Source organism: Kribbella sp. NPDC006257 (genome assembly GCF_040613535.1).
Lineage (GTDB): Bacteria > Actinomycetota > Actinomycetes > Propionibacteriales > Kribbellaceae > Kribbella.
Genome location: NZ_JBEXSJ010000029.1, coordinates 57,672 through 111,142, shown reverse-complemented (window position 1 = coordinate 111,142; position 53,471 = coordinate 57,672). Strand labels below are relative to the sequence as shown.

Annotated in this window: 54 protein-coding genes and 1 riboswitch (1 of these 55 only partly in view); of the genes, 34 read left to right on the top strand and 20 right to left on the bottom strand. The window is 68.0% G+C overall.

Annotated elements, in window-relative coordinates; all coding sequences use genetic code 11:
- The first annotated feature begins 352 nt into the window (after nt 1-352).
- The 5 genes from ABZ004_RS29530 (at nt 353) to ABZ004_RS29510 (ending at nt 4,605) form a co-directional block, all read left to right on the top strand.
- A complete protein-coding gene (locus ABZ004_RS29530; protein WP_355684341.1) occupies nt 353-1,777 on the top strand; it encodes a PspC domain-containing protein in 1,425 nt (474 codons plus the stop codon).
- Entirely contained in the window at nt 1,774-1,953 is a 180-nt protein-coding gene (locus ABZ004_RS29525; protein ID WP_355684340.1) for a hypothetical protein, read from the top strand. The genes ABZ004_RS29530 and ABZ004_RS29525 overlap by 4 nt, the downstream gene beginning before the upstream one ends.
- A 108-nt stretch (nt 1,954-2,061) precedes the next feature.
- Nucleotides 2,062-2,262 (top strand): cold shock domain-containing protein, encoded by a 201-nt coding sequence (locus ABZ004_RS29520; RefSeq protein ID WP_355684339.1) that lies wholly within the window; start codon nt 2,062-2,064, stop codon nt 2,260-2,262.
- A gap of 79 nt (nt 2,263-2,341) precedes the next feature.
- Nucleotides 2,342-3,493 carry an L-histidine N(alpha)-methyltransferase gene (locus ABZ004_RS29515; protein ID WP_355684338.1) on the top strand — a complete coding sequence of 384 codons (1,152 nt, stop codon included), beginning with the start codon at nt 2,342-2,344 and terminating at the stop codon, nt 3,491-3,493.
- Nucleotides 3,494-3,954: 461 nt separating this feature from the next.
- Entirely contained in the window at nt 3,955-4,605 is a 651-nt protein-coding gene (locus ABZ004_RS29510) for a hypothetical protein (RefSeq protein ID WP_355684337.1), read from the top strand.
- On the opposite strand, the gene ABZ004_RS29505 is transcribed toward ABZ004_RS29510, so the two are convergent.
- Nucleotides 4,602-4,796 carry a hypothetical protein gene (locus ABZ004_RS29505; protein WP_355684336.1) on the bottom strand — a complete coding sequence of 65 codons (195 nt, stop codon included), beginning with the start codon at nt 4,794-4,796 and terminating at the stop codon, nt 4,602-4,604. The two genes, ABZ004_RS29510 and ABZ004_RS29505, sit on opposite strands and share 4 nt — an antisense overlap.
- A 152-nt stretch (nt 4,797-4,948) precedes the next feature.
- Between ABZ004_RS29505 and ABZ004_RS29500 the strand changes: the two genes are divergently transcribed.
- Nucleotides 4,949-6,289, top strand: coding sequence for an MFS transporter (locus tag ABZ004_RS29500; protein WP_355684335.1), 1,341 nt, complete (start codon nt 4,949-4,951; stop codon nt 6,287-6,289).
- Here the strand turns inward: ABZ004_RS29500 and ABZ004_RS29495 are convergent.
- Entirely contained in the window at nt 6,234-7,292 is a 1,059-nt protein-coding gene (locus tag ABZ004_RS29495) for a zinc-dependent alcohol dehydrogenase family protein (protein ID WP_355684334.1), read from the bottom strand. The two genes, ABZ004_RS29500 and ABZ004_RS29495, sit on opposite strands and share 56 nt — an antisense overlap.
- A gap of 66 nt (nt 7,293-7,358) precedes the next feature.
- On the bottom strand, nt 7,359-8,372 hold the full coding sequence (locus ABZ004_RS29490; protein ID WP_355684333.1) for a saccharopine dehydrogenase NADP-binding domain-containing protein: 1,014 nt from the start codon (nt 8,370-8,372) through the stop codon (nt 7,359-7,361).
- A 71-nt stretch (nt 8,373-8,443) separates the two neighbouring features.
- Here ABZ004_RS29490 and ABZ004_RS29485 point away from each other — a divergent pair, with 71 nt between their 5' ends.
- Nucleotides 8,444-9,379, top strand: coding sequence for a helix-turn-helix domain-containing protein (locus tag ABZ004_RS29485; RefSeq protein WP_355684332.1), 936 nt, complete (start codon nt 8,444-8,446; stop codon nt 9,377-9,379).
- On the opposite strand, the gene ABZ004_RS29480 is transcribed toward ABZ004_RS29485, so the two are convergent.
- The 3 genes from ABZ004_RS29480 to ABZ004_RS29470 form a co-directional block, all read right to left on the bottom strand.
- Nucleotides 9,380-9,658: a MoaD/ThiS family protein gene (locus tag ABZ004_RS29480; RefSeq protein ID WP_355684331.1), complete on the bottom strand. Its 279-nt coding sequence runs from the start codon at nt 9,656-9,658 to the stop codon at nt 9,380-9,382.
- Nucleotides 9,655-10,923: a threonine synthase gene (thrC, locus tag ABZ004_RS29475; RefSeq protein ID WP_355684330.1), complete on the bottom strand. Its 1,269-nt coding sequence runs from the start codon at nt 10,921-10,923 to the stop codon at nt 9,655-9,657. Before thrC ends, ABZ004_RS29480 begins: the two co-directional genes overlap by 4 nt.
- A gap of 10 nt (nt 10,924-10,933) precedes the next feature.
- Nucleotides 10,934-11,074, bottom strand: a riboswitch (SAM riboswitch).
- A gap of 88 nt (nt 11,075-11,162) precedes the next feature.
- Nucleotides 11,163-12,110, bottom strand: a complete 948-nt coding sequence (locus tag ABZ004_RS29470; RefSeq protein WP_355684329.1) for a DNA-3-methyladenine glycosylase 2 family protein — start codon at nt 12,108-12,110, stop codon at nt 11,163-11,165.
- Between the two features lie 45 nt (nt 12,111-12,155).
- Here ABZ004_RS29470 and ABZ004_RS29465 point away from each other — a divergent pair, with 45 nt between their 5' ends.
- Nucleotides 12,156-12,632, top strand: coding sequence for a hypothetical protein (locus tag ABZ004_RS29465; RefSeq protein ID WP_355684328.1), 477 nt, complete (start codon nt 12,156-12,158; stop codon nt 12,630-12,632).
- On the opposite strand, the gene otsB is transcribed toward ABZ004_RS29465, so the two are convergent.
- From otsB to ABZ004_RS29450, 3 genes are read right to left on the bottom strand one after another with little or no spacing between them, the layout of a single operon-like run.
- A complete protein-coding gene (gene otsB / locus ABZ004_RS29460; protein ID WP_355684327.1) occupies nt 12,598-13,431 on the bottom strand; it encodes a trehalose-phosphatase in 834 nt (277 codons plus the stop codon). The two genes, ABZ004_RS29465 and otsB, sit on opposite strands and share 35 nt — an antisense overlap.
- Entirely contained in the window at nt 13,428-14,048 is a 621-nt protein-coding gene (locus ABZ004_RS29455) for a LytR C-terminal domain-containing protein (RefSeq protein ID WP_355684326.1), read from the bottom strand. Before ABZ004_RS29455 ends, otsB begins: the two co-directional genes overlap by 4 nt.
- A 1-nt stretch (nt 14,049) precedes the next feature.
- Nucleotides 14,050-14,361 carry a DUF3263 domain-containing protein gene (locus ABZ004_RS29450; protein WP_355684325.1) on the bottom strand — a complete coding sequence of 104 codons (312 nt, stop codon included), beginning with the start codon at nt 14,359-14,361 and terminating at the stop codon, nt 14,050-14,052.
- 147 nt (nt 14,362-14,508) lie between these two features.
- On the opposite strand from ABZ004_RS29450, the gene ABZ004_RS29445 reads away from it, so the two are divergent.
- From ABZ004_RS29445 to ABZ004_RS29395, 11 genes are all read left to right on the top strand, one after another.
- Entirely contained in the window at nt 14,509-15,942 is a 1,434-nt protein-coding gene (locus tag ABZ004_RS29445; RefSeq protein WP_355684324.1) for an amidase, read from the top strand.
- Nucleotides 15,933-16,931 (top strand): Gfo/Idh/MocA family oxidoreductase, encoded by a 999-nt coding sequence (locus ABZ004_RS29440; RefSeq protein ID WP_355684323.1) that lies wholly within the window; start codon nt 15,933-15,935, stop codon nt 16,929-16,931. Before ABZ004_RS29445 ends, ABZ004_RS29440 begins: the two co-directional genes overlap by 10 nt.
- Before the next feature lie 6 nt (nt 16,932-16,937).
- The gene (locus ABZ004_RS29435; protein WP_355684322.1) at nt 16,938-18,335 is read left to right on the top strand and encodes a trehalose-6-phosphate synthase; all 1,398 of its coding nucleotides are present in this window, start codon (nt 16,938-16,940) and stop codon (nt 18,333-18,335) included.
- Nucleotides 18,322-19,740, top strand: coding sequence for an FGGY family carbohydrate kinase (locus ABZ004_RS29430; RefSeq protein WP_355684321.1), 1,419 nt, complete (start codon nt 18,322-18,324; stop codon nt 19,738-19,740). Before ABZ004_RS29435 ends, ABZ004_RS29430 begins: the two co-directional genes overlap by 14 nt.
- 113 nt (nt 19,741-19,853) lie before the next feature.
- On the top strand, nt 19,854-20,654 hold the full coding sequence (locus tag ABZ004_RS29425) for a neocarzinostatin apoprotein domain-containing protein (RefSeq protein WP_355684320.1): 801 nt from the start codon (nt 19,854-19,856) through the stop codon (nt 20,652-20,654).
- A 96-nt stretch (nt 20,655-20,750) separates the two neighbouring features.
- Nucleotides 20,751-22,013 (top strand): histidine kinase, encoded by a 1,263-nt coding sequence (locus ABZ004_RS29420; RefSeq protein ID WP_355684319.1) that lies wholly within the window; start codon nt 20,751-20,753, stop codon nt 22,011-22,013.
- Nucleotides 21,934-22,608 carry a response regulator transcription factor gene (locus tag ABZ004_RS29415; RefSeq protein WP_355684318.1) on the top strand — a complete coding sequence of 225 codons (675 nt, stop codon included), beginning with the start codon at nt 21,934-21,936 and terminating at the stop codon, nt 22,606-22,608. Before ABZ004_RS29420 ends, ABZ004_RS29415 begins: the two co-directional genes overlap by 80 nt.
- 107 nt (nt 22,609-22,715) lie before the next feature.
- Nucleotides 22,716-24,911, top strand: coding sequence for an MMPL family transporter (locus ABZ004_RS29410; RefSeq protein WP_355684317.1), 2,196 nt, complete (start codon nt 22,716-22,718; stop codon nt 24,909-24,911).
- Nucleotides 24,912-25,191: 280 nt separating this feature from the next.
- A complete protein-coding gene (locus tag ABZ004_RS29405) occupies nt 25,192-26,217 on the top strand; it encodes an IS110 family transposase (protein ID WP_355684345.1) in 1,026 nt (341 codons plus the stop codon).
- A gap of 699 nt (nt 26,218-26,916) precedes the next feature.
- Nucleotides 26,917-27,243: a metalloregulator ArsR/SmtB family transcription factor gene (locus ABZ004_RS29400; RefSeq protein WP_355684316.1), complete on the top strand. Its 327-nt coding sequence runs from the start codon at nt 26,917-26,919 to the stop codon at nt 27,241-27,243.
- Nucleotides 27,233-27,658, top strand: a complete 426-nt coding sequence (locus ABZ004_RS29395; RefSeq protein ID WP_355684315.1) for an SRPBCC domain-containing protein — start codon at nt 27,233-27,235, stop codon at nt 27,656-27,658. Before ABZ004_RS29400 ends, ABZ004_RS29395 begins: the two co-directional genes overlap by 11 nt.
- A 377-nt stretch (nt 27,659-28,035) precedes the next feature.
- On the opposite strand, the gene ABZ004_RS29390 is transcribed toward ABZ004_RS29395, so the two are convergent.
- Complete coding sequence (locus ABZ004_RS29390) at nt 28,036-28,215, bottom strand: DUF5302 domain-containing protein (RefSeq protein ID WP_355684314.1); 180 nt, start codon at nt 28,213-28,215, stop codon at nt 28,036-28,038.
- A gap of 254 nt (nt 28,216-28,469) precedes the next feature.
- On the opposite strand from ABZ004_RS29390, the gene ABZ004_RS29385 reads away from it, so the two are divergent.
- Nucleotides 28,470-29,120 carry a LysE family translocator gene (locus tag ABZ004_RS29385; RefSeq protein WP_355684313.1) on the top strand — a complete coding sequence of 217 codons (651 nt, stop codon included), beginning with the start codon at nt 28,470-28,472 and terminating at the stop codon, nt 29,118-29,120.
- Between the two features lie 534 nt (nt 29,121-29,654).
- Here ABZ004_RS29385 and ABZ004_RS29380 read toward each other — a convergent pair.
- Nucleotides 29,655-30,380, bottom strand: coding sequence for a class I SAM-dependent methyltransferase (locus ABZ004_RS29380; RefSeq protein WP_355684312.1), 726 nt, complete (start codon nt 30,378-30,380; stop codon nt 29,655-29,657).
- A 132-nt stretch (nt 30,381-30,512) separates the two neighbouring features.
- On the opposite strand from ABZ004_RS29380, the gene ABZ004_RS29375 reads away from it, so the two are divergent.
- Nucleotides 30,513-30,737, top strand: coding sequence for a hypothetical protein (locus ABZ004_RS29375; protein ID WP_355684311.1), 225 nt, complete (start codon nt 30,513-30,515; stop codon nt 30,735-30,737).
- 58 nt (nt 30,738-30,795) lie between these two features.
- Here ABZ004_RS29375 and ABZ004_RS29370 read toward each other — a convergent pair whose 3' ends face one another.
- The 3 genes from ABZ004_RS29370 to ABZ004_RS29360 form a co-directional block, all read right to left on the bottom strand.
- Nucleotides 30,796-31,488 carry a DUF5984 family protein gene (locus ABZ004_RS29370; protein ID WP_355684310.1) on the bottom strand — a complete coding sequence of 231 codons (693 nt, stop codon included), beginning with the start codon at nt 31,486-31,488 and terminating at the stop codon, nt 30,796-30,798.
- Between the two features lie 5 nt (nt 31,489-31,493).
- Nucleotides 31,494-32,570 (bottom strand): redox-regulated ATPase YchF, encoded by a 1,077-nt coding sequence (ychF, locus tag ABZ004_RS29365; protein WP_355684309.1) that lies wholly within the window; start codon nt 32,568-32,570, stop codon nt 31,494-31,496.
- A 99-nt stretch (nt 32,571-32,669) separates the two neighbouring features.
- Nucleotides 32,670-33,197, bottom strand: coding sequence for a GNAT family N-acetyltransferase (locus ABZ004_RS29360; protein ID WP_355684308.1), 528 nt, complete (start codon nt 33,195-33,197; stop codon nt 32,670-32,672).
- A gap of 485 nt (nt 33,198-33,682) precedes the next feature.
- Here ABZ004_RS29360 and ABZ004_RS29355 point away from each other — a divergent pair, with 485 nt between their 5' ends.
- The 7 genes from ABZ004_RS29355 (at nt 33,683) to ABZ004_RS29325 (ending at nt 40,620) form a co-directional block, all read left to right on the top strand.
- Nucleotides 33,683-34,474, top strand: a complete 792-nt coding sequence (locus tag ABZ004_RS29355; protein ID WP_355684307.1) for a polysaccharide deacetylase family protein — start codon at nt 33,683-33,685, stop codon at nt 34,472-34,474.
- Nucleotides 34,475-34,575: 101 nt separating this feature from the next.
- Nucleotides 34,576-35,901: a DNA recombination protein RmuC gene (locus ABZ004_RS29350; protein ID WP_355684306.1), complete on the top strand. Its 1,326-nt coding sequence runs from the start codon at nt 34,576-34,578 to the stop codon at nt 35,899-35,901.
- A 492-nt stretch (nt 35,902-36,393) separates the two neighbouring features.
- Nucleotides 36,394-37,584 carry a glycoside hydrolase family 64 protein gene (locus ABZ004_RS29345; RefSeq protein ID WP_355684305.1) on the top strand — a complete coding sequence of 397 codons (1,191 nt, stop codon included), beginning with the start codon at nt 36,394-36,396 and terminating at the stop codon, nt 37,582-37,584.
- Between the two features lie 104 nt (nt 37,585-37,688).
- A complete protein-coding gene (locus tag ABZ004_RS29340) occupies nt 37,689-38,138 on the top strand; it encodes an SRPBCC domain-containing protein (RefSeq protein ID WP_355684304.1) in 450 nt (149 codons plus the stop codon).
- Between the two features lie 7 nt (nt 38,139-38,145).
- Nucleotides 38,146-39,261, top strand: a complete 1,116-nt coding sequence (locus ABZ004_RS29335) for an aromatic ring-hydroxylating dioxygenase subunit alpha (protein WP_355684303.1) — start codon at nt 38,146-38,148, stop codon at nt 39,259-39,261.
- A gap of 48 nt (nt 39,262-39,309) precedes the next feature.
- A complete protein-coding gene (locus ABZ004_RS29330) occupies nt 39,310-39,858 on the top strand; it encodes a SigE family RNA polymerase sigma factor (RefSeq protein ID WP_355684302.1) in 549 nt (182 codons plus the stop codon).
- A gap of 3 nt (nt 39,859-39,861) precedes the next feature.
- The gene (locus ABZ004_RS29325) at nt 39,862-40,620 is read left to right on the top strand and encodes a hypothetical protein (protein WP_355684301.1); all 759 of its coding nucleotides are present in this window, start codon (nt 39,862-39,864) and stop codon (nt 40,618-40,620) included.
- Here ABZ004_RS29325 and ABZ004_RS29320 read toward each other — a convergent pair.
- The 5 genes from ABZ004_RS29320 to ABZ004_RS29300 all read right to left on the bottom strand — a co-directional run bounded on the left by ABZ004_RS29320 (nt 40,617) and on the right by ABZ004_RS29300 (nt 45,044).
- Entirely contained in the window at nt 40,617-41,603 is a 987-nt protein-coding gene (locus ABZ004_RS29320; RefSeq protein WP_355684344.1) for a 4-hydroxy-3-methylbut-2-enyl diphosphate reductase, read from the bottom strand. The genes ABZ004_RS29325 and ABZ004_RS29320 overlap by 4 nt on opposite strands.
- A 145-nt stretch (nt 41,604-41,748) precedes the next feature.
- Nucleotides 41,749-42,393, bottom strand: a complete 645-nt coding sequence (locus ABZ004_RS29315; protein ID WP_355684300.1) for a response regulator transcription factor — start codon at nt 42,391-42,393, stop codon at nt 41,749-41,751.
- Nucleotides 42,390-43,856, bottom strand: coding sequence for a sensor histidine kinase (locus tag ABZ004_RS29310; RefSeq protein ID WP_355684299.1), 1,467 nt, complete (start codon nt 43,854-43,856; stop codon nt 42,390-42,392). The genes ABZ004_RS29315 and ABZ004_RS29310 overlap by 4 nt, the downstream gene beginning before the upstream one ends.
- A 23-nt stretch (nt 43,857-43,879) precedes the next feature.
- Complete coding sequence (locus ABZ004_RS29305; RefSeq protein WP_355684298.1) at nt 43,880-44,296, bottom strand: hypothetical protein; 417 nt, start codon at nt 44,294-44,296, stop codon at nt 43,880-43,882.
- Between the two features lie 247 nt (nt 44,297-44,543).
- Nucleotides 44,544-45,044 (bottom strand): HAD domain-containing protein, encoded by a 501-nt coding sequence (locus tag ABZ004_RS29300; RefSeq protein WP_355684297.1) that lies wholly within the window; start codon nt 45,042-45,044, stop codon nt 44,544-44,546.
- 88 nt (nt 45,045-45,132) lie between these two features.
- Between ABZ004_RS29300 and xseA the strand changes: the two genes are divergently transcribed.
- The 4 genes from xseA to ABZ004_RS29280 all read left to right on the top strand — a co-directional run bounded on the left by xseA (nt 45,133) and on the right by ABZ004_RS29280 (nt 48,490).
- On the top strand, nt 45,133-46,359 hold the full coding sequence (xseA, locus tag ABZ004_RS29295) for an exodeoxyribonuclease VII large subunit (RefSeq protein WP_355684296.1): 1,227 nt from the start codon (nt 45,133-45,135) through the stop codon (nt 46,357-46,359).
- Nucleotides 46,356-46,574: an exodeoxyribonuclease VII small subunit gene (locus ABZ004_RS29290; RefSeq protein ID WP_355684295.1), complete on the top strand. Its 219-nt coding sequence runs from the start codon at nt 46,356-46,358 to the stop codon at nt 46,572-46,574. The genes xseA and ABZ004_RS29290 overlap by 4 nt, the downstream gene beginning before the upstream one ends.
- Before the next feature lie 91 nt (nt 46,575-46,665).
- On the top strand, nt 46,666-47,190 hold the full coding sequence (locus tag ABZ004_RS29285; RefSeq protein ID WP_355684294.1) for a GNAT family N-acetyltransferase: 525 nt from the start codon (nt 46,666-46,668) through the stop codon (nt 47,188-47,190).
- 139 nt (nt 47,191-47,329) lie between these two features.
- Nucleotides 47,330-48,490 carry an RICIN domain-containing protein gene (locus tag ABZ004_RS29280; RefSeq protein ID WP_355684293.1) on the top strand — a complete coding sequence of 387 codons (1,161 nt, stop codon included), beginning with the start codon at nt 47,330-47,332 and terminating at the stop codon, nt 48,488-48,490.
- Here the strand turns inward: ABZ004_RS29280 and ABZ004_RS29275 are convergent.
- Complete coding sequence (locus tag ABZ004_RS29275; protein WP_355684292.1) at nt 48,469-51,138, bottom strand: substrate-binding domain-containing protein; 2,670 nt, start codon at nt 51,136-51,138, stop codon at nt 48,469-48,471. The genes ABZ004_RS29280 and ABZ004_RS29275 overlap by 22 nt on opposite strands.
- 69 nt (nt 51,139-51,207) lie before the next feature.
- Here ABZ004_RS29275 and ABZ004_RS29270 point away from each other — a divergent pair, with 69 nt between their 5' ends.
- On the top strand, nt 51,208-52,254 hold the full coding sequence (locus tag ABZ004_RS29270) for a LacI family DNA-binding transcriptional regulator (RefSeq protein WP_355684291.1): 1,047 nt from the start codon (nt 51,208-51,210) through the stop codon (nt 52,252-52,254).
- 146 nt (nt 52,255-52,400) lie between these two features.
- A protein-coding gene (locus ABZ004_RS29265; protein WP_355684290.1) for a glycoside hydrolase family 6 protein crosses the window boundary here: on the top strand, nt 52,401-53,471 show its 5' portion. Its footprint extends 948 nt past the window's final position; the window shows 1,071 of its 2,019 coding nt (coding positions 1-1,071); its start codon is at nt 52,401-52,403; the stop codon falls past the right edge of the window.

The window sequence follows — 53,471 nt, the reverse complement described above, 5'->3', positions numbered from 1 at the left end:
GTCGGCGTACCGGCGTACGGGCTGCCGCTGGTTGGGGTGCCGCCTGGGGCGCTGCTGCCCGGCGTGCCGGGGGCATGCTGGCCAGCGGGCGGGATCCCGGGGTTGGGGGATCCGCCCGGAGGTGCGGCGGCGGCTGGTTGGCTCATCTCCACGATCGTCACACGTGGATGGGGCCGACACCAGCAGGCTTGTCCCGGGCCGGCACCTCAGCCGCCTCCCGGCACGCTCAGGGTCGGGCCGGGGAGAACCCCTACCGCCGCGTGGCCGGGGCACGACTCCATGGCACGACCAGGGGTCACCAAGGGGGGATCCCCGATGTCCCGAACGCCATCAGCGAGACACTATCGGTGTCATGGAGCAGAACTCGAGCGGCGAACCGCCGGCCGGCGGTCCGAACACCGCACCCCTGCGCGACGTGCAGAGCTGGCGCCGGAGCCGGTCCGACCGGATGGTCGCCGGCGTCTGCGGCGGGATGGGCCGCGCCCTCAACATCGACCCGGTACTGATCCGGGTGGTGATGGCGGTGCTGATCCTCAGCGGCCCCGGGCTGATCTTCTACGCCGCCGCCTGGGTGCTGATGCCCGACGAGGGTTCCGACCGCTCCGCCGCGCAGGGCCTGCTCGGCGACCGGGTCCGTCCCGACCACCCGTGGCTGTGGCCGATCGTCATCGGCGCCTGTGTGTTCGTCGCCATTGCGATGATGTCGTCGTTCAACTTCGGCAAGCTGGTCCCCGGCCCGCTGCTGGTACTCGGCCTGCTCTGGCTGTTCGTCTTCCGCAAGAAGCACGGCCGCTGGTCCGGCCGCAGCCGCCGCTCCCAATGGACCGGCGGCGGCAACCCCCGCGGCCAGTGGTCCGGCGGCGGCACGAACTGGACGCCGCGGAACCCGGGCTGGACCAGCGTCGGCCCCAATGCGACCGGCACACCTGCGAGCACCGGCACACCTGCGAACGCCGCCGGCACCACGTCCCGCCCGCAGGACACCGCCCCGCAGTACGGCGGCACGCCCGCCGCTCCGCAGTACAGCCCGCCACCTCCCCCGGCTGGCACGACCGCGCGACCGCAGGACCGGGTCACCACCCCCGTCCAGGCGGTGTGGACCGAGGACGACCCGCTCGGCCTGTACGTCGACGAGCCGCCCGCGCCGCAGAAGTCCGCGCCACCGGCCGCACCTCCCGTCAAGGGCCTGCGCGGCGTGAAGCCGGCCGTCGTCCTGCTGACCGGCCTCGCCATCGCGATCGCCTGGCTCGCCGGCGCCGCCGTACCGCTGATGCTGGTGATCGGACTCGGCACCCTCGGGCTCGGCATGCTGGTCGGCGGATTCCTCGGCCGCACGATGGGCCTGCTGCCGCTCGGCATCCTACTCGCGCTCGGCGTCGCCGCCAGCACGATCTTCCCGTCGATCCCGCGCAACTTCACCGACACCAACTTCGTCGCGACACCGGACAAGAAGATCGACGCCACCAATACGGCGTACCACTTCGACGGCGGTTCGGTGCATCTCGACCTGACCCAGGCGAGCTTCGCGCCCGGCGCCAAGGTGGTCGTCGACGGACGGGTCGGCGAGATCGTCGTCAAGGTGCCGGCGGACGTGGACGTCAGCGGTACGGCGACCGCTCAGGCCGGCGACGTCGAGGCCTTCGGCCAGCACAAGGGCGGCCGCAACGCCGACGTCACGCTGACCAACGACCTCGGGGCGGACAACAAGACCGGGCCGGCGTCGGTCACACTGGACCTCGACCTCAAGCTCGGCAGCATCAAGGTGGTGCGCGGATGAAGAAGACGAAGCCCGACGTCCCCGGCGTCATCGCCGGCACCGTCCTGACCGGCGCTGCAACGATCTGGATCCTGAACGACAACGGCATCGTCCAGACCGACGACCTCGGCCTGACCGCCGCCCTCCTCCTGGTAGCCGCCGGCATAGTAGGTCTAGCCGCCTCCAACCGCGGCTGATAGTCCTCCGGAGCACTTGGGTTAGGCTTGTTGACCGCTCTGGTGGTTGCCGGGGCACCCGAGGGGTCCGGGTGAAGCGGGTCCCGTTGAAGGTCTACAGGAGTTCCGATGGTGCGCGGCACCGTGAAATGGTTCAACGCCGACAAGGGCTACGGCTTCCTCGCCGTCGACGGTCAGGACGACGTCTTCGTGCACTGGAGCAAGATCGTCTCGGACGGGTACAAGACGCTCGAGGACGGCCAGCCGGTCGAGTTCGAGGTCGTCGACGGTCCCAAGGGCCGGGAGGCCGACACGGTCAAGGCGGTCTGACCGCTCGGCTGTGGGTTTCCGGACTGCGCGCAGCGTGGGCAACCGGTAACCTGACGTCTCACCTTGGGAGGGGTAGGACGTGACCGAGCCGGTACATGTGATCAGGAAGCTCGAGCATGCGCTGAAGGACGACGACTTCGCCTGGTCGCTGGTACTGGTCGGCGAGGACCAGACCGACAAGCTCGCCACCTTGACCAGTGATCTGCGCGGCCCGTTCTCCACCAACGGCGAGGGCAAGCAGATCACCTCCGGCTTCTCCTACTGGGGAATCGGCCCGACCATCGCCTGGGCGAACGCCACCAAGGATCCGTTCTACCTGGTGATGAAGACCGGCACCGAGTCGTTCCTGCGGCACTGGCGCAAGGTCCGCCCACACGTGGAGCGGCGCGGTTTCCACTTCGTCAGCCTCGGTGTCGGGACCGGCGTGAAGGACGCCACCATCCTCGACGACCTGTACCGGGCGAACCGGAACATGTTCTACATCCCGGTCGACATGAGCTCGGAGATGCTCCGGATGGGCACCCTCGAACCGGTGCGCGGGGCAAGGTTCCCGATGACCCAGGTGCTGCCGGTCCAACTCGACTTCTCGATCGCCGACAACATGGACGAGCTGGGCGAGATGCTGGCCCGGCTGGTCGGCGACGAACCGCTGCTGTACACGCTTACCGGCAACACGCTGGCGAACTTCGAGAGCGACGAGGACGCGCTGCGGATCATCACCCGGGTACTCCGTCCGCAGGATCGCCTGCTGCTCGAGGTGGCGACGACCACCCAGCTGGACCAGGAGGCGGCCGATGCGGCGGCCGACGAGTACCACCAGACCCGGGCGTTCGCCGAGTTCGTGACCAGCGCGCTGCGCTACAACACCGACCTGCGGATCGACAACGACCAGATCGACTTCCGCGGTGAGGTCGAGGCCGACGACGCGCTCCGGGTGAAGATCGTCTGGCGGAACAACACCAACGAGCCGATCAGGATGGGCCTGCCCGACCACACGGATGTCGTGCTGGACAAGGAAGACACCATCCTGCTGTACACCACCCGCAAGTTCTCCACCGAGCGCCTGAAGAAGCTCACCACCGCCTGCGACCTCACCCCGATCGAGCACGCCCACTCAGGTTTCCGCCAGATGCGCCGCCCCAGCCCCTTCGGCCTGGACCTCCTCCTCCTGGCCCCCGACAGCTCCGGCGTCATAGCCCACACCGTCGCCGACGACATCTGGGCCCAATGACCCCACCCCCACCCCCAACCACCCCAGAAGACACCCCCCGTACGCCGGGAGGCATCGGAGGTACCGGCAACCCACCCGCCGACGCCAGTACGCCGGAACGCAACCCAACCTCCGAGCGCACACCAGCAGACAACCCGAACTCCGAGCGCACACCACGAGGCGACGCGAACTCCGAACATCCACCGGACCACGACGCGAACTCCGGCAGAGCGAGACGCCACCCGGACTCCGGGCGCACACCACGAGGCGACGCGAGCTCCGGACATCCACCCGAACACGACGCGAACTCCGGCAGAGCGAGACGCCACGCGGACTCCGGGCGCACACCGGGAGGCGGCACGGACTCGGGGCGCACATCGGGACGCGACACAGACTCTGTACGCACACCGGGAGGCGACACCGACTTCGCGGGTTTGGGGAAGGGTGGAGCCGCGGCGGAGGGGAGTGTTGAGGTTCGGCGGGTGCGGCGGGCTCGGGTTCGGGTGTTGGCTCGGTTGCGGCTGGTGGCTGGGGCGTTGCGGGTTGCGCGGGGGCGATCGCAGTGGGCCGCGTACCGGCGTACGGTCGTCACTGCCGTCAGCTACGGACTGCTGGCGCTGGCGTTCGTGCTCGGCGTGCTGTGGTTCTTCTTCCCGGGCAACAGCCGCTGGGAGCCGGCCGTCAACTCGCTCACCCTGGTCGCCGGCCTCACCGGCATCTTCGTCGAACGCCTCAGCGCCGAAGCAGAACGCCGTACCGAGGTACTCCGAGCCGTCGCCGACGAGCTCCAGGAGAACACCCGCCTGCTCTCCGACGAACGCTTCTCACCCAGTACGCCGACCCAGCGCCAGGTCTACCCGCGTCTCGTCGTCTCAGCGGTCGACCTCGCCCTGGTCTCCGGCGCCCTCGCCCGGCACCGCGACGCCGAACTCGTCGGCCTCCTGCACCGCTGGCGCGACACCGTCCACCTCTTCAACCGCCGCCTCGACCTGACCGAGATCAGCACCTTCTCCAACACCATCTCCGCCGCCGAACTAGCCGCCTTCCACCGCGCCCTCCACCGCGAAAACAGCTACTTCGCCGCCACCCGAGAAATGCTGGAAACCCTCCTAACCCGCCTCCCACCCAGCTAGCCCACCCCGGCACCACCCGCCCCCACCACCGGCGCCCCGCCCCGCGCCCTCACCTCCTCATCCCGCGCCTCGGCCCGCATCTCCGTGTCCGCCACCTTCTCCGCCCAGGCCGCGCCGGCCACATCCGCCCTCCGCACCCGCCACCTCTCCCCACCCCCAGCCCGCGCCGCCACCTCGAACGCGCCTGCCATCCGCCCACCTCCTCGGCACCATTCCCGGCGCGCGGCTCACCTTTCTCGCCCACTTGGTGCACGGGATGAGTGGATCTGGCGCCGCGCGGCACTCAGGTGGTGCACAAAGATGCGGGTAGACAGTGTCTACTCACTCGTAGACACTGTCTACCGTGGATATACGAGAAGAGCAGGGCGAGGTCGGGCGAGGCGGGGCGTCGGGGTGGGTTGTGCTGGTGGTGAGTGTTGCGGGGGCGGTGGTGGTGGCGCTTGACGGGACTGTGTTGCTGATTGCGCAGCCGGTGCTCGGGAAGGAGTTGGGCGCCTCGGTCGGGCAGGTGCAGTGGACCAGTACGGCGTACCTGCTGATGGTCGCGAGCCTTCTCGTGATGGCCGGCCGGCTCGGGGATCGCTACGGGCACGGGCGGTTGCTCTGGATCGGCGGACTCGGATTCGGGGTGGCGTCGGCCGGAATCCTCGTCGCGCCGGCCATCGGCTGGGTGATCGCCCTCCGAGCACTCCAAGGGATCTTCGCCGCCCTACTCCAGCCGGCCACGCTGGCGTTGCTCCGGATCGCCTATCCACCGGATCGTCTGCGCCACGCGATCGGGATCCGCACCAGCGCGATCGGTGCCGCCTCGGCCGCCGGCCCACTCCTCGGCGGCGTACTGGTCGCGCATTTCGGCTGGCGATCCGTCTTCGCGATCAACCTCCCGATCGCTCTACTGATCGTCCTGACAGCCGCCTCCCTCAAACTCCCGGCACCACTGACGCCACGCGATCAACGAATCAGCCTGCTGGGCGCAACCCTCCTCGCCTGGCCGCTGGCAGCCCTCGTCTACACAGTCGCAGGACTCCACGACCACGGCCCGACGAAAACACGGGCCGGGCTACTCATCACAGCACTCGGCGCCGCCGCCTTCGCCGCCCATCAACGGCGTACGGAGCAGCCCTTCATCCCCAAGCCAGTGGCGCATTCCCGGCCGGTGATGGCCTCGATGAGCCTGCTCCTCATCGTCACCAGTGGAATGTTCGGCACCCTCTTCCTCGCCACCTTCCGCCTGCAACAGACCCTCACGCCATTGGCAACTGCCCTCCGCGTTCTCCCGATGACCATCGCGATGGTGATCTGCGCACCTTTGGCGGGCATCGCCGTACGCCGGTACGCCGCCCGCCGCACCGCCGTCGCAGGAACGCTCCTCGTTGCCCTAGGCATCTTCCTCGAATCCACCAGCACCCTCGGTTTCGCCTTGCTGGGCGCAGGATTCGCGACCGTGATGGTCACCGCGACCGGAACCGTGGTCGGTGACGCCCCGGCCGGCTATGCCGGAGCAGTCGGCGGCATCAAGCAAACCGCGATGAACATCGGCCCAACCCTCGGCATCACCCTCGCCAGCAGCCTCGCCGGCACAGCAACAGCAGCAGGAGCGTCGGCGGCGATCGTCGTACTGGCTGTGATCACGATCGCGGGGCTGATCCCAGCGGCTCTGTTGCCCACGGTCGGATCACAGTGACGCCGGCCGGCGTACCAACATTCAAACCCTCGAGCGCAGCAGGAACTTCACTCAACGAAATCGTCCGCGTGATCAACTCAGCCGGCTTCAGCTCCCCCGACGCGACCAACGACAACATCTCCGGATAGTGATGCGCCGCCATCCCATGGCTGCCAAGCAGTTCAAGCTCCTGCCAGATCAATCCACCCAGCTCCAACTGAAAACCCTCAGGCAACAACCCCACCTGCAGATGCCGCCCCCGCGGCCGCAAACACCGCAACGCGTCCTGCACGATCTGCGGCGACCCCAACGCATCCATCGTTACGTTCGCCCCACCACCCGTGACCTCACGAACCCGCGCCACTACCTCCGGCCCCGCAGTCACCACCTCAACAGCCCCGTACTTCGCGGCCAACGCCAACGCATCCGGATTGGTGTCAACGGCAACTACCCGAGCACCGAGCGCCGCCGCGATCATCACAGCCGACAACCCGATCCCCCCACACCCGAACACCACAACGCTCTCCCCCGCGACCACCCGCCCAACCTGCCGAACAGCCCGGAACGAAGTCGCGAACCGGCACCCCAACCCAGCCGCCGTATCAAAGTCCAGCTCATCAGGCAGCCGCACCAAATTCACAGCAGCGAACGGCAACGCTACATACTCCGCAAACGAACCCCAGTAGTTGAACCCGGGCTGCAACTGATTCGGGCAAACCTGCTGATCCCCGGCAGCACATTGCTCACACGAACCACACGCGCAGATGAACGGCGACGTCACCCGATCCCCAACAGCCCACCCGTCAACACCTTCGCCCACCGCCGCGATCGTCCCCGCCAACTCATGCCCCGGCACATGCGGCAGCACGATGTCGGAGTCGTGCCCCTGCCACCCATGCCAGTCGCTGCGGCACAACCCGGTGGCCTCGACCTTCACCACCACCCCACCGGGCTGCACCTCAGGCGACGGAACGTCCTGGACCGAAGGCAGTACGCCGTACCGCTCAACCACAATCGCGCGCATCAGCCCATCCTCAGCGACAACGGACGCCCTGGCCAGCCGACACCAGCTCTGGCCAGCCGACAGCGATCAGTGCCCGAGCTCGACCATGATGTGCGGAGCCAAGGACTGCAAGAAGTCTGCCGCATCGAACATCGCACCCGCGGAGGCGATACCGGCGCGACGGAAACGACCGTCCAGAATCCGTTGGACCGCCTCGACAACAAGCGGCGCCGTGACCGCGTAGATGTCCTGACCTGTTGCGGACGCGCGCCGCTCGACGCCTCCCGCCCGGACCAGGACGTCGACAACAAAGGTCTGATCCGAGCGACCCGACGAGTCGACCGAAGGAGCCGGGGTATCCACCGAAGCCAGATCTCGCGCAGCCTCGACGCTCATATACGTCTGAACCTCGGCCACCTCCAGATGGCTCGGAACAGTCACCACATCCGCCATCGTGAACCCGGCGACCACCGCCCGCTTGCCCAACGGCTCCGGAAACGCCCAGTCCTCTTCGGACGGCTTCTCGTCGTGATACTCCAACTCGCCACCCGTGAACCGGACCCGCCGCCCACCGCGCCGATCGTGCGACACCTCGCCGGCAACCCGCGTACCCGGCGTCGGATGCCAACTGCTCAACCCGTACGCGACATGCACCTCGTCCGCCGCCGTCCAGTCACCCATCGCCGCAGTCACCAGCAGATCCCCGAGCCCGCCGTAGAACGCCATCGCCGGTACGACGGGAACGCGGGCCTCCCGAGCAGCCTCGAACGTCCCCACATTCGCTTCGATCTCAGCCGCCACGTCAAGATACGGAATCCCAGCCCGCACAGCCGCTTCGAGCACCGGCCCTGCCGTCACCGCGAACGGCCCAGCCGCATTGATCACCGCGACCGCCCCGGCGAGGGCCCGATCCAGCGAGTCCGGATCGTCGACCGTCGCCGGCCGCACCCAAAGCCCACCCCACATCTCCTTCAACCGCGCACCGTCACGGCCGGACACCACCGGGGTGATACCGCGCCGGAGCAACTCCTCGACGACGAACCGGCCCGTGTGACCGGTCGCACCGTAGACAACAACTGCTGAACCCTCGACTTCGCTCATGGGTCTACTCTGCCGGTCGGACCCGGCCAACCGTGATAGTCCGGAACGACACCATGCGTACACTTTCGGACATGCACACCTTGGCGCTCGCCACCGCCGGCCGGATCCTGCACTTCGAGCTCGGCGTCGCCTACGAAATCTTCGGCAATCCGCCCATCGGCTCCGAGAACAGCTGGTACGACGTATCGCTCTGCGGCCCCGGTCCGATTCAGGTCGGACCCTTCCAACTCGAGCCCGACCACGGCCTCGATCACCTGGTCAACGCCGACACCGTGATCGTCCCGGCGTACGTCGATGTCGACGACCCGTTGCCGGTCGAGCTCGTCGAGGCCGTGCGTACGGCGTACGAGGCAGGTGCCCGGATCGCGTCCCTGTGCACCGGCGCTTTCGTCCTCGGCGCGGCCGGCCTCCTCGACGGGCGCCGGGCGACCACCCACTGGGCCCACACCGACGAGCTGAGCGCCCGCCACCCCGACGCTCTAGTAGACCCGGACGTCCTCTACACAGACAACGGTCGCGTCCTCACCGCAGCAGGCAAAGCAGCAGCGGTCGACCTCTGCCTGCACCTGGTCAACCTCGACCACGGTGCAGCCATCGCGAACACGGTCGCCCGGCGCCTCGTAGTACCGCCACACCGTGACGGCGGCCAGGCGCAGTTCGTCACGACACCCATCCAGGTATCGGGCGACCATCAGCTGTCCCGCCTGCTTGCCTGGACTCAAGAACGCCTTGACCAGCCGCTGACAGTCACCGACCTGGCAAAGCAGGCAAGCACTAGTCCCCGGCACCTCGGTCGCCAGTTCAAGGCAGTTACCGGACAGGCACCGTTGCAGTGGCTCCTGACCCAGCGCGTACGCCGGGCACAGGAACTCCTGGAATCCACCGACGAGAGCGTCGAGGCAGTCGCCACCGCTACCGGCATGGGCACCGCCACGACGCTCCGGCGTCAGTTCAAGCGCATCGTCGGCGTCCCACCGGACACCTACCGCCGCTCGTTCAAGAGCTGATCAGCAGCCACCGGCGACGGCCGGGATGATCGAGACCTGCCCGCCGTCCTTAATGCTTGTCTGCAGACCTTCGGAGAAGCGCACGTCGTCGTTGTCTACGTAGATGTTGACGAACCGGCGCAGCTCGCCGGACTCGTCGAGCACCCGGCCCTTGATCCCCGGGTACGACGTGTCGAGCGACTCCAGCACCTCGCTCAGCGTCGATCCTTCGACGGACACCTCGGAGGCGCCCTGGGTGTACGGCCGCAGGATGGTCGGGACGCGCACGCTCACACTCACTGCAGACCTGCCTTCACGAAGGCGTCGTAGGACGCGGGGATGGTCACCTTCGGGCCGACCCGGTCGGCCACGGCGTCGAGCGTCTTCAGCCCGTCGCCGGAGTTGATGATGACGGTCTCGGCGTCGGGGTCGAGCTGGCCGGTCTCGATCAGCTTCTTCAGCGTCGCGACCGTCACCCCGCCGGCCGTCTCGGTGAAGATGCCCTCGGTCCGGGCGAGCAACTGGATGCCCTCGATGACCTCTTCGTCGCTGACGTCCTCGATCACACCGCCGGTACGCCGGGCGACGTCGAGCACGTACGGTCCGTCGGCCGGGTTCCCGATCGCCAGCGACTTCGCGATGGTGTCCGGCTTGACCGGCTTCACCACGTCGTGGCCGTCGCGGAACGCCTGCGCGACCGGTGAGCACCCGGTCGCCTGCGCGCCGTAGATCTTGTAGTCGGTGGCGTCGACCAGGCCGAGCTTGCCGAGTTCGGTGAAGCCCTTGTCGATCTTGGTCAGCTGCGAACCGGACGCGACCGGGATCACCACCTGCTGCGGGATCCGCCAGCCGAGCTGCTCGGCGATCTCGAAGGCGAGTGTCTTGGAACCCTCGGAGTAGTACGGCCGGACGTTGACGTTCACGAACGCCCAGCCTTCCTCCTCACCGGCGATCTCGGAGGCGAGCTTGTTCACGTCGTCGTAGTTGCCCTCGACGGCGACCAGCGTTCCGCCGTACACGGCCGTGGTGATGATCTTGGGGCGCTCGAGGTCCTGCGGGATGAACACGACCGAGCGGATGCCGGCCCGGGCGGCCGCGGCGGCGACAGCGTTGGCCAGGTTGCCGGTGGACGGGCAGGCGAAGACCTTCATGCCGAGTTCGCGGGTGGCGCTCAGAGCGGACGCGACGACCCGGTCCTTGAAGGAGTGGGTCGGGTTGCCCGAGTCGTCCTTCACCCAGAGCTTGCGCAGGCCGAGCTCGCGGGCGAGGTTGCCGGCGTCGATCAGCCGGGTGTAGCCGGGTTCGGTGTTCGGGAAACTGGCCACGTCGACGGGGACGGGCAGCAGCGGCTGGTAGCGCCAGATGTTCTTGGGGCCGGCCTCGATCTGTTCGCGGGTGATGGTCGGGAACTCGTACCCGACCTCCAGCGGACCGAAGCACTCCATACAGGCGTAGAACGGGCCGAGTTCTGATTTCGCGCCACAAGCGCGACAGCTCAGATGCGTTCCGTTGCCGAAGGCACCTTCACGGATGGTGTGCGGAGCGGTGGCGGTGCTCTGGCTCATGGAGGTTCCCTCCTCATCTTCCCCGGACCGGATCTCGGCGCGGGACGGATTTGGCACCGGTCCGCCGCGAGCGCCCTCGGATCGAGGCCGTCAACGGGGAGGGTTGCCGGGACTTCAACGGGCCGTTTCCCTCAGTCCCTCTGGATGAGCACCACCGAGGTTACCCAATCGGGTCCACATTGTGTCCTCCAATACCACCATCCGAGACACCAGATCTCACCGCAATACGAGGCGCGGGTTCAGCGGAGGCGGTGGGTTGCGCCGGGGGTGTGGGTGGGGAGGGACTTGCGGGGGCCGTAGCGAGGGTGGCCGATGCCGGCGAGCTCCAACAGCGCCTGGACGCGGAAGCGGTGGCCGCGGTACGGCTCGATCAGTTCGGCCGTGCCTTCGTCGTCGAGCTCCTCGCCGGTCAGCGCGTAGGACACGTTCCGCGAGACGTGATAGTCCGCAAACGAGAACGCGTCCGCATCCCCATGCGCCCGCTGCCGCACCTCAGCCGCCGTCCACACCCCAACCCCAGGAAGCGAGCGAAGCCTGCGCTCGATCTCCACGCCATCACTCAACTCCAGCGTCCGCTCCAACGCAGCAGCCCGCGTCGCGGCCGTGATCACCACCCGCGACCGGCGCCCCTCGACCCCCGCCCGCAACCACTGCCAGGACGGAATCAACCGCCACTCCTCCGGCGACGGCGGCACCATCATCTTCCGCCCGTCCGGCGACCCCGGCCCCGGCGCCGGTTCGCCGTACTCGCGCAGCAGCATCCGCCACCCCGCGAACGCTTCCTTCCCCGTCACCACCTGCTCGATGCCCGCCGCAGCCATCGCCTCGAACACCGCCCGCGTCCGCGGCACCCGAAAGTGCTCGAACCGACGAGCCGCGTCCACCAGCGCCCGATGTTCCGGCAACGGCTCGAACCCGTCCCAGCTGTCCGCATCCCCCAGCAGTTCCGGTACGCCGTCCAGCGCCCACTTCGCCCCCGGCCCCCAGGCCTCGGCCTCTACCTCGCCCGCCCCCGAGTACGGCGTCAACCGCAACAGCACCGGCCCGTCCGGCGTCCTCGTCGCCCGCCAGACACTCCGCCCGTCATACACGTACGCCGGATCCCCCGGCCCCTTCCGCAACCCCCCGATCACCGCATGCGGATCCACCACCCGCCCAGGCCGCCACCACCGCACCACCGAACTCACCCCGCAAGTCTTACCTACCCCGCCGACAGAACCACATACTGAGTCATGGCGATGTCGGGGTGGCAGGGTCTGAAGTTGGTGGTGAACACGATCAACCTGTCCACGCCGGCCGGAGTGCTGGTCGGGGTGATCGGGCGGGCGCGCTTCAGCCGTGGTCCGCGTGGGTTGTTCTACGCGACCGGCTATCGGCTGAACTTCCCGGTGGCGAGCGCGTTCACGATCGGGAACCTGATCCTGACCAAGCACGATCGCGCGTACTTCGACGAGCGCCCGATCCTGGTCCAGCACGAGGAGCGGCACTCCTGGCAGTACTTCTGCCTGATCGGTCTGCCGATGCTCCCGCTCTACCTGCTCGCGGCCGGCTGGTCCTTCCTCCGCACCGGCTGCCCGGCGTCCCGCAACATCTTCGAGCGACTAGCGAACCTCAAAGACGGCAACTACACCGAGCGTCCACTGCAGCCGCTCGGCAAGACGCTCTCGCAGGCGTTCAGCGGGTTGCGATCGCGTCCGCGAGGGCAGTGAGGACGGTAACCACTCCCGCCGGGTCATCCACGACGATGTCAGCGGCCTCTACAAGCGCAGTAGCTCCTGAGGAACGCGCAGCAACCAGTACTGCGTGCAGTCCTTCGCCACGAAGAGCCTGCAGAGCTTGAAACGCTGCCAGGTCGCCCAGATCGTCTCCGGCATACAGAACCGAGTGAGCACCGGTGCTCTCGACCAGGCGGCGCAGTGCGACACCCTTGTCGATACCAGGCGGCCGTAGCTCCAGCACCAGGTTGCCCGGCTCCAACCGAAGCCCGACCTCCTCGGCAAGCTCCGACAACGGCGTACGCAATGTCTCTAGTGCACCCGAAGGATCAGCTAGCCGGCGGGTGTGGACAGCTAGTGAGCTGTCCTTGTCCTCCACATACGCATCCGGCAGCCCAGCATCACGCAGTACGCCGGGAAGCCGGTCGCGCGCGACAGCGACCCCTTCTGGCACGGGCTCGCTGGTGATCGCCCCGGTAGACGCCTCCCAGCGCTCCAGCCCGTAGTGCCCCAGTACTACGAGGCGCCCGAGTCCCGCGTGCCCACTGACGCCAGACAACTCTGTTGCCACGAGCGCAGGCCGGCCAGTGACGATCGCTACCTGACCCACTGAGCTAGCGAGCCGCGCCAATGCGTCCAGAGCTCCATCGGCCGCCCGGGACATCGACGGGTCCTCCACCAACGGCGAGAGGGTGCCGTCGAAATCCGAGGCGATCACTGCCCCGGCCGGATCCTTGACGATCGCCTCCCAGCCCTCCCGCCCGGCCGGTGTCGCCAGAACGGGAGTGCTCATCCGGCGTAGTCCGTCGTCAGGATGACGGTCAGCCTGTCCTTCTTCATGTTGTCGAGCGCGTCCTTGATCCGGCCCACGCCGATGTCCTTGGCGAGCTGGCCGGCCTCGGCCTGCATCCCGGCAGGGAAGTAGACGGTGGAGGTGACGATCTTGCCGTGCCAGTTGTCCCGGCCGGCCACGGTCCAGCCCGCCTGCCGGGCCCGGTTCGCCACGTCTTCGGCGAGGCCCTTGCGAGCGGTGTTGTTGTATACCTCGACCGCAGGCCGCTCGGACGGCGGGATGGTCGGCACGTCGGTCGGCCCGGAGCTGGGCACGTCGGTCGGCCCAGCGGTCGGCGCGGAAGTCGGAGCAGAGGTCGGCACGTCGGTCGGCGCAGAGGTCGGAGCAGAGGTCGGCGCGGAAGTTGGCGCGGACGTAGGCGCCGACGACGGCGGATCAGCCGGCTTCGGCGTGCTCGACGTTTTCGGCGTGGAGGCGGCCGGCGTGGAGTCGGCCGCGGAGCTGTTCCCCCTGGTCCCGAACAGCACCAGCAGGCCACCGACGATGGCCACGACGGCGAGCACGGCAACGAGAGACGAAAGGACCTGGCCCTTGTCGTCCTTGACGCGGCGGGTCAATTCAGACCTCGATACCCAGCCGTCGGGCGGATCGGGCGCGTTGGCGGGCGGCGCGCAACCGGCGCAGCCGCTTCACCAGCAGCGGGTCGTGCGCGAGTGCCTCGGGCCGGTCGATCAGCGCGTTCAGCACCTGGTAGTAACGGGTCGCCGACATCTGGAACTGGTCCCGGATCGCCTGCTCCTTGGCCCCGGCGTACTTCCACCAGTGCCGCTCGAAGCCCAGGATCGCCCCGTCCCGGTCGGACAACCCAGAGACGGCCGGCTGGGCTGCTTCGGCGGCGGAGCCGGAAGAGCTGGCGTTGGCGCTGTCCATCTGCTGGTGTCTCCGTTGCGGTCGGTGATCGTCCGTCCGCGCTCCACTGTACGGGGGAACAACAGTCATGTCATTCACCCTCCGCCTGGTGGCGGCGACATGTCGGGCGGACGGTCGGGCGTGCTCAACTCTGGCAGGATCGTCGGTGTGAGCTCAACTCGACAGGGCCCCGGCGACGTGTCGCCCGGCCCGCGACCCGCCCTCGCGACGGTCGAAGAGCTGCAGGCGCGGCAGGCCGAGCTGGACCCGCTGATCAACGCCGTCTGCACGCCCAACCGCGCAGCCCTGACCGAGGCCGCCCGACTGGACACGGAGCGTGAGGACGGCCGGGTCCGTGGACCGCTGCACGGGATGGCGGTGCTGGTGAAGGACAACATCGACACCGCCGACCTGCCGACCACCGCCGGTTCGCTCGCGCTCGCCGACCAGCCACCCCCGCCGTACGACGCCCCGCTGGTCCGCCGGTTGCGCGAGGCCGGCTGCATCATCCTCGGCAAGACCAACCTGAGCGAGTGGGCCAACTTCCGCGGCTCCTCCTCGTCGTCCGGCTGGAGCGGGTACGGCGGGCTGACCCGCAACCCGTATGCGCTCAACCGGTCCCCGGGCGGCTCGTCCAGCGGCTCCGGCGCGGCGGTCGCGGCCGGCCTCGCGGACCTGTCGATCGGCACCGAGACGAACGGGTCGATCGTCTGCCCGGCCGCGCTCAACGGCATCGTCGGACTGAAGCCCACGGTCGGCCTGATCCCGCAGCAGGGGATCATCCCGCTCTCGCACTCGCAGGACACGGCCGGTCCGATGACCCGGACGGTTCGCCAGGCCGCCGCGCTCCTCACGGTGCTCGCCGGCACCGGCGACTACGAGCAGCATTGCCTCGGCGACGACCTCACCGGCGTACGGATCGGCGTACCGCGAGGTCCGTTGTGGGGGTATTCGCTCGGCCTCGACCGGGTCACCGAGGAGGCGCTGACCCTGTTGTCGGCGTCCGGGGCGACCATCGTCGACGGGCTCTCGCTGCCGACCCCGGGCAGCGAGGAGGACCAGGTCGCGATCCTGTTCCACGAGATGAAGGTCGACCTCGCGGCGTACCTCGCCACCCGTCACCCGGGCGGCCCGCGGACCCTCGCGGACGTGATCGCGTTCAACAAAGCGCACGCCGACGTGGAACTCCGGTACTTCGGGCAGGAACTGTTCGAACGCTCCGAGCAGACCGACGGCCTGGACTCACCGGTCTACGTCGCCGCCCGGCTGTCCGCGCTGCGAGCCGGCCGCGACGGTATCGACGGCCTGCTCCGGGACAACCAGCTCGATGCGCTGGTCACCCCCTCGTACTCGCCCGCGTGGTCGATCGACCTGGTCAACGGCGACCACGTCCTCGGCAGCTCGTCCACCCATGCCGCGCTGGCCGGCTATCCGCTGCTCTCGGTGCCGTCCGGACTGGTCGAAGGACTGCCGGTCGGGATCACCTTCAGCGGGACCGGCCGGAGTGACGCCACCCTCATTCGCTTGGCTCATGCGTTCGAAACCGCGAGAATCAAGGCTCACGGCTCGTTCCCGACCCCGGAGTTCAGACAGTGGGTATAGATCGCGTCCGCTGGGGAATCGTTGCTACTGGCAACATCTCCACCTCGTTCACCAAGGACCTCGGTGTCCTCGACGACGCCGTGGTGACCGCGATCGCGTCCCGGTCGCAGGACAGCGCCGACCGGTTCGGCGAACAGTTCGGCATCGAGCACCGGTTCGACGACTACCGGCGGCTGATCGAGTCGGGCACCGTCGACGTGCTCTACATCGGTACGCCGCATCCGCAGCACTACGGGATCGCACGGGCCGCACTGCAGGCGGGGATCGCGGTGCTCTGCGAGAAGCCGGTCACGCTGACCGCCAGGCAGGCACGGGACCTGATCGCGGTGGCGAACGAGCACAAGACACTGTTCGCCGAAGCGATGTGGATGCGCACCAACCCCGTCGTACAGGCGATGTTCGCCGATCTCGCCAAGGGCACGATCGGCGCGCCGATGCAGGCACTGGCCGATTTCGGGTTCCACCGGCCGAAGTTCGCGCCCCGGCTGCTCGATCGCGAGCTGGGCGGCGGCATCTTGATGGACGGCGGCATCTACCCGATGACGTTCGCGTACATGGCCCTCGGGCGCCCCGAGGAGATCAAGGCGGTCGGTTCGCTGAACGAGGACGGCGTGGATCTCAGCGTCGCGATGGCGTGGCGGTATGCCTCCGGCGCGGTCGCCGGTCTCACCTGTGGGCTCCGGTCGCATCACCCGTTCAACGCTTCGGTCAGCGGGCCTGACGGCTCCTTGCTGCTCCCGGGCGGCTTCCACCATCCGGAGTACTACATCCGCCAGACGGTATCCGGCGAGGAGCGCGTCGACGTACCGATGCATGGCGCTGGGTACCACTACGAAGCAGCCGAGGTGATGCGGTCCCTGCGTGCCGGCGAGGTCGAGTGTCCAGCGCTCCCCCATGCGGCCACGATCGAGATTCTCGAGCTGCTCGACGAGACACGTAGACAGATCGGGGTCAGCTACCCCGGCGACGACGAATACCTGGGTGGATAACAGCAGATGCCGAACGGACGCAGTTCCTTCGTAGTGGTGGCCAACCGGCTGCCTGTCGACCGGATCGAGATGCCCGACGGCACCACAGCATGGCGGCGCAGTCCAGGCGGGCTGGTGACCGCTCTTGCGCCGGTGATGCAGCGCCACCACGGTGCCTGGATCGGGTGGACGGGTGGCGCGGACGAGAAGGTGGACCCGTTCGACGAGGGCGGGATGCACCTGGTCCCGGTGACGCTGTCGGCCGAGGACATCCAGCTGTACTACGAAGGTTTCTCGAACGCGACGCTCTGGCCGCTCTACCACGACGTGATCGTGCCGCCGGAGTTCCACCGGGAGTGGTGGGAGTCGTACGTCGCGGTGAACCGTCGCTTCGCAGAGGCGGCCGCGGAGGCTGCTGACGACAACGCGGTGGTCTGGGTGCACGACTACCAGCTCCAGCTCGTCCCGGCGATGCTGCGCCGCCTGCGCCCCGACGTACGGATCGGCTTTTTCCTGCACATCCCGTTCCCGCCCACCGAGCTGTTCGCGCAGATGCCCTGGCGGCGGCAGATCCTGGACGGCCTGATGGGCGCCGACCTGGTCGGCTTCCAGCGGCCCGGTGCCGCGTCGAACTTCGCCCGGCTGGCCCGCAACCGGATGGGCCTGCGGACCCGCGGCGACCGGATCCACCTGCCCGACGACCGGATCGTCCGGGCCAAGGCGTTCCCGATCTCGATCGACGTCGGCGAGCTCGAGCAGCTCGCCCGGCAGCCGGAGACCGAGGCGCGGGCGCTGGAGATGCGCAAGGAGGTCGGCAACCCGGCGCACATCCTGCTCGGCGTCGACCGGCTCGACTACACCAAGGGCATCCGGCAGCGGCTGCGGGCTTTCGGTGAGCTCCTGGACGAGGGACGCGTCTCGGTCGACGACGCCGTCTTCATCCAGGTCGCCACCCCTTCCCGCGAACGCGTCGAGCAGTACCGCGTACTCCGCGACGAGATCGAACTGCTGGTCGGCCGGATCAACGGCGAACACGGCCGGATCGGTACGCCGGCCATCAACTACCTGCACACCTCGTACTCGCGGACCGAGATGGCCGCGCTGTTCCGGGCCGCCGACGTGGCCGTGGTGACGCCGCTGCGCGACGGGATGAACCTGGTCGCCAAGGAGTACGTCGCCTGCCGGTACGACGACACCGGCGCGCTCGTGCTGAGCGAGTTCGCGGGTGCGGCCGACGAGTTCCGGCAGGCCTTCCTGGTGAACCCGCACGACATCAACGGGATGAAGGACACCATCGTCGACGCGATGAACACCGACGACCGGCAACTCGGCCGCCGGATGAAGGCGATGCGCAAGCACCTGGCCGCGCATGACGTGAACGTCTGGGCCGCCTCGTTCCTCAAGGCGTTGCATGCCGAGGACTGACTCCCGGGTCCTCGCGCTGGATCTGGGCACCTCATCGGCACGAGCTCTGGTGCTTTCGCCTGATCTATCGCCGGTGCCCGGCGCGCTGGCCCGGCACAAGATCACTCCGACGTACGGCGTCGGCGGTTCGGCGACCCTGGATCTGCATGACTACGTCGAGGGGCTCCTGGGCTGCCTCGACGAACTGCAGCAGAACGGGCATCTCACGGACATCAGCGACATCGTGCTGTCGTCCCAGTGGCACTCGATCGTCGCGCTGTCTGCTACTGGCGAGGCGTTGACGCCGGTGATCCCCTGGGTGGACACGCGTTCTGTGCCTGCTGCAGTGGACTCTGCCTTTGACGAGCGGGCTTTCCATGCCCGCACAGGCGCCTGGTTGCACCGACTCTACTGGCCACGCCGCATCCGCTGGCTGCAATCAGTCGTCTCTGCTGCTTCGTACGCCGGCCTACCTGACCTGGTGCTCGAGCGGCTGACCTCGTCGCGGGTCACGTCCGTCTCGGTCGCCTCTGGCACAGGCACTTTGGACCTGGCATCCGGTGCTTATGACGCCGAAGCGCTTGCTATTGCAGGGGTTTCTGCGTGGCAGCTGCCCGAGATCGTGCCGACCGGCTGGACCGGCGTACTGTCCTCGGCCTTCGCGCGACGCTGGCCCGCGCTGGCCGGCGTACCGATTCATCCACCGACCGGCGACGGTGCCGCATCGAACGTGGGAACCGGTGGCTTCGACGAAACGACCGCAGCCGTGACAGTCGGTACGTCGGCCGCGGTGCGGGTCGTTCATCCGATCGAAGGCGCACCAGAACTGCCGTGGGAGTTGTGGCGGTATCGCGTCGACGACAAGCGCGCGGTGACCGGGATGGCCTTCTCCGCCGCGGGAAACCTGCATGCGTGGCTGACCGGCGTACTGCAACTGGCTGATCAGGAGCCGCTCGGGATCGAGATCGGTTCTTCTCGCGTGATCGGGATCCCGTTCCAGGCCGGGACCAGGCCACCGGAGACCGTGCCGGGCGGTTCCGGCGCGTACTTCGGGCTGTCGTTCGACGACACCGCTGCCGACCTGCTCGCCGCTTCCCTGCAAGGCGCCTCGCTGGAGATCGACCGCGGACTGCGGATGCTGGACTCGTTGTTCGGCCGCGAGTTGCAGGTGGTGCTCGGTGGCGGCGGGATCGACGCCTCCGCCTGGTGGCGTAACTGCCTCACCGCCACCTTCGCCCGCCCGACCGACGTCTGCGCCGAAGCCGAAGTAGGCGCCCGCGGCGCCGCCGCCGTAGCCCTGGGCATCTCCCCGTCCCCCGGCGGCGAATCCCTGCAGCCCGTACCCACGGACGTGGCCCGCGTCGCCGCCCTCCGCCCGCGCTACGAATCCCTCCGCGCCCTCACAGTCCAGGCATCGATCGTTTGATCGGTGTCCGGCCTCCTGTTGTTCGGGGCCTCGCCCTGGCGTCGCGACTGAATCGCAGGTAGGAAGGACGCGGGGCCAGGGGCGTCTCGATCGACAATGTGGGGGGACCACAGATGAGAATTCTTGCTGCCGTCACCGGAGCGACCTTGCTCTTGGGTCTGGTGTCGGCGCCGGCGATCGCCACGGCGCCGGCACCGTCCATCCAGGTGAGCCGGACGACCGGCCTCGCGGGCGGCGACCAGGTGCGGGTGACTGCCCGCGGTTTCGCGTCCGGGTCGGAGGTTCAGGTGATCCAATGCGACTACTTCGCCGACTCCCCGGATCGCGTCTGCCTCGACACTCAGACTGTCACCGCCGGGACGACCGGCCGGATCTCCACCGTGGTCACCTTGGGCGACCCGGTCTGGTGGGAACGTGATGTCGGCCAGCCGAGGCCGACCTATTGCCGCGCGGACATCTGTCACCTCTTCGCGGTCGGGTACGACAGCGCCGGTCAGCGGTTGACCCTGGAGTCCGTGGCACTGAGGTTCACGGGATCGCCGGCCACCATCACCGCGACGCCGGACACAGACCTCGCGGCCTCGCAGTGGGTCAGGGTCCGCGGCACCGCGTACGGCGCCGAAGGCCGTCAGGTCCAGATCGTCGAACGCGCCTGCTTCGACATCATCCAGGAGACCAGCTGCTATGCGCCGGGCAAGGTCGTCACCACCCGCGTCCACAGCGACGGGACGTACTCCGCGTGGTACCTGGCGAAGGGGATCCTCGTCGACGGCTCGGACTGCGCCGAAGGCTTCTACCTCGGCGACTGCTTCCTGTCCGTCGCGGTGCTGGACTCGGCCGGGCAACCCGACGACAGCTTCGGCGTCTTCTGGTGGGGCGATATGAGCACGCGGCTCGCCTTCCGCAAGAGCTGAGTCCGTACTGCGGCACGGCGTACCGCGGTTGTAGTAGTTGTGGTTTACAACCGATAGACGACGTGCCGCACCCGGCGCACGTCGTACGGTGGTGCGATGGCAGTGCTGGCGTCTCCGCATGAGCCCTCGTGGATCGCCCGGCATCCACGAGTGACCGACGCGGTCCTGATCGGGTCGCTGCTGGCCGCGGTCCTCATCCATCCGGGGGACAAAGGCGGACCGCCGGTCGAGCGGACCCCTCTGGTGGTGGTGCTCGCCCTGATCGCCTGCCTGTCGCTGGCGTTGCGGCGGGACTGGCCGCTGACCACCCTCGCGCTGACCACGACGTCCTACTGCGTCTACATCCTGGCCGTCGCGCCGAAGGGTCCGATCGGCGTCACACTGGCCGTCGCGGTCTACACGATCGTGCTGAGCTTCCCCCATGGCCGGCAGCGGGCCGTGCCACTCGCCGCGGCGACGGCCGCCTGCATCGTCTGTACGACGATCGCGGCCGACGGCGCCGTCTGGGAGAACGTCGGCATCCTGGTGCTGATCGGCCTCTCGGTCGCGGCCGGCGAGGCGGTCCGCAACCGGCGCGCCTACCTGGCCGAGATCCAGGAGCGGGTCCGGCGGGCCGAGCAGACCCGCGAGGAAGAGGCCGAGCGGCGGGTGATGGAGGAGCGGATCCGGATCGCGCACGAACTGCACGACGTGATCGCCCACCACATCGCGCTGATGAACGTCCAGGCCGGCGTCGCGGCGCACATGCTGCGCGAACAACCCGAGGAGTCGGAGCGCGCACTGGCCCTGGTCCGCGAGGGCGGTCGCACGGTGCTGCAGGAGCTGACCGTGCTGCTCGGCGTGCTGAGGAAGACAGGCGACAGCAGTACGCCGACCATGCCGTCACCGTCGCTCGACCAGGTGGGGTCGCTGATCGACTCGTTCGCCGCGGCGGGGTTGCAGGTGGAGTGGCAACAGCCCGAGGAGCCTTCGGAGGAGCTGCCCGACCTGGTCGGCCTCACGGCGTACCGGGTGTTGCAGGAGTCTCTGACCAACGTGGTCAAACACACGACCGATGCCAAGGTGACGGTCCGGATCAGCAGGAGCCACGCCGTACTGGATCTCGACGTCACGAACACCGCCGGCTCACCGGGACCGACCGTTCCGGTGGGCAGCGGGCACGGGTTGATCGGGATGCGGGAACGAGTGGCTACTGTCGGTGGCAGGGTCACCGCCGGGCCGACGCCGGAAGGCGGGTTCCGCGTCCATGCGGTCCTGCCGCTCAGGGAAGGAGCTGTCGTTGACGATCCGGGTGCTGCTGGCGGACGACCAGACGCTGATCCGCAGAGGATTCCGGGTTCTTGTCGACTCGGCCCCTGACCTCGAGGTGGTCGGCGAGGCGGCGAACGGGCGGGAGGCCGTCGAGCTGGCCCGGAGCTGCCGGGCGGACGTGATCCTGATGGACATCCGGATGCCCGAGCTCGACGGGCTGGCCGCGACCCGCGAGATCATGGCCGACGACGGGCTGGCCGGCGTGCGGGTGCTGATCCTGACCACGTTCGAGATCGATGAGTACGTGTTCGAGGCCTTGCGGGCGGGGGCGAGCGGCTTCCTCGGCAAGAGCGTCGAGCCGGCCGAGCTGATCGACGCGATCCGGACCGTGGCGAGCGGCGACGCGCTGCTGTCGCCGAAGGCGGTGAAGGGGCTGATCGACCGGTTCCTGGCACAGCCCGAACTGGATCAGGCTGCTGCGCCCGCAGTACTGGCCGCGCTGACCGAGCGCGAGCGGGAGGTGGTCGGGCTGGTCGCGACCGGGCTGTCCAACGACGAGATCGCCGAACGGCTCGTGGTCGCGCCGATGACGGCGAAGACGCACGTCAACCGGGCGATGATGAAGCTCGGCGCCCGCGATCGCGCGCAGTTGGTCGTGATCGCCTACCAGAGCGGGCTGGTCCGGGTCGGCGACTCTTCGTAGCCGGGTCGCATACCGCGGTTGTCGTCGGCATACCGCGGCTGCGGTAGACCGAGGAGCCGACCAGCGGCAGACGCGAGTTACAAGGGCCCGCGGCAACCATCGTGGGTATGGCTACCATCCTCTACCGGCTCGGCCGGTTCGCATTCCGCCGCCGCGGACTCGTCATCGCGCTCTGGGTCGCGTTGCTCGGCATCGCCGGGGTCGGCGCGGCCACCTTGTCGGGCCCGACCGCGACCGGCTTCTCGATCCCCGGTACGGAGTCGCAGCGGGCGGTCGATCTGCTGCAGGAGCGGTTCCCGCAGGTGTCGGCCGACGGAGCCACCGCACGGGTCGTCCTGCAGGCACCGGCCGGGCAGAAGCTCAGCGATCCGGCAACCAAGGCGGTCGTGGAGCAAGTGGTCGGCAAGCTCGGCACCGGTCCGCAGGTGCAGCAGGTTGCGGACCCGTTCAAGGCCGGCACGATCGCGCCGGACGGCCGGACCGGCTTCGCCGAGGTCACCTACAAGGTGACCGCCGACGCGCTGACCGAGCAGGACAGAGCCGCCGTCGAGACCGCGACCGAACCGGCCCGCGCGGCGGGTCTCAGCGTCGAGTACGGCGGCGACGCGATGCAGGCCGAACAGGCACAGAGCCTGACCGAGGTGATCGGCCTCGGCGTCGCGGCGGTCGTCTTGATGATCACCTTCGGCTCGCTCGTCGCCGCCGGCCTTCCGTTGCTCGCGGCAATCATCGGGGTCGGCATCGGCGCGGCCGGGATCACCACCGCGAGCGGCTTCATCGACATCGGCTCGGGGACACCGATCCTGGCGTTCATGATCGGCCTCGCGGTCAGCATCGACTACGCCTTGTTCATCATGTCGCGATACCGGCACGAGATCGCGACCGGCAAGGAGCCCGAGGACGCCGTCGGGCACGCCGTCGGTACGGCGGGCTCCGCGGTCGTCTTCGCCGGCCTGACCGTCGTGATCGCGCTGGCCGGGCTGTCCGTCGTCGGGATCCCGTTCCTGACCCAGATGGGGCTGGCCGCGGCCTTCACCGTCGTCATCGCCGTAGCCATCGCGGTGACTTTGTTGCCTGCTCTGTTGGGAGTAGCCGGTCGACGCGTGCTCGGCGGCAAGATCCCGTTCCTGAAGACGCCCGACCCGGAGGCCGCGGACAAGCCGACCATCGGCCGGCGCTGGGGCAGCTTCGTCACCCGTCGCCCGATCCCGGTCCTGCTGATCGCGGTGCTCGGGCTCGGCATCATCGCCGTACCGGCTCTCGACCTGCAGCTCGGGCTGCCCGACGACAGCTCGGCAGCGCCGTCCTCGACCCAGCGCAAGGCCTACGACACGCTCGCCGAGGGTTTCGGTCCCGGTTTCAACGGGCCGCTGATGGTCGTCGTCGACGGCGCTCATGCTTCTGACCCGAAGGCAGCTGCAGCACGGATCGAGACCGCCACCAAGGGACTCCCCGACGTCACCGCGGTCACGCCGGCGGTGTTCAACCAGGCCGGCGACACCGCGATCCTGCGGGTCATCCCGGCCAGCGGACCGAGTACCACGGAGACGAAGCATCTGGTCGCAGCGATCCGCGACGTACCGCCCGGCGGCGGCGCGCAGGTCTCGGTGACCGGCGCGACCGCGTTCAACATCGACATGTCCGCCAAGCTCGGGTCGGCGCTGATTCCCTATCTGGCGTTGGTGATCGGGCTCGCGTTCCTGCTGCTGATGGTGGTCTTCCGGTCCGTCCTGGTGCCGCTGAAGGCGACCTTGGGCTTCCTGCTCACGGTGGCGTCCACCTTCGGTGCGGTGGTCGCGGTCTTCCAGTGGGGCTGGTTGGCCGACCTGTTCGGCATCACCGGCCAGACCGGCCCGGTGATCAGCATGCTGCCGGTCTTCCTGGTCGGCGTCGTCTTCGGGCTCGCGATGGACTACCAGGTCTTCCTGGTCACCAGGATGCGTGAGCAACACGTCCACGGTGCCACCCCGGTCCGCGCCGTTGTCGAGGGTTTCAGCCACGGCTCCCGGGTCGTCACCGCCGCCGCGATCATCATGATCGCCGTCTTCTCCGGCTTCATCCTCTCCAGCGAAACCCTGGTCCGCGAGATCGGCTTCGGCCTCGCCTTCGCCGTCTTCGTCGACGCCTTCATCGTCCGGATGACCATCGTCCCCGCCGTGATGGCCCTCCTCGGCAGATCCGCCTGGTGGCTCCCCCGCTGGCTCAACCGCCTCCTCCCCAACGTAGACATCGAAGGCGACTCCCTCCAGCCCTCCTCCACCCCCACCCAACACCCCCGAATCCCAGAACTAGCAAGCCACTAACAGTGAGGATGTGGGTGAGGGCCCCGCAGCGGTCGTCCTGACTCGGCCCCTAACTGACTTCGGGTCTTGAACGGGATCTGTCGGTCGACCTGCTGCGGGGCTCGCTTGCACTCACCGGCGAGTACTCGTGACTTCATAGGAGCCTGTGCCAGCAGGCACCCATCACTGTTTGTCCGTCGCTCGGCTGGTGCGTGCCGCCCTGACCGTGTCGAGTGGAAGGACGGCGATGTCTACCATCGCACAACGAAATAGCGTGTCCCAGGCCGTGCCCGAGGTCTAGATCACCGGCGGTGTCGACACCCATCGCGACACCCACACCGCCGCGGCGATCGACCAGGCCGGCCGGATGCTCGGTCACCAGACCTTCCCCACCACCAGCACCGGCTATACCGCCTTACTGGCCTGGCTGGGTTCGTTCGGGCCGGTCGTGCTGATCGGTGTCGAAGGCACCGGCGCCTACGGTTCAGGCCTGACCAGCTACCTCACCAGCCAAGGCATCACCGTGGTCGAGATCGACCGGCCCAGCCGCAAAACCCGTCGGTCCGCAGGCAAGTCCGACCCGATCGACGCCGAGGCCGCAGCCCGCGCAGCCTTGGGCAAAGTACGCACCGGAATTCCCAAAACCCGTGACGGACAGGTCGAGGCACTGCGCAACCTGCGCATCGCCCGCAACAGCGCCGTCAGCCAGCGCGCTGACTGCATGCGCAGAATCAAAGCCCTGATCGTCACCGCACCACACGGCCTGCGCCAGCAACTACGCGGCCTCACCAGCGCCCGCCTGATCCACACCTGCCACAACCTGCGGCCCGATCTCACCCAGATCGCGACCCCGCAACAAGCCGTCAAAACCGCACTACGATCCCTGGCCCGCCGCCACCTCGCAGCCCAGCAAGAGATCACCGAGCTCGATCAACTCATCACCGAACTGATCAACACCATCAACCCCGAACTGCTCACCCTCAACGGCGTCGGCCCCGACGTCGCCGGCCAACTCCTGGTCACCATCGGGCAAAACCCCGAACGCATCCACTCCGAAGGTGCCTTCGCGATGCTCTGCGGCGTCGCACCCATCCCCGCATCATCAGGCCAGACCCACCGCCACCGCCTCAACCGCGGCGGCGACCGCCAAGCCAACTCAGCCCTCTACACAATCGTCATCTGCCGACTCCGCTGGGACCCCCGCACCCGCACCTACCTCGAACGCCGCACAGCCACCGGACTCTCCAAAAAGGACATCATCCGCTGCCTCAAACGCCTCATCGCACGCGAGATCTACTACGTCCTCACCCGAACACGAACCACTTGACATCCATAGGAGCATCCCCACCCCAGCAACCCGCCCACCCCAACACCTCACCCCACCCCAACACCTCGCCCCACCCCAACACCTCGCCCCACCCCAACACCTCGCCCCACCCGTCCCGCCCCACCTCACCTCGCCCGTGAACCCGCTGCGACCTGACGCCGCTCCGGTCCCGATCGCGCTCCGGTTCCCCGATACAGGCCCCTCCTACGACTCCGGACGCCCCCGACCCTCCTCGAAGAGGTGGCCTCGCTCCCGGCATTGGGGTTAGCCCCCTGCTATGGAAGGGGGGCAACCACCACAAGAGGAGCTAACCCCACGGAGACGGAGCGAACCCCGCGGAGGTGGAGGGGCGTGCCGACCGACAGGAGGTATAGATGCTGCAAGGGCGGCTTCGCGCTCAGGTGGGCGGAGCTGGGGCGGCTCGGGTGGGGTATGTCCTGTCCGGCGGTCCGGCGGTCTCGTTGGGTGGGAAAGAAACAATCGCTATCTGTGCAAATTTCTTTCCAGGTAAGGGGAATCGGGGCGGGGCGGCGGTCAGGACACTCCCGGGTGGAGGCGGCCGAGCAGGTGCGGCTGTTGGTCCTCGTCGCCGAGGCGGCCGAGCTGGCAACGCGCTCTGGGGCGAGTTCGGCATCTAGGTGGAGGATCGCGTCATCGACGGAGAACGAGGGTTGACAGGATACTTCACCAGATGGTGAAGTGTTTCTCGTGTTGGAGACGACGTTTGCGGCGCTCGGGGATGGGACCCGGCTGGCGGTGGTGACGCGGTTGAGTCGGGGGGAGGCGACGATGGGGGAACTCGCGGCGCCGCATCGGGTGAGTCTGCCGGCGATGACGAAGCATGTCGGGGTGCTGGTGGATGCCGGCCTCGTCACCCGCAGGAAGGTCGGGCGCACGGTGGTCTGCACGTTGCGCCCCGAAGCATTCTCCGAAGTACAGAGTTGGCTCGGCGACCTCACGGCGTACTGGAACACGACGATCGACCGACTGGAAGACCTGTTGCGAGGGAGCGACGATGAGCACTGATGTCCGGATCGAGAGGGTGCTTCCGGCAACGATCGGGCGCGTGTACGACGCTTGGTCGCGACCGGAGCTGATGTCGCGGTGGTACTGCCCGAACCCGGCTCACGAGCTCCGGGTCGAGGCCGATGTGCGAATCGGCGGCGCGTACGTCGTGACGATGGGACCGTATGTTGTTCGAGGCAACTACCTTGAGGTCGATCCGCCGCACCTGCTCGCCTTCACCTGGAAATGGGACGGCAGCGACGACTCTTCAGAGGTCCGCGTCGAGCTGACCGAGGTCGACGACGGCACCCACCTGCTACTCAGCCACACCGCACTCAGCAACGCGGAAGACGCCACCGGACACCTACAAGGCTGGGAACTCCAACTAGCCCGCCTCACAGACCTCCTCACAACCGAAGCACCCCACCCTGCCTGACCGACGAGGTATCCGGGCAGCGCTCTGCCCCGCCGCGTCCCGACGGACAGGAGGTAGCAGCCGTCACCTAGTGCACCCAAGCGTCCCGTGTACACCGTCCCGGGTGCACTACCTGTCAGTCCGCACACCGTCATCCAAGCGACCGGAGCGTGCGCCGGCGCCACTCCTCCGCGGACGGTCACCGGCGCCCGCAGTACGGGAACTCACCCGAAACACGCAGCGCCGAGACCTCACCGGAAACACGCAGTACGAGGACCTCACCGGACGCACGTAGTACGGGACCTCACCGGACACACGTCGTACGGGATCCCCGCCAGGGCAAAAGTTGAGCCCCGGGCGGTGACCCGGGGCTCGGAGTGGATGGATGGGCGGCGGAATCAGCTGCCGGACTTGCGCCGGAACTGGCGCTTCTGCTTGTCGTTGTGCGCCTCGCCGACGCCCTCGTGCCGCGGCCCGGTGCCCGGGTGCGACTCGTGGTTCTTGTTCTTCTTGGCAAGCGCCTCGCGGAACTTCTTCTGCAGATCGTCCTGCGCCGGCTCGCTGGGCTTGTCGCTCATACCGTCTCCTTCACAAACCGTCAGGCGTACGGACTCTAGCTAACCAATTGTGAAGGGCACCCCGCCAGGCAATTACGGCGGGGCCCTGCTCAGCGCCCAGCCACCCGCCGCCTGACCTCCCGCCGCGCGTGCGGTTCCACCTCGGCAAGCCCGACCGCGGCGCCGCCCCGCGATCTCACTGGAGGAAATATCCCCGGACGGTGCGCTCGCCGACTGTTAGTTTCGAGGCTCGGTCTAGGGATAGGGGATGGATAGTGCTGGTCAGTACTGAGGCGCTGGCAGGAATCGCATTGGTCGAGCTCGGACTCGTCATCGTGCCGGGACCGAACATGATCTACCTGGTCTCGCGGTCGGTCACCCAAGGCCGTCGTGCGGGCCTGACCTCACTCGCCGGAGTAGGCGTCGGCTTCTTCACCTACTTGCTCGCGGCAACCGCCGGCCTGGCGACCCTCTTCGCCCTGGTCCCCGAGATCTACCTCACCCTGAAACTCGCCGGCGCCGCGTACCTGCTCTGGCTGGCCTGGGGCGCCCTCCGTCCCGGCGGCAGTTCCGCCTTCACCCCGTCCGAACTCACCCCAGACCGCCCCCGCAAGCTCTTCGGCATGGGTCTGCTGACCTGCATCCTCAACCCGAAGATCGCGATCCTCTACATCTCACTGCTCCCGCAGTTCGTCGACCCGTCCCGCGGCCACATCGGCACCCAGAGCCTGTTCCTCGGCCTCACCCAGCTGGCCGTCGGCGTCATCATGAACGCCGTCTTCGTCATCACCGCCGGCTCCGTCGCCACCTTCTTCTCCCGCAAACCCCTCTGGTCCCGCATCCACCGCTACGTGACCGGCACCGCCCTGGCAGCCTTCGCCGTGAAACTAGCCACCGACCGCACCCAACCCGTCGCGTCCCCATAGAGCGCCACCCCTCACCATCCGCCGTCACTCGCCCACCCTCCGGCGCAATTCCCCTTACCCTGCAGCGTTCCTGCCGCTGCTCATTTGGCCCCCGCCGTACAGTTACTTCCACGGCCCCGAGCCCACCGTCACCTACCCGCGACCCGCCCTCAACGCGCAGTCGCCCAGCTAGGCCCGGCCGTCCCCTCAACAGGTCAGGGTGCCGGGTGAGCACCATTCCCTGCCCCGGCACCCTGGCCGCACCACCCCTCCGCCCTCTTGGCTCCCATCTACAACGCGGAGCCGCCAACACCGCAGCACAGGCCTTCTCCCCCACCCAGTTGGCGATCCTGCACTGCCTGTACTCCCGCCACCACAACGGTGCATCCGGAACAACCCTGCCTACTTCAACCGGATACAACACGGTCACCTGCTACTCGCGGTACGGCAGCTATTCAGCCTTCGCAGACTACCCAGGCTGCGCACTGACCGAAGCACTTCGCGAGCCGGCCTCTCTTCCCGACGGCCCGCCCTGGCCACGCCACGCGGCAACCGCTAAGCCAACTCCGCGACAAACACGAATTCCTTGCCCGGCCGATCCGGCGCATCCCGTACGTCGGTGACCGCGAACCCCGTTGCCTGCAAGGACTCCTCGATCTCCGCCCGACTCCGGAACCGCAGCGTCGACTCCGAGGTCAGCACCGCCCCATCAGCCTCGAACACGTACTCCGACCGAAACGTCACGAACGGCTCCCGCACCTCAACCAGCTCGGTCCAGTTCTCGACAACCCCAACCCCGTCCACCTCAACCCGCCGGTACGTCGCCTCCCGATTCCACTCCAACCACGCCCGACGCGCCGGATCCCTCGTCTCGAACACGAACCGCCCACCCGGCGCCAACGCAGCCCGTAGGCCGTACAGCGTCGCGACCCACTCCTCATCGCTCAGAAACACCTGCGCCACATTCCCCGTCATCACCGCCAGATCCACCTGCAACTCCGGCAGCCCGGTCGCATCCCCATGCACCCACCGAACCTTCTCGGCCCCAGCCTTCCCCCGCGCCACCTCCAACGAAGCCTCCGCCGGATCCACCCCCACCACCTCAACCCCAAGCCCTGCCAACAGCGTCGCCAATGCCCCCGTCCCACACCCCACATCCAGCACGGACCGCGCCCCGAACTCCCTCACGATCTCCACATAAGCAGCAAGATCCCCCCGCCCACCCTCCAACCAGTCATAAACCCCCACCAACCGCGGCACCCCAAACAACGCATCAACCATCCCCCGAACCTAAAACCCCACGCCCTCCCCCACCAACCCACTTTCCACCAACAGCACAGCCAAATGATCGGACTCAGGTGAGTCCCCGAAGCCGAACTTGGTGCGGAGGACATAACCCCCTACATTCACCGCATGGCCGACAGAATTAGGGTCCGGAGCGATCCGGAGACGGAGCACGCCCTGACCGTCCTGACCCGAGACGGCACCCCACGCCCCACGGCCGTCCGCCAAGCCATACTCGAAGCAGCCCTGCGCAAGGAACGAGCCACGGCAATGCGCCGCGCCGTACTACGAATCCCACTCGGCGACCCAGACGACATCAACATCGCCACCAAGATCGCCCGCGACCGCGGATGATCTACCTCGACGCGGCCGCCATCATGAACTCGTCCGGCGGAGATCCGACCGTGGTAGGTCAGCGGCTCATCAGCTGGCCGTCGCCTGTTCTTACGGCCGGCCAGTCTGTACTGCGTTGGTAGGCGCGGGCCCGCTTCAGCCAGACCGAGCGATCCTGGTGCTCCTGGCGTAGGCGATCGAGGTCTAGTTCAACGCCGACGGGTGGAATGGCTTCGGCCTCTGCGATCCGGTCGGCCATCGCCGCCAGCAACTCCCGATCGAACTCCTCGATCGCGGCAACGAAGTCTGTGACCGACATCGTCGTTCGAAGAGCTCGGGGTTCGGCAAAGTTGGCCGGGGCGTTCCAGTCGACCGTGATCTGGTCGCCGGTTCGCCAGCAGCGCAGGCTCGGCGGCTCGCGGAGGTACCCGAAGTACACGTCCCGGGACGACCACCAGTCCATGGCGGCGTCGACAGCTTCGGACTCGGCGTCGTTCCAGCCGCGACCATCGGACTCGACGAAGCCGACCAGATCGGCCGGAACCTGTTCGAGCGCTGCAGGGAGCAACTGGAGCAGGTCTTCCCACAACCGGACGACGTAGTAGTCGACGTACGGGATCTCATAGTCAGCAGCAAACTTGAGCAAGCAGACGTCACCGAGCTCGATCCAGTACCAGCCCTCAGTCAGCCCGAACCAGTGCAGGTTCGCCCTTTCCCTACCCCAAGGCGCAACCTCCGCCAACGGCCGAAGCTCAAACCGAAAACGGATCAAAACCGTCAGACGTTGAAGCGGAATTCCACGACGTCGCCGTCGGCCATGATGTAGTCCTTGCCTTCTATGCGGACTTTGCCGGCGGATTTGGCGGCGGCCATGGAGCCGGCGGTGATCAGGTCTTCGAAGGAGACTATTTCGGCTTTGATGAAGCCGCGCTGGAAGTCGGTGTGGATGACGCCGGCGGCTTCGGGGGCGGTGGCGCCCTTCTTGATGGTCCAGGCGCGGGATTCCTTGGGGCCGGCCGTGAGGTACGTCTGCAGGCCCAGGGTTTCGAAGCCGACGCGAGCCAGCGTGTCCAGGCCGGGCTCCTCGACGCCCATCTCGGTGAGCATCTCGCGGGCCTCGTCCTCGTCGCCGAGTTCGACCAGTTCGGCCTCGAACTTGGCGTCCAGGAAGATCGCCTCGGCCGGGGCCACCAGCTCCCGCATCCGGGACTTCAGGTCTTCGTCGGCCAGCTCGTCGGCGTCGCAGTTGAAGACGAAGAGGTACGGCTTGGCGGTCATCAGCATCAGTTCGCGGATCGCCGCGCGGTCCACGTTCGTGGCGATGATCGGCGTACCGGCCTCGAGGTGCTTCTGCGCCTCCCGGACCGCCTCCAGGACGGCGACGCCCTCCTTCTTCAGGCGGGCTTCCTTCTCCAGCCGCGGGATCGCCTTCTCGACGGTCTGCAGGTCGGCCAGGATCAGCTCGGTCTGGATGGTGGAGATGTCGTCGGCCGGCGAGACCTTGCCGTCGACGTGGGTGACGTCGTCGTCGCGGAACACCCGGGTGACCTGGCAGATCGCGTCGGACTCGCGGATGTGGCTGAGGAACTTGTTGCCCAGCCCTTCGCCCTCGGAGGCGCCGCGCACGATCCCGGCGATGTCCACGAACTGCACCGTGGCCGGCAGGATCTTGGCGGAGCCGAAGATCTCGGCGAGCTTGTCCAGCCGCGCGTCCGGTACGCCAACCACGCCCACGTTCGGCTCGATCGTCGCGAACGGGTAGTTCGCCGCGAGCACGTTGTTCTTGGTCAGCGCGTTGAAGAGCGTGGACTTGCCCGCGTTGGGGAGCCCGACGATTCCGATGGTGAGTGCCACGGGCGACAAGAGTACGCGGCCCACCCCGCCGTACCCCAATCCGACGATCACCGCCCCGTACTGCGAACCACGCGCAGCCGGGCGCCCGTCGTACCGGCGTCAGATCACGAAAGACTCCAGCTCGGCTCCGTACCAGCGCGAGGTGAGCCCGAGTGAGCGCATCTGCAACCGTCTGCACACGGCCAGCGACGCCGCGTTGTCAGGCCGTACGACGGCGTAGATCTCGCTCACCCCCGACCGGAATCCCCGCGAGATCGCCCCGCGCGCCGACTCGGTGGCAAGCCCTCGCCCCCACGCGTCGGGATGGAAGTGCCAGCCGACCTCGACCTCTCCGCGACTCGGCGCACCGGCGGGTTCGGGCAGCGGCACCAGCAATACAGTCCCCGCGACCGTCCCGGAGGCCTTCTCCTCGACCGCCCAGATCCCGAACACGGCGTCCTGATTGCGCTCGTTCCAGCGCTTGATCGTGCGGTCGGCCGCACCGCGGTCCGTCATCACGCGCGGATCGGCGCCCAGCCAGCGCGACACCTCCCAGCGCCGGTAGATGTCGAACACCCGGTCGCCGTCGTCCTCGGCCCAGTCCCGCACGATCAGCCGGTCGGTCTCGAAAACCACCTTCGGATCCATCCGCCCTCCCTGACCAGAAGATGTACCGAGCAGCACCTCCCGGCCGCAAGTGAAACCGCGAAGTGTGACCGGACGGAGAGCAAAGATCCAAGAAGGCCGTGAGTGCCGTCACACCCCGTGGTCACCCGTACACCGACTCGCAGTTCCCCGTACCACGGCGCCCACCGACTCGTAGTTCCCGGTACTGCGGTGTCTGCCGCCCGACCACTCCGCCCGCGTTCACCTGATCGCCGCACTACGGCAGCCGCCGTCACCCCAGCCGCCGTACTGCGGTGACCACCCATCGCCTGACGCCCTAACCTGCAGCGCCCGCCGTCGCCTGTTTGTCCTTGGAGAGAAGGCTTTTTCGCTTGACCTGACCCACTGAGATCTCCCCGCAACATGCGGATGCCAACCAGATCAGGACATGGCGCGTCTCCTCTTATGACAGCTCCTGAGGGGGAGCCAACTGGGGAACATCCGCCTGATCCACGAGGAGCATCGTCATGTCCAGAAAGCTTGCTGCCATCTTCGCGACCGGCGCAGCGGCCGCCCTGGTCGTCGGTTCACTGATCGCGATGGCGCTGGTCCATGAGAACCCGCCGAAGCCGACGTCGGCAAGCAGCGTCACGCCGAGTGAGACGCCCACCACGACGCCGACGAACGACCCGACGGATCAGCCCTCCGAGACACCGAGCAACACACCGGACAACCACTCCGGCAGTCCCGCCGCTGATCCGACCGCGGCCGCCGCGGCTGGTAACAAGAAGGTCGTCTTCTTCAGCTTCGACGACGGCCCGGATCCGTACTGGACGCCGAAGATCCTTGCAGTCCTGCAGAAGTACGGCGCCCACGCGACCTTCTTCGAACTCGGCAACATGCAGGCCGCACACCCCGGTCTGCGCGAGCAAGTACTTGCCGCAGGCAACACCATCGGCAGTCACTCGATCTCGCACCCGCAGCTGACTGCGATCAGCGCCGCGAGGCGGCACCACGAGATCTTCGACGGTCCGCAGTCGAAGTGCTTCCGCCCGCCGTACGGCGCGTCCAACCCCAAGGTCCGGGCCGACATCAAGGCCGCCGGCATGGTGCAGGTGCTCTGGGACGTCGACCCGCGCGACTGGGCGCGGCCGGGCGTCAACGCGATCTACAACAACATCATGCACAACGCCCACCGGCGCAACATCATCTTGATGCACGACGGCGGCGGCGACCGCGGCCAGACCGTTGCCGCGCTCGACAAGGCACTGCAGTCGCTGAAGGCCCAGGGCTACTCCTTCCCCGCGATGGACTGCTGACCCTTCGCTGATCCCTGGATTGTTGCTCGAAACCCACTAAATCAGGCGCCGCCGACAGTTGCTCCACAAAACTGTCGGCGGCGTCTGCCACTGTCTGTGACATGGCTGGTACGACGTTGCTGTTGGTGCTCCTGTTCCTCGCGGTCGGGCTGTTGCTCGGCGCGGTGTTCGGGGTGCTCTGGTCCCGCGGTCGCGACGGAGCCGAGTTGGCCCGGATCACCGCTGAGCGCAATGCGGCCGAGGATCGGGTCGTGGAGCTGACCCAGGAGCGCCATTCGGTCGGCCAGCAGATGTCCGGCCAGGCGGTCGTCAAGGAGTCCCTGGATCGCCTGCACGCCCAGCTGAACCAGTTGGAGAAGGGCCGGGCGGCCTGGCAGAGCCAACTCCATCAGCAGGTGAACGAAGTGCGGATGAGTGGTGAGGCGCTGCGGCGCGAGACCGCATCCTTGTCGACAGCTCTGCGAAAACCTCAGGTGCGCGGCCGGTGGGGCGAGCTGCACCTGAAGCGGACGGTGGAACTGGCCGGCATGGTCGCGCACTGCGACTTCACCGAGCAGACGTCGACGGTGACCGACGACGGGCTGCTCCGGCCGGACATGGTCGTCCGACTTGCCGAGGGCAAGAATCTGGTGGTCGACTCCAAGGTTCCGCTGGCCGCCTTCCTGGAGGCCGCCGAGAGCGAGGACGCCGACTTCCGGGAGGAACGGTTGCGCGCCCACGCGCGGCACCTGCGGACCCACGTCGACCAGTTGTCCGCCAAGGCGTACTGGTCGAGGCTGGCGTCGACACCCGAGTTCGTCATCCTCTTCGTGCCTGGCGAGTCGTTCCTGTCCGCCGCGTTGGACGTCGAGCCGTCCTTGCTCGAGTACGCCGCCGAGCGCCGGGTGATCCTGGCGACGCCGACGACGCTCATCGCGACCCTCCGAGCGGCCGCCTACGCCTGGAACCAGTCGGCGCTGACCGAGTCCGCCCAGCAGGTCTTCGAGCTCGGCCGAGAGCTCTATGAGCGACTCAGCACCATGGGCGACCACCTCGGCCGAGTCGGCCGCTCCCTCACCTCTGCCGTAGACGCCTACAACCGCACCGTCGGCTCCTTCGAGAGCCGAGTCTTCACCACTGCCCGCAAACTCCGCGACCTCCACGTCACCGAAGCAGAACTAGAAGCAATGGAAGCCATCGAGGCCTCCGTCCGCCCCCTCACCGCCCCCGAACTCCTAGCCCTGGAAGAAGCCGAAACAGAAGACCAAACCCGCCGGTGGATCCAAGGCCCCCCAATCGACCGGACCCCCCGCCCAACCCCCACGCTCCCCCACCCCCCAACCCCAGCCCCACCCCACGACGCGCCCCCAGACCATCCCCACCGCGCCAACCCCACACGCCCCCACCCCGACACCACCCCCCTCCCCGGCCTCGACCAAACCGGCTGACCCCACCTCCAGAGCACACTCACCCCAGCCTCGTCGCCCAGCCGACCTTCACCCAGAGCGCCCAGCAGTCATCTCGTCACCCCTTCAGCGAGCCGATCATGCGCTCCGGCTGCTCCCAACCGCCTTCAGCCAACCGGCTGACCCCGCGAGCCACCCGCTCACCGCCAGGACACACTCACCCCAGCCTCTTCGCTCACAGTCCTCACCCACATCCGTCGCCGGATTCGGCGTGGCGGTGTCGGGAGGTTGGTATGTCAGGCGTCGGGTATCCGCCAGGGGTTTGGCATTGACAAGGATGCGGGGTCGGCCAAGTATGAGAGCGCTCTCACTCACCGGTGATCCACCGTCCCTCACCGGCTGAGCAGTGGGCACCGGGTGCTTTCCAGTCCGTCAGGACCGCCCGTGGAGCTGCTGCGGCCTGGTAGCGCAGAAGTTCGGCGAGCTTGCCGGTGCTCCGCCTTCTCTCGCATGGGACAAACCTGAGGAGGAGTTGTGCAGATCAACCGCAAGCTGACGGCGATCCTCGCCGCCGCGGCCGCTGTCGCCGCCGGACTCATCGCCACCGCCGCCGGACCGGCGTCCGCCGTACCAGCGACCATTCCGCTCAAGATCACCAACAGCTCCGGCCGTGGTGACGCCGTCTACATCTACAACCTCGGCACCAACCTGCAGACCGGCCAGCAGGGCTGGGCCGACGCAGCCGGCAACTTCCACGCCTGGCCGGCTGGCGGCAACCCACCGACCCCCGCCCCCGACGCCTCGATCGCCGGCCCCGGCAACGGCGGGTCGATCACCATCCGGATGCCGAAGTTCTCCGGCCGGGTCTACTTCTCCTACGGCCAGAAGCTGGTCTTCAAGCTGACCACCGGCGGCCTGGTGCAGCCCGCGGTCCAGAACCCGAGCGACCCGAACCGCAACATCCTGTTCAGCTGGACCGAGTACACACTGAACGACTCCGGCCTGTGGATCAACAGCACCCAGGTCGACATGTTCTCGGTGCCGTACTCCGTCGGCGTCGTCCAAGGCAGCGGCGGCACCCTGACCACGGGCAAACTCAAGCCCGGCGGCTACAACAACTTCTTCAACGCCCTGCGCGGCCAGCCCGGCGGCTGGGCGAACCTGATCCAGACCGCGCCCAACGGTTCCGTACTCCGCGCGCTCGCCCCCACCTACGGCGTCGAGACCGGCGCACTGCCGGCGAACGTGATGGACGACTACGTCAACCGCGTCTGGTCGAAGTACAGCTCGCAGACGCTCACCGTCACCCCGTTCGGCGACCAGCCGAACACCAAGTACTTCGGCCGCGTCTCGGGCAACGTCATGAACTTCACCAACAGCTCCGGTCAGATCGTCACCTCATTCCAGAAGCCCAACGCGGCCAGCATCTTCGGCTGCGCGGGTCTGCTCGACGCCCCGAACGATCTGGTCCGCGGCCCGATCTCCCGCACCCTCTGCGCCGGCTACAACCGGTCCACCCTGCTGACGAACTCGAACCAGCCGGACAACAACCCGGCGAACTTCTACCTCGACAACGTCACCAACCACTACTCGCGCAAGATCCACGCGCAGATGGTCGACGGCAAGGCGTACGGCTTCGCCTTCGACGACGTCGGCAACTTCGAGGCGCTCGTCCACGACGGCAATCCGCAGCAGGCGCTGATCACCCTCGACACCTTCAACTAACCCTTCAACCAACCCCGGGTCCCCGCCGCTGCCCGCGCGGGATCCGGGGTTCTCCATGCCGCAAAAGGCCGCAAAGAGCCATAAAACAACGCAAGATGTAACCCATGCAGAAAGTGGTCGTCCCGTTGCCACCGGAGCAGGCGTTCGACCTGTTCACCGCCGGGATGGCGACCTGGTGGCCGCTCGCGACACACTCGATCGGCGGAAGCGCGGCAACCGACGTACGGTTCGAAGGCGCTGTCGGCGGGCGGATCGTCGAGTACGGCGTACAGGGACCCCTTGGTTACTGGGGCACCGTGTCCGACTGGGATCCGCCGCTGTCGGTCAGCTTCACCTGGCACCCGGGCACCGACCCGAAACGAGCCGGCCGAGTCACCGTCACCTTCCGCCCAGCCGAAGCCAACACCGAACCCGAAGCCGATCCCCAGCCTGGCAGCAACACCACGACCGGCGCCGCGACCGGCGCCCGGGGCGGCACTGTGGTCGAGGTGGTGCACACCCCCTGGGGCGGGTGGGAGGACGTGCTCGACTTCTATGTAAGACACAGCCGATAGTGGGCGAATGGCGAATGCACCGGTCGATCCCGTCGCGCTGGCAGCAACCCTCCGCCCGCACGGCGAATCAGTCATGCTCCCCCAAGCCGCCTACACCGACCCGGCCGTGCTCGCCTGGGAACGACGGAACTTCTTCGCAGCCCACTGGACCTGCCTGGGCCGAGTCGACGAACTGACAGCCGGTACGGCGTATCGCGCGACCGTCGTCGGCGACGTCAACGTGCTGCTCACGTTCGGAGACCGCCCTCGCGCATTCGCGAACACCTGCCGCCATCGCGGCCACGAACTCCTGCAGCAGGGTGAGTCCTCCGACCGCAAAGCGGTGGTCTGCCCGTACCACGGCTGGTCATACGAGCTGGACGGCGCGGTGAAGTCAGCACCCCGGATGGGCGAGACCTTCGACCCCGCGCCGTACAACCTGGTCGAACTCCCGAGCGAGGTCTGGCAGGGCTGGTACTTCGTGAACGCACTCGGTACGGCGCCGCAGTTCGCGGAACACCTCGGCGGGATCACCGACCTGGTCGCGCCGTACCGGCCTGCCGAGCTGACCTTGAAGGCCCGACACAGCTACGAGGTCGCCTCCAACTGGAAGACGATCGTGGAGAACTACCACGAGTGCTACCACTGCCCGCTGATTCACCCGGAGCTCTGCAAGGTCTCGCCGCCGAACTCCGGCGACAACTGGAACCTCCCGGGCGCCTGGGTCGGCGGCCTGATGGACCTCCGCCCAGGGGTCGAGACGATGTCGCTCGACGGGCGGTCGCGAGGCATCCCGCTGCCAGAGGTCAACCCACGCACGGTGAACTACGTCGGTCTGTTCCCGAACCTGCTGATCTCCCTGCACCCCGACTACGTCATGACACACCGGCTGGAACCCCGTACGCCGGGGCTCACCGCGATCGAGTGCTCGTGGTACTTCCCGGCCGAGGTGAGCGACCCGTCGTACGCGGTCGAGTTCTGGGACGTGACGAACCGCGAGGACTGGGCCGCCTGCGAGTCGGTCCAGCGCGGCGCCGAGTCACCACATTTCCGGCCCGGCCCGCTCGCCCCGGCCGAGGATGCGGTTTACCAATGGGTCACCATGATCGCGCGCGGCTACCTGGGCAAAAGTTTGTCGCAGTAGTGGCTCAACCTTTCGCCCCGCCCCGGTCATCGGAGTAGCTGACCGAGAATGACGACTGGGGCCGGGAAGACGATGGATCCAGGGCTCGATGCGGAGTTCGCGCAGTTCGTGGACGGGCGGTTCACCGCTCTGCAGCGGTTCGGGTACCTGCTCACCGGCGAATGGCATCAGGCCGAGGACCTGGTGCAGACCTCGCTGGCGAAGGTGTGGTTCAAGCGCAAGACATTGCGCAGTGCGGCCGCGCTGGAGAGCTACACCCGCACGGTGATGGTGAACACGAACATCCAGTGGTGGCGGCGCAAGTGGAAAGGTGAAGCGCCGACGGAGGTGCTGCCTGAGCCGTCGGCGGCGCCCTCGCAGTACGGCGTCATCGACGACCGCGACCAACTGCTCCGGGCGCTGGCCGAGCTGCCCAAACGGACCCGGGCGGCCCTCGTACTGCGGTACTTCGAGGACCTCCCCGATGCGGAGGTCGCGCAGATCATGGGCTGCTCCACCGGCACCGTCAAGAGCCACATCTCCCGCGGCCTTGCCAGGCTGCGCGAACACCACCTGATCAGCGACCTGCCGATCGCCTCGACCCGAAAGGAGGCCTGAGACATGACCGACGAACTCAAGCGGAAGTTCGAGCAGCTCGTGGCCGACGCCCCGCCGCCTTCCGGCGTACCGAGTGAAGGCGTCCTCGATCGCGTCCGCACCGTCAAACGCCGCCGTACGGCGACCGCCGGCGTCCTCGCCACCGCCATCGTGGTCGCAGCCGTCATCGCGGCGGGCAACCTGACCAAACTCAACTCGGCTCCGGCCCCGCTCACCAACACCCCCGGGCCCATCACGGTGATCACCGCACCCCCGACCACCACCCCGAAACCGACCATCGGCGGCTCGGTCAACACTCTCCCGCCGGTCGAGAACTCCGATCACCCGCCGGCGGGCGAACCGTCGTCCCCGAACACCTCGGAGCCGGGACCGGTCAAGCTGAACCTGACGCTGGAGACGACTCTCAAGAACCAAGTCATGACGGTGCAGTTCCGGGAATGGGGCTCGATGCTGGTACCGCTCTTCGGCGGCAAGCCGCTACCGGCCGATACACAGTTCACCGACCTCGCCGTCAACTACGGCTGGGACTGGGGCGACGGGAGCTACGACCCGCCTCAGGGCAAGAACGGCTCCGGGATTACCTGCGATGGCGCCACCAAACGAGCGCAGGGCGACGTATCCCGCTCAGTGCCTCAGACGCACCACTACACGAAGCCGGGCACCTTCACCTTCGAGTACAGGATCAGCTACTGCGGCCCGAACGGTCTGCAGACCATCAGGAAGACCAAGCAGGTGAGGATCGACCAACCTCACGACTACTAGGCGTGGTCCGACGTGCCTGTCGTTGCCATGCCGGCTGCTTTTAGGTCGGCGCGGAGTTCGCGGGGGAGGGAGAAGACGAGGCTCTCCTCCGCGGTGGTCACTTCCTGGACCTCGGCGTACCCACGCTCGGCCAGCCAGCTGAGCACGTCGCGGACCAGAATCTCCGGCACGCTCGCACCGCTGGTGACGCCGACCGAGTCGACCCCGGCCAGCCAGGCCTCGTCGATCTCGGCCGCGAAGTCGACCAGGTAGCCCGCCTTGGCGCCGTGCTCGACGGCGACCTCGACCAGCCGGACCGAGTTCGACGAGTTCCGCGAGCCGACCACGATCATCAGGTCCACGTCCGGCGCCATCTTCTTCACCGCGGTCTGCCGGTTCTGGGTGGCGTAGCAGATGTCGTCGCTCGGCGGGTCCTGCAGCTTTGGGAACCGCTCGCGCAACCGGCGTACGGTCTCCATCGTCTCGTCCACCGAGAGCGTGGTCTGGGACAGCCAGACGACCTTCTCCGGGTCGCGGACCTCGATGTTCGGCACGTCGTCGGGACCGTCGACCAGGTGGGTGTGCTCCGGGGCCTCACCGCTGGTGCCGATGACTTCCTCGTGACCCTCGTGGCCGATCAGCAGGATGTCGAAGTCGACGGCGGCGAACCGCCGCGCCTCGTGGTGCACCTTGGTGACCAGCGGGCAGGTGGCGTCGATCGTCTTCAGCTGCCGCGCCGCCGCCTCCTGGTGGACGACCGGGGATACGCCGTGGGCGGAGAAGATCACCGTCTCGCCCTCGGGAACCTCGTCGGTCTCGTCCACGAAGATCGCGCCGCGCGCCTGCAGGGTCTGGACGACGTGCTTGTTGTGCACGATCTCCTTGCGCACGTACACCGGCGGACCGTACAGATCCAGCGCCTTCTCGACCGCCACCACGGCCCGGTCCACGCCCGCGCAATATCCCCGCGGCGCCGCCAGAAGCACCCGCTTGGGCTGTGCCAATGCTGCCCCTGCCCCGCCGCCCTGGTCAGGACGCGGGGTCGGGTTTGCAGTGGTCTCAGGCTGGGCAGTCACGACCCCTATCGTACGGGCCGTCAGTGAACCACCCGGCGGCCGTGGTCCATCTCACGACCGGCCGGGGCACGTCTCACGGCTCGCTCCTGGGGGTGAGCAGCCGCCGGTTGAAGGCCTCCGCCACCGCAGCCGCCCGGTCACTGACAGCGAGTTTCGGGTAGATATTGAGCAGATGGCTCTTGACCGTGGCCTCGCTGATGAACAGCTTGGCGGCGATCTCCCGATTGGTGTTCCCGGCGGCCACCAGCTCCAGCACTTCGAGCTCCCGCTGACTGAGCGGACCTGTCTCGGGGCCTCGCATCCGGGTCATCAGCCGCGTCGCCACCGACGGCGAGAGCACCGACTGCCCCTGCGCGGCGGCCCGTACTGCGCGCAGCAGCTCGGCGCGCGGAGCGTCTTTCAGCAAATACCCGGTCGCACCGGCCTCGATCGCCGGTACTACGTAGCTGTCGGTGTCGTACGTCGTCAGCACCAGAATCCTCGCCGTGGCGCCGCGCGCGGCCAACTCGGTGATCGCCGCCAACCCGTCCATCCCCGGCATCCGCAGATCCATCAGAATCACATCCGGCTGCAACCTGATCGCCAGCTCCACCGCCTCGGCCCCATCGCCGGCCTCTCCCAGCACCTCGAACCCAGGATCCCGCGCAAACATCCCACTCAACCCATCCCTCACCACAGGATGATCGTCAACAACCACCACCGTGATCGGCCCGCTCACGCTTCGCCTCCCGCCTCGCCCCGAACGGCGGCTTCGCCCACCGGCACCGCTCCCACCTCGCTCCGGGCGGCGGCTTCCCCCACCGGCACCGCTCCCACCTCGCTCCGGGCCGCGGCTTCGCCGACCGGCGCGGCTTCCCGGTCCGCGCTCGCCCCGGGGTCGGCCCCGGGCTGCCGGTTCGCCTCTCGCCGGCCAGGCAGTTGAGGGCGGGAGATGAGGGGGATGCGGGCGGAGATTGCCGTGCCGGCGCCTGGTTCGGATTCGATTTGGAGGTCTCCGGCGAGTGCCTCGATCCGTTCGCGCATCGCCACCAGTCCGAACCCGCCCTCTCCACCCGATGGTTGCCCAAGGCCCTGACCGTCGTCGCGAACATCCAGCGCGACCTCGTGCTCCAGATAGGACAGCGTCACGCCGACACGACTCGCCTTGGCGTGCTTGGCGATGTTGGCGAGCCCCTCCTGCGCTGTACGCAGCAGCGCGACCTCCGCGTCAGCCGGCAACGGCCGCGGAGTACCGGTCGTCGTCACCTTTGCCGCAATCCCCTGCAACGCCGCCCATCGTCGGGCGACATCGGCAACGGCTTCGCTCAACCGCTCCGCCTCAAGCCCGGCCACATCCAACGGCTCCGGCCGCAGTGCATGCACGGATCGCCGCGCCTCCTGAAGACTGTCGCGCGCCAACTGCGTCGCCGCGTCCACATGCTTCTGCCAACTCACCCGATCGGCAGCCTCCGCCGCCTGCAACTGCGTGATGATCCCGGTCAACCCTTGCGCAAGCGTGTCGTGGATCTCGCGCGCCATCCGCTGCCGCTCATCCCGTACGCCGGCCTCGCGGGCCTGGTCGAGCAGACGCTGATGCAGCACCGCGTTCTCGGCCAGCGTCGCCTCCAGCCTCCTGTTGGCCTCACTCACCTCGGCCAAAGCTCGATCGCGTACATCGTTCTGCCGCGCGCCACGCCAGGCATACCAGGCGTACCCACACATCGGCAGGATGTTGGCCGCAAGCACCGCGAAGTACCCAAGCAGTCCGTACGTCGTGCTCTTGTCCACCGAAGCCGCTTGAGCAGTCCCTGCGATCGCCGCTGCCCCGGCAACCCCGGGAATCAGCCACGGCCACTTGAGCACCCGGAACACGATGAAGAACGCCGCCGGCGCGAAACACCCGAACCAGGGCGCCCGCACCACCAGCACAGCCCAGATGGCCAGCAACCCCACGGCGTACGGAACCATTGCCGCCGTCCGCTCCCTCGCGGCCGGCCGCAGCGTGAACAACCCGAACATCCACAGCGTCGCCAGGCCCGCGAGCGCGAGATCAACCAGCAGCTCTGAACCCGACACCACGAACATGGTGAATCCAGCCAGCACCGCCAGCAATCCATACGGCAGCACGGTCACGACTGGCGACCAGCCTCGTCGCCGCTCACCAAGAGGCGTAGCGGTATCGACCCGCGGTACTGAGGTCATCCGCCCACCTCCTCGACTCGACGTTACCTGGCGGCGAACACCGAACGCAGATGCTTGCCATTGACAACAGCTACGACGCCGATCAGCACCAGCCCGCAGAGACCCTGCTCGATCTTCAGCCAGACCGGGAAACTCCCAGGGATCGCGATGATCACCACGATCGCCACCACCATGATCCCCGACACCAGCCGCAACCGCAGGAACGCACGCTGAGACCCTCGCGCCGCCCGGGCCGCAAAACTCGCCATCAGCAACGCACTGGCCACCACGATGCTGGTCCGCACCCAGACCGGCGTCGTGACCATCGAGTGATGGTTCCGCAGCACCACTACCGCCGCCAACGTCACCGCACTGAGCGCCACATAGACGCCGATCAACCCTCGAACCACCCGAAACGCAGCCCGTGTCGGCTGCCCGTCAACCACCGCTGAGGTATCCACCCGAGTCCTTCCCTCGCCGAATACCTCAACCTTCGCCGAGCATCCCCGCCCCGCACATCAACCACCCAGCCGATCCGTCAACCAACCGATCGGCTGATCCACCCCGAACACACCAGGCAGACCCCACTGGTGCACAAGTGGTTGCCTCCAGCAAGAAAGGAGCCGCCCGCCCTGTCCGGGCGGCTCCCCTAGGAGGTGTTCCACTGCCACAAGAATGCGTCCCAACAACCTGCCATGCAAAGGGTTTTCATCGAGCCCACTCCCGAATAGTTTCGAAGTCTTTCTCTGTCAGGCCGCGATCGGCTTCCACCCTCTGGAGCAGGTGTGGCCCAAGACCGTCCCGAGACCGCAGGTAGGCGCGGTCCCGGCGATTCACCTCGTCGTCGACCCAGGCAAACGGACGCCCACCGACCCAGTCGGCCACAGACGACGTCTTCCAGGACCGCCGCAGTCGCAGAGCTCCCGTCCGGGCATCAGCCGGCCAGGTAATGACGGGCAGGGTGTCAGGCAGGCCGAGGCGGGGCGCGATCAGGCGGTTGGCCCCGTGTTCCCAGCTGGTGGCCCAGACCAGGTCGAAGGTTTCGGCCAGCGCGTTGAGCTCGATTCCGTGTTGCTGATTCAGCAGCAGCGTCCATTTCTTGTCTCCTTCCTGGATCTCGTGGAGTTCGTAGCCGGGCGGGATCTCCTTCGCCCGGTAGGGATTCAGCGGCCCGTCGATGTCGAGCAGCAGCAGCGGTCGGGTCTGCACATCAGAGAAGGTACCGGCGTTCGCGGCGCTTCGGCGCGTTGTCCACAGGGGTTCTGTGATTGTCGGCGCGGCACCGTAGAGTCGCGGCGTGGCTTTGGAGACTTCCCCTGATGCGCCGGCAGCCGTTCGCACGATCGCGAACGGCATTGCCAGCTGGATCAACCAACTCGGCGCCGTCTGGGTCGAAGGACAGCTGACGGACGTCTCGATCGGCCGCGGCACGACGACCGTGTTCGGCACCCTGCGCGACACCGACGCCGACATCTCGCTGCGGTTCACCTGCAACCGGCGAGTGTTCGAGGCGGTCGACCCACCGGTCACCGACGGCTCGCGCGTCCTGGTCAACGCCAAGCCCAACTTCTTCGCCCGGCGCGGCACGCTCGCCCTGGCGGTGAGCGAGATCCGGCATGTCGGCATCGGCGAGCTGCTCGCCCGGATCGAGCGCCTGAAGCAACTACTCGCCGCCGAGGGACTCTTCGCGGCACACCGCAAGAAGCCGTTGCCGTTCCTCCCGCACACGATCGGCCTGGTCTGCGGTCGCGACTCGGCCGCCGAGCGCGACGTCCTGGAGAACGCCAAGCGCCGCTGGCCCGCCGTCACCTTCCGCGTCGAGTACGCATCGGTCCAGGGCCCGGCCGCGGCCGGCGAGGTGATGACCGCGCTACGCCGCCTGGACGCCGACGAATCGGTCGAGGTGATCGTGATCGCCCGCGGCGGCGGCTCACTCGAGGACCTCCTGCCGTTCTCCGACGAAGGCCTGATCCGGGCCGTCTCACAGGCCCGTACGCCGATCGTCAGCGCCATCGGTCACGAGCCGGACTCGCCGCTGCTCGACCTGGTCGCCGATCTGCGCGCCTCGACCCCGACCGACGCGGCGAAGCGGATCGTCCCCGACGTCCGCGAGGAGCTCGACGGCGTCCGGTTGCTCCGCGAGCGGGGTCTCCGCGCGATCACCGGCTGGCTCGATCGCGAGGCCCACGCCCTGGCCGCGATCCGGAGCCGGCCGTCGCTGGCTGCCCCGACGACCGATCTGCAGCGCCGGTCGGACGAGGTGGCCGCGCTGGTCGACCGCAGCCGGCGAACCCTGACCCACCGGCTCGACCGAGCCGGTGACGACCTGGCGCACCGGCTGGCGAGCGTGCGAGCCCTGTCCCCCAAGGCGACGCTCGAGCGTGGGTACTCCGTGCTCCAGCTGGCCGACGGGACCGCCGTACGGGAAGTCGGGCAGGTGTCGGCCGGTGATGTCCTGAACGCGCGCGTCAGCGACGGCCGGTTCGACGTGGAAGTGCAATCGAGTCCCAAGGAGAGCAAGTGACCGCCGATCGACCCGAGATTTCCTACGAGCAGGCCCGCGAGGAGCTCGTCGAGGTGGTCCGCAAACTCGAAGCCGGCGGCACCACTCTCGAGGAGTCCCTGGCGTTGTGGGAACGCGGCGAAGAACTCGCCGCCACCTGCCAGCAATGGCTCGACGGCGCCCGCAAACGCCTGGCCGAAGCCCAAGCCGCCCACACGGACAAGAAGTCCGGCTGACCCAGCCCAGGAGTTGCCCGGCTGGACGCCGGCGGTGGAGTCGTCGAGAAACCCGGCCGCAGACTGGTGGTCGAGGACCGGGAGGGTGAGGATGACCGATCAGTCAGCTGCGTTGACAGTTCGGCCAGCGGCGCAGGGCGACATGTTCGGCGCGGCGGTGGCTCGGATCGCGAGTTGGCGAGAGGCTTTCACCGGGCTGGTGCCGCAGGAGTTTCTTGACGCGATGGACCCGGCGAAGATCGCTGCCGGGTGGAAGGACAGCATCGCCGCCGGGCGTTCCCGCCTGTACGTCGCGGCGGAGGGCAACCGGATCGTCGGCTATGCAGGCATCGGACCTGCAAGAGAAGGGCCGGCCGACACCGGAGAGCTCTACGCGCTGTTCGTCCACCCCGATCACTGGGGCAAAGGCGCAGCCAAACTCCTGACCGACGCAGCGATCGCAGACCTGAAAGACAAAGGTTGCCGCGAGGTCTGGCTCTGGGTGCTCGAAGCGAACGCCCGAGCCCGCGCCTTCTACCGCCGCTACGGCTTCATCGAGACCTCGGCCCGGACGACCTCCAGCCTCAACGATCTCCCCGAGCTGAGGCTGGCTCTGCAGGTAGTCACGATGCGGTAACGCGCGGTCGCCTAAACGTTTCACCCCATGCCGAGTGCAGGACATGACATGTGAGGTTCGGCGGAGTCGCCGCAGGAGGGTCTCCTGGTGGAATCCGCAGCCGGCGACTGGACTCAAACCGCCAGCGAAAGAGGTCGCCATGAGGCAAATACGTTCACTGTTGCTCGCTGCCGCAGTGCTAGTGGCTGTTCCGGTGCTGGGAGCCGCCCCTGCGCAGGCGGATACCCGGATCTGCGAGCAGTTCGGTTCTACCACGATCGGCGGCAAGTACGTCGTACAGAACAACCGGTGGGGAAGCAGCGCCGAGCAGTGCATCAACGTCACCGGCTCCGGTTTCCAGATCACCTCGCAGCAAGGTTCCGCGCCAACCAACGGTGCTCCGCTGTCGTACCCGTCGATCTATGTCGGCTGCCACTACTCCAACTGCTCACCGGGAACCAACCTGCCGCGACAGGTCAGCCAGATCGGCAGCGCGAACTCTTCGATCAGCTACAACTACACGGGCGGCACGTACGACGCCGCCTACGACATCTGGCTCGACCCGACGCCGAAGACGACGGGTGTCAATCAGATGGAGATCATGATCTGGTTCAACCGCCAAGGCTCGATCCAGCCGGTCGGCAGTCAGGTCGGCAGCACGTCCGTCGCGGGCCGGACCTGGCAGGTATGGCAAGGCTGGAACGGCGGCAACGACGTGGTCTCGTACGTCGCGCCGTCATCCATCTCGAGTCTCTCGTTCAACGTGATGGACTTCGTCCGCGATGTCGACGCCCGGACCCAGGTCACCAGTTCCTGGTACCTGACCAGCATCCAGGCCGGATTCGAGCCCTGGAACGGCGGAACCGGCCTGGCCGTGTCGAGCTTCTCGGCAGACGTCACCGCCGGGAGCGGCGGAGGTGGGAGCAGCGCGAAGGAGATCGTCGGCGTCGGCAGCGGACGGTGCCTCGACGTGGCCGGCGGCGCCACAGCCGACGGCAGCCGGGTCCAACTGTGGGACTGCAACGGCGGTGGTGCCCAACGCTGGGCACGGAACGGAAGCACGTTCGTCAACCCTCAGTCGGGCAAGTGCCTCGATGTCGCCGGCGGTTCGACGGCCAACGGCACCCCGGTCCGCCTGTGGACCTGCAACGGCGGCGGCGCACAGAACTGGCAGGTCAACACCAGCGGCACGATCACCAATCCTCAATCGGGCAAGTGCCTGGACGCGGCAGGCCAGAACACCGGCAACGGCACCGCGATCCAGATCTACGAGTGCAACGGCTCCACCACGCAGGCCAATCAAGCCTGGTCGCTGCGCTGAACCGGTGGTGCCCCGCGACGTGCGTGGGGCACCCCTTCGGTCAACTGGTGCGTCTGCGCACGCAGTACGGCGATGTCTGCAGCCCGCAACGCCTCGTCGGCGTCCTGGAAGGGCCTGATGCTCCGCAGCACCCCGATGGCGGCCCATCCCGACCGCGCCGAGGCGACCAGTTCGTCGACCCGTGCCGTGCCTTGTCCGACGTCATCCAGCAGTACTGCGAATTCGTCCTGCCGCAGTCGCGCCGCGGAATCCTCGTCGGCCAGCGCCTGCAGCAGCCGCCGTGCCTCCGCCCGCGCGGCGGAAGGATCTTCCCCGGCTGCCGCGGCAACCCGGATCAGGAGGACGGCGCAGTCGTAGTCTCCCGACCGCCGGGTCCGCTTGATGGCCGCGCCGAGCCGGTCGAGGAAGAGCATCCGGTTGACGAGCCCGGTCTCCGGGTCGCGCAAGGCGTTGCGGCGCAGGGCGAGTTCCTGTTCCTTCCGTTCGGTCATGTCGACCAGGGCTCCGACCAGCCGAGCAGGGCAGCCGGCATCGTCCAGCACCGTGACAGCGCGGCACATCATCCACCGGTAGGCGCCGGTCGAGGTCCGCACCCGGTGTTCGAGCTCCAGTGGACTGCGGGCGCCACCCAACTGGGCAGCGATCGCCGTGGACAACTCGCTCCGGTCGTCCGGATGCACCCGGTCGAGCCATTCGGTGGGAGACGAGCCGATCTCGTCCGCCTCATAGCCCAGCAACTGCTTCCACCTCGGCGAGTAGTAGACGGTGCCGGCCGAGACGTCCCAGTCCCAGGTGCCGTCCTGGGTCGCCATCGAGGCGAGGGCGTACCGCTCTTCGCTCGCCCGGACGGCGTCGGCAAGCGCGCGCTCCCGCGCCGTGGCCTCCTCCAGCGCCAGCCGCTGATCGCGCAGGGACGACATCAGCCGCTCCTGGTCCAACGCGACCGCCAGCAGAGCCGCCCAGTGGTTGTACTTGTCCCGCCCGCTGGTCATCCTCGTGTCGACCGTCCCGTCGATCGCCAGCAGTCCCCAGTCGCTCGCGCCGAACGTCACCGGGACCACCAAGGTGAGATCGCTGCTGCCCGCCCGGGACTGGGTCGCGGGCGGGAACTGGCTGGCCGGCAGCCGGGTACCGACCAGCCGGGACAACATCCCGGAGGAATCGTTGACGCCGGCGATCTCGATCTCGCGATCGCCGGGCGTGAATTCGTGGCCGGCCCACAGCCCGAGGCAGGCAGTGCCGCGCCCGGCGGAGGGAAGCCAGCTGAGGGTGCGCGCGCCCGGACCAGTTCCCCGCAAGAGGTCCAGGTCGACCTCGTACTGGTCGGCGATCGCTCGTTCCAGGTATCCGCTGCGCGCGAGCATCGGCCGGGTACAACCTTTGGTCAGTGCGACCAGGACATCGGTCGTCACCCGGCGCAGCGTCGCCAACCGGTCCGAGCCGGGCGGCAGGGTGTTCGCCAGCTCGGTCTCCAGGTCCCGGACAGCGGCGACGAACTGCTCGAGTGCCTCCGGATACGGCCGCCGGGCGGACGTCAGCTCGGCGAGCCGGCCGAGCAGCACCGCGGCCGGAACCGAACCGTGCTCGGCGGCAGCGGTCATCGGTACGACGACAGCGCGCAACCAACTCTCCCGGGCCCCGTCGTCGCCGGCTTCGAGACTCCCGATCGCGGGCGGCCGGCCACCGAAGCCGGTGTCGGAGAGCCGATGCAGCCGCGACCGGGCCGGCGTCGACCCGTAGAGGTCGAACAGCGGATCATCGATGCCGTCGACCAGCTGTGCCGTCGACTCGCCACAGCCGCAGGATTCGCGGATCACCAACGTCGACGGCGTTCGGTACGCCTCGGCGGCGACGTCTTCGCCACGAAGGCGGGCGAGCAGCAACCTCACCGCCAGACCACCGACCCGGTCCGGGTGCGGATCGACCGTCGAGAGTCGCGGCACCAGCCGGGCTCCGGTCTCGGTCCGGTCGAACCCGATGACGGCATGGTCCTGCGGCAAGGTCAGCCCGGCGGCCCGCAGCGCCCGGATGAAGCCGACCGCGTTCCGGTCGGTCGCCGCGATCGTCGCCGTCGTGGGACGGCCGTCGCCGAGGAACCTGGCGGCTGCCTGCGAACCGCCCAGCTCGTGGTTGTCGAGGGTCTCGAAGAACCACTCCGGAGCAGGCCTGATCCCGTGCCCGGCGAGCGCGGTCCGGTAGGTGTCGTACCGCTCCCGGATGTCGCGCTGCACCGGGCAGCCGATGAAGCCGATCCTGGAGTGCCCGTGCTCGAGCAGATGCCGCAGCGCCGCCTCGATCCCGCCGGCGTTGTCCGGCACCACCACCGGCGCGGGGAGGGCGGTCTGGTCCTCGCTGATCATCACCACCGGCCGGCCCCACTTCTGGACCGCGGGGAGCCGGTCGTGCTGGACCGCTTTGGCGATCACGATGAGACCGTCGACGGCGTCGAGTGCGACCGGAACCTCGGCCAGCGGCTCGTCCAGATACAGCTCGCGATCGAGCCCGGCCGGATAGGTCTGTACGGCGATGACGCGGTGCCCCTGCAGGCGAGCCGCTCGCGATATGCCGGCGATCAACGCACCGAAGTAGAAGCCACCGACGACCGGCGAGAGCACTCCGATCGTCAGCCGATTCCGCATCCCAGCCATGCGCATCCCTCACGTTCGTCGCAGCCGAACCGGTGCGCGCAGGCGCATCGGGCCACACACTAGGCAATTGTGGTCCCATCCGCCCCCGACAGTTCCGGATCGCACCCCCGCCGCCCGACGATCAGCGACGTCGCCCGGGCCGCCGGGGTGTCGATCGCGGTCGTCTCCTATGCACTCAACGGGCGGGCCGGCGTTTCGGCCGCCACCCGGGAGCGGGTGCTGCGGATCGCCGACGAGTTCGGCTGGCGACCGAACGCCGCGGCGAGCTCGCTGCGGAGCGGACCGCGCGCGGTCGGTCTGGTGCTCACCCGGGAAGCCGGCGTGATGGCTCCCGCGACGTTCTTCCTGGACTTCGTCTCCGCCGTGCAGGACGTGGTGGCCGAGCGCGAGTTGGCTGTCCTGCTGCAGATCGTGGACTCCCCCGAGGCCGCGGTGGCGACGTACCGCAAGTGGTGGGCCGAGCACCGCTTCGACGTGATGATCGTGCCCGACGCCCTCACGCGGGATCCCCGGATCGACGCGTTGCGACGGATGCGCACGCCGGCCGTCGTACTGGGTCCGCGGACCGGCTCCCAAGGGCTGGCGTCGGTCTGGTCCGACGAGGAGGATGCCTCTTCGCGGATCGGGACGTACCTGGTGGAACTCGGTCATCGGGAGGTCGCCGTCGTGACCGGTCCGGCCGCCCTGCACCGCACCCGCCTGCGACTGGAGGTCCTCACCCGGGTGTTCGACGCGGTCGGCGGCAAGCTGATCCATGTGGCCACCACTGCGACCCCCGAGGAGGCGGCCGCGACGACCCGGCGGTTGCTGACGACCTCGGCGCCACCGTCGGCCGTCGTACTCGACTCCGACCAGATGGCGGTGGCTGCCCTCGACGTCGCGCGGCGGCTCGGTCTGCAGGTGCCGTGGGATCTGTCGATCGTCGCGGGCAGCGACTCGGCCCTCTGCCGGCTCGCCACTCCATCCATCACCGCCTTGTCGTTGCCGGCCGGCGAACTCGGTGCCGCCGTCGGCCGCGGAGTACTGGCTGTGCTCGACGGGCAACCGGAGTACAGCTGGGTCGAACCCATCGGCGGCCTCGCTGTCCGTGGCAGCACCGCGCCCCGATCCCGCTGAAAGTCGCCGTCCTAAACGTTTAACCCCCTGCCTGTGACGTGCTGCTGTGTGCGAAGTTCGCCGAAGTCGCCGCGGATTCTCCGAGGCGGCTCCCGGCTGGCCCTCCTGGTGGGGCTCAGCACGCCTACCGCCCCATGGAGGCACGTGTGTTCAAGATCCCCCGACGATTGCTGGCGGCCACCGCCGCGGCAACCGTCATCCTCCCGCTGACCATGACGACCACAGCGACCACAGCGAGCGCCGCCGAGCCGCACGCCGACAACCCGTACGCCGGCGCCACGCAGTACGTGAATCCCACCTGGGCCGCCTCCGTCGAAGGCGCTGCCACCCGGGTCTCCGATCCGGCGCTCGCCGCGAAGATGCGCGTGGTCAAGAACCAGCCGACCGCGGTCTGGATCGACCGGATCAGCGCCATCGCCGGCAACTCCGCCGGTCCTGGCCTGCGCTCCCACCTCGACAACGCCCTGCTCCAGAAGCAGTCCGGTACGCCGCTCGTCGTGAACCTGGTGATTTACGACCTGCCCGGCCGGGACTGCTACGCGCTCGCCTCGAACGGCGAACTGCCGGCCACCGCGGCCGGCCTCACCCGCTACAAGACCGAGTACATCGACCCGATCGCGGCGATCCTCGCCGACACGAAGTACCAGGGCCTGCGGATCGCGGCGACGATCGAGCCGGACTCGCTGCCGAACCTGGTCACGAACAGCTCGCAGCCCGAATGCCAGCAGGCCGCGCCGTTCTACCGCGACGGGGTCAAGTACGCGCTCGACAAGTTGCACGCGATCCCGAACGTCTACAACTACATCGACGCGGCCCACTCCGGCTGGCTCGGCTGGGACAACAACGCCGTTCCGGCTGCCCAGCTGTTCGCCGAGGTGGCCAGGTCCACCCAGGCCGGCCTGGCGTCGGTCGACGGCTTCGTCACCAACACCGCCAACACCACCCCATTGAACGAGCCCTACCTGCCGGACTCCTCGCTGACGCTGAACGGTACGCCGATCCGTTCCTCGTCCTACTACGAATGGAACTTCGACTTCGACGAGCTCGATTGGACCGCTCATCTGCACACCCTGCTCGTTGCCCAAGGGTTCCCAGCCGGCATCGGCATGCTGGTCGACACCTCCCGCAACGGTTGGGGTGGTGCCGCCCGGCCGACGGCGACCTCGACCAGTACCGATCTCAACACCTACGTCGACCAGTCGCGGGTCGATCGCCGC

Coding starts and splice junctions, on each gene's coding strand:
- ABZ004_RS29395 (WP_355684315.1), top strand. CDS start 27,233: ATGAGCACTGATGTCCGGATCGAGAGGGTGCTTCCGGCAACGATCGGG.
- ABZ004_RS29325 (WP_355684301.1), top strand. CDS start 39,862: ATGACCGACGAACTCAAGCGGAAGTTCGAGCAGCTCGTGGCCGACGCC.
- ABZ004_RS29430 (WP_355684321.1), top strand. CDS start 18,322: ATGCCGAGGACTGACTCCCGGGTCCTCGCGCTGGATCTGGGCACCTCA.
- ABZ004_RS29505 (WP_355684336.1), bottom strand. CDS start 4,796: ATGGCAGGCGCGTTCGAGGTGGCGGCGCGGGCTGGGGGTGGGGAGAGG.
- ABZ004_RS29330 (WP_355684302.1), top strand. CDS start 39,310: ATGACGACTGGGGCCGGGAAGACGATGGATCCAGGGCTCGATGCGGAG.
- thrC (WP_355684330.1), bottom strand. CDS start 10,923: ATGAGCCAGAGCACCGCCACCGCTCCGCACACCATCCGTGAAGGTGCC.
- ABZ004_RS29350 (WP_355684306.1), top strand. CDS start 34,576: ATGGCTGGTACGACGTTGCTGTTGGTGCTCCTGTTCCTCGCGGTCGGG.
- ABZ004_RS29420 (WP_355684319.1), top strand. CDS start 20,751: ATGGCAGTGCTGGCGTCTCCGCATGAGCCCTCGTGGATCGCCCGGCAT.
- ABZ004_RS29525 (WP_355684340.1), top strand. CDS start 1,774: ATGAAGAAGACGAAGCCCGACGTCCCCGGCGTCATCGCCGGCACCGTC.
- ABZ004_RS29485 (WP_355684332.1), top strand. CDS start 8,444: ATGCACACCTTGGCGCTCGCCACCGCCGGCCGGATCCTGCACTTCGAG.
- ABZ004_RS29465 (WP_355684328.1), top strand. CDS start 12,156: ATGGCGATGTCGGGGTGGCAGGGTCTGAAGTTGGTGGTGAACACGATC.
- ABZ004_RS29520 (WP_355684339.1), top strand. CDS start 2,062: ATGGTGCGCGGCACCGTGAAATGGTTCAACGCCGACAAGGGCTACGGC.
- ABZ004_RS29280 (WP_355684293.1), top strand. CDS start 47,330: ATGAGGCAAATACGTTCACTGTTGCTCGCTGCCGCAGTGCTAGTGGCT.
- ABZ004_RS29275 (WP_355684292.1), bottom strand. CDS start 51,138: ATGGCTGGGATGCGGAATCGGCTGACGATCGGAGTGCTCTCGCCGGTC.
- ABZ004_RS29410 (WP_355684317.1), top strand. CDS start 22,716: ATGGCTACCATCCTCTACCGGCTCGGCCGGTTCGCATTCCGCCGCCGC.
- ABZ004_RS29425 (WP_355684320.1), top strand. CDS start 19,854: ATGAGAATTCTTGCTGCCGTCACCGGAGCGACCTTGCTCTTGGGTCTG.
- otsB (WP_355684327.1), bottom strand. CDS start 13,431: ATGAGCACTCCCGTTCTGGCGACACCGGCCGGGCGGGAGGGCTGGGAG.
- ABZ004_RS29335 (WP_355684303.1), top strand. CDS start 38,146: ATGGCGAATGCACCGGTCGATCCCGTCGCGCTGGCAGCAACCCTCCGC.
- ABZ004_RS29340 (WP_355684304.1), top strand. CDS start 37,689: ATGCAGAAAGTGGTCGTCCCGTTGCCACCGGAGCAGGCGTTCGACCTG.
- ABZ004_RS29355 (WP_355684307.1), top strand. CDS start 33,683: ATGTCCAGAAAGCTTGCTGCCATCTTCGCGACCGGCGCAGCGGCCGCC.
- ABZ004_RS29435 (WP_355684322.1), top strand. CDS start 16,938: ATGCCGAACGGACGCAGTTCCTTCGTAGTGGTGGCCAACCGGCTGCCT.
- ABZ004_RS29380 (WP_355684312.1), bottom strand. CDS start 30,380: ATGGTTGATGCGTTGTTTGGGGTGCCGCGGTTGGTGGGGGTTTATGAC.
- ABZ004_RS29495 (WP_355684334.1), bottom strand. CDS start 7,292: ATGCGCGCGATTGTGGTTGAGCGGTACGGCGTACTGCCTTCGGTCCAG.
- ABZ004_RS29310 (WP_355684299.1), bottom strand. CDS start 43,856: ATGACCTCAGTACCGCGGGTCGATACCGCTACGCCTCTTGGTGAGCGG.
- ABZ004_RS29530 (WP_355684341.1), top strand. CDS start 353: ATGGAGCAGAACTCGAGCGGCGAACCGCCGGCCGGCGGTCCGAACACC.
- ABZ004_RS29490 (WP_355684333.1), bottom strand. CDS start 8,372: ATGAGCGAAGTCGAGGGTTCAGCAGTTGTTGTCTACGGTGCGACCGGT.
- ABZ004_RS29285 (WP_355684294.1), top strand. CDS start 46,666: ATGACCGATCAGTCAGCTGCGTTGACAGTTCGGCCAGCGGCGCAGGGC.
- ABZ004_RS29360 (WP_355684308.1), bottom strand. CDS start 33,197: ATGGATCCGAAGGTGGTTTTCGAGACCGACCGGCTGATCGTGCGGGAC.
- ABZ004_RS29450 (WP_355684325.1), bottom strand. CDS start 14,361: ATGGACAGCGCCAACGCCAGCTCTTCCGGCTCCGCCGCCGAAGCAGCC.
- ABZ004_RS29375 (WP_355684311.1), top strand. CDS start 30,513: ATGGCCGACAGAATTAGGGTCCGGAGCGATCCGGAGACGGAGCACGCC.
- ABZ004_RS29390 (WP_355684314.1), bottom strand. CDS start 28,215: ATGAGCGACAAGCCCAGCGAGCCGGCGCAGGACGATCTGCAGAAGAAG.